The 57671-nt window shown below is 39.5% G+C and carries 64 protein-coding genes (2 of these 64 cut by a window edge); 19 read left to right on the forward strand and 45 right to left on the reverse strand.

Going from position 1 to position 57671, the window contains the following annotated elements; genetic code table 11:
- A protein-coding gene (locus tag J2756_RS07835) for a dihydroorotate dehydrogenase (RefSeq protein ID WP_209584356.1) crosses the window boundary here: on the reverse strand, nucleotides 1–225 show its beginning. Its footprint begins 675 nt before the window's first position; only the first 225 of its 900 coding nucleotides appear in the window; its start codon is at nucleotides 223–225; its stop codon lies off the left edge, out of view.
- 92 nt (nucleotides 226–317) lie between these two features.
- On the opposite strand from J2756_RS07835, the gene J2756_RS07840 reads away from it, so the two are divergent.
- From J2756_RS07840 to J2756_RS07850, 3 genes are all read left to right on the forward strand, one after another.
- A complete protein-coding gene (locus J2756_RS07840; protein WP_209584548.1) occupies nucleotides 318–1535 on the forward strand; it encodes an NOP5/NOP56 family protein in 1218 nt (405 codons plus the stop codon).
- Between the two features lie 117 nt (nucleotides 1536–1652).
- Nucleotides 1653–1943: a hypothetical protein gene (locus J2756_RS07845; protein WP_342593124.1), complete on the forward strand. Its 291-nt coding sequence runs from the start codon at nucleotides 1653–1655 to the stop codon at nucleotides 1941–1943.
- 47 nt (nucleotides 1944–1990) lie between these two features.
- Entirely contained in the window at nucleotides 1991–2656 is a 666-nt protein-coding gene (locus tag J2756_RS07850; protein ID WP_209584360.1) for a fibrillarin-like rRNA/tRNA 2'-O-methyltransferase, read from the forward strand.
- A 23-nt stretch (nucleotides 2657–2679) separates the two neighbouring features.
- Here the strand turns inward: J2756_RS07850 and J2756_RS07855 are convergent, their stop codons facing one another.
- The 17 genes from J2756_RS07855 to J2756_RS07935 all read right to left on the reverse strand — a co-directional run bounded on the left by J2756_RS07855 (nucleotide 2680) and on the right by J2756_RS07935 (nucleotide 17366).
- On the reverse strand, nucleotides 2680–3213 hold the full coding sequence (locus J2756_RS07855; RefSeq protein WP_209584362.1) for a hypothetical protein: 534 nt from the start codon (nucleotides 3211–3213) through the stop codon (nucleotides 2680–2682).
- 247 nt (nucleotides 3214–3460) lie between these two features.
- Nucleotides 3461–4627 (reverse strand): bifunctional phosphopantothenoylcysteine decarboxylase/phosphopantothenate--cysteine ligase CoaBC, encoded by a 1167-nt coding sequence (coaBC, locus tag J2756_RS07860; RefSeq protein WP_209584369.1) that lies wholly within the window; start codon nucleotides 4625–4627, stop codon nucleotides 3461–3463.
- Nucleotides 4628–4689: 62 nt separating this feature from the next.
- Nucleotides 4690–5193, reverse strand: coding sequence for a KH domain-containing protein (locus J2756_RS07865; RefSeq protein ID WP_209584370.1), 504 nt, complete (start codon nucleotides 5191–5193; stop codon nucleotides 4690–4692).
- A gap of 477 nt (nucleotides 5194–5670) precedes the next feature.
- Complete coding sequence (locus tag J2756_RS07870) at nucleotides 5671–6459, reverse strand: AIM24 family protein (RefSeq protein ID WP_209584371.1); 789 nt, start codon at nucleotides 6457–6459, stop codon at nucleotides 5671–5673.
- A gap of 432 nt (nucleotides 6460–6891) precedes the next feature.
- Nucleotides 6892–7434, reverse strand: a complete 543-nt coding sequence (locus J2756_RS07875) for a PsbP-related protein (RefSeq protein WP_209584372.1) — start codon at nucleotides 7432–7434, stop codon at nucleotides 6892–6894.
- A gap of 55 nt (nucleotides 7435–7489) precedes the next feature.
- Nucleotides 7490–8143: a hypothetical protein gene (locus J2756_RS07880; RefSeq protein WP_209584373.1), complete on the reverse strand. Its 654-nt coding sequence runs from the start codon at nucleotides 8141–8143 to the stop codon at nucleotides 7490–7492.
- Nucleotides 8136–8939, reverse strand: a complete 804-nt coding sequence (gene pheA / locus J2756_RS07885) for a prephenate dehydratase (protein ID WP_209584549.1) — start codon at nucleotides 8937–8939, stop codon at nucleotides 8136–8138. Before pheA ends, J2756_RS07880 begins: the two co-directional genes overlap by 8 nt.
- 32 nt (nucleotides 8940–8971) lie before the next feature.
- The gene (locus tag J2756_RS07890; protein ID WP_209584374.1) at nucleotides 8972–10186 is read right to left on the reverse strand and encodes an RNA ligase; all 1215 of its coding nucleotides are present in this window, start codon (nucleotides 10184–10186) and stop codon (nucleotides 8972–8974) included.
- 39 nt (nucleotides 10187–10225) lie between these two features.
- Nucleotides 10226–11050, reverse strand: coding sequence for a CBS domain-containing protein (locus J2756_RS07895; protein WP_209584380.1), 825 nt, complete (start codon nucleotides 11048–11050; stop codon nucleotides 10226–10228).
- 94 nt (nucleotides 11051–11144) lie between these two features.
- On the reverse strand, nucleotides 11145–11987 hold the full coding sequence (locus tag J2756_RS07900; RefSeq protein ID WP_209584389.1) for a CBS domain-containing protein: 843 nt from the start codon (nucleotides 11985–11987) through the stop codon (nucleotides 11145–11147).
- 215 nt (nucleotides 11988–12202) lie between these two features.
- Nucleotides 12203–13150, reverse strand: coding sequence for a CBS domain-containing protein (locus J2756_RS07905; protein ID WP_209584400.1), 948 nt, complete (start codon nucleotides 13148–13150; stop codon nucleotides 12203–12205).
- 257 nt (nucleotides 13151–13407) lie between these two features.
- Nucleotides 13408–14214: a CBS domain-containing protein gene (locus J2756_RS07910; protein WP_209584410.1), complete on the reverse strand. Its 807-nt coding sequence runs from the start codon at nucleotides 14212–14214 to the stop codon at nucleotides 13408–13410.
- 1 nt (nucleotide 14215) lies between these two features.
- Complete coding sequence (locus J2756_RS07915) at nucleotides 14216–14776, reverse strand: CBS domain-containing protein (protein ID WP_209584412.1); 561 nt, start codon at nucleotides 14774–14776, stop codon at nucleotides 14216–14218.
- An 11-nt stretch (nucleotides 14777–14787) separates the two neighbouring features.
- Complete coding sequence (locus J2756_RS07920; protein WP_209584413.1) at nucleotides 14788–15489, reverse strand: 7-carboxy-7-deazaguanine synthase QueE; 702 nt, start codon at nucleotides 15487–15489, stop codon at nucleotides 14788–14790.
- Nucleotides 15490–15512: 23 nt separating this feature from the next.
- On the reverse strand, nucleotides 15513–15995 hold the full coding sequence (locus tag J2756_RS07925; RefSeq protein ID WP_209584414.1) for a 6-carboxytetrahydropterin synthase: 483 nt from the start codon (nucleotides 15993–15995) through the stop codon (nucleotides 15513–15515).
- Nucleotides 15996–16337: 342 nt separating this feature from the next.
- Nucleotides 16338–16910 (reverse strand): DUF366 family protein, encoded by a 573-nt coding sequence (locus tag J2756_RS07930; RefSeq protein WP_209584415.1) that lies wholly within the window; start codon nucleotides 16908–16910, stop codon nucleotides 16338–16340.
- A gap of 78 nt (nucleotides 16911–16988) precedes the next feature.
- Nucleotides 16989–17366, reverse strand: coding sequence for a PPC domain-containing DNA-binding protein (locus tag J2756_RS07935; RefSeq protein WP_209584416.1), 378 nt, complete (start codon nucleotides 17364–17366; stop codon nucleotides 16989–16991).
- A 33-nt stretch (nucleotides 17367–17399) separates the two neighbouring features.
- On the opposite strand from J2756_RS07935, the gene J2756_RS07940 reads away from it, so the two are divergent.
- The 3 genes from J2756_RS07940 to cas4 all read left to right on the forward strand — a co-directional run bounded on the left by J2756_RS07940 (nucleotide 17400) and on the right by cas4 (nucleotide 21121).
- Nucleotides 17400–18422, forward strand: a complete 1023-nt coding sequence (locus J2756_RS07940) for a DNA polymerase subunit beta (protein ID WP_209584417.1) — start codon at nucleotides 17400–17402, stop codon at nucleotides 18420–18422.
- Nucleotides 18423–18663: 241 nt separating this feature from the next.
- Nucleotides 18664–19947 carry a homoserine dehydrogenase gene (locus tag J2756_RS07945; RefSeq protein WP_209584418.1) on the forward strand — a complete coding sequence of 428 codons (1284 nt, stop codon included), beginning with the start codon at nucleotides 18664–18666 and terminating at the stop codon, nucleotides 19945–19947.
- Between the two features lie 361 nt (nucleotides 19948–20308).
- A complete protein-coding gene (gene cas4 / locus J2756_RS07950; RefSeq protein ID WP_209584419.1) occupies nucleotides 20309–21121 on the forward strand; it encodes a CRISPR-associated protein Cas4 in 813 nt (270 codons plus the stop codon).
- Nucleotides 21122–21256: 135 nt separating this feature from the next.
- Here the strand turns inward: cas4 and J2756_RS07955 are convergent, their stop codons facing one another.
- From J2756_RS07955 to rd, 6 genes are all read right to left on the reverse strand, one after another.
- The gene (locus J2756_RS07955; RefSeq protein ID WP_209584420.1) at nucleotides 21257–21580 is read right to left on the reverse strand and encodes a cupin domain-containing protein; all 324 of its coding nucleotides are present in this window, start codon (nucleotides 21578–21580) and stop codon (nucleotides 21257–21259) included.
- An 88-nt stretch (nucleotides 21581–21668) separates the two neighbouring features.
- The gene (locus J2756_RS07960) at nucleotides 21669–22196 is read right to left on the reverse strand and encodes a DUF6448 family protein (RefSeq protein WP_209584421.1); all 528 of its coding nucleotides are present in this window, start codon (nucleotides 22194–22196) and stop codon (nucleotides 21669–21671) included.
- Nucleotides 22197–22336: 140 nt separating this feature from the next.
- Complete coding sequence (locus J2756_RS07965; protein WP_209584422.1) at nucleotides 22337–22534, reverse strand: hypothetical protein; 198 nt, start codon at nucleotides 22532–22534, stop codon at nucleotides 22337–22339.
- Between the two features lie 31 nt (nucleotides 22535–22565).
- Nucleotides 22566–24881, reverse strand: a complete 2316-nt coding sequence (locus J2756_RS07970) for an ATP-binding protein (protein WP_209584423.1) — start codon at nucleotides 24879–24881, stop codon at nucleotides 22566–22568.
- Between the two features lie 257 nt (nucleotides 24882–25138).
- The gene (hcp, locus tag J2756_RS07975) at nucleotides 25139–26443 is read right to left on the reverse strand and encodes a hydroxylamine reductase (RefSeq protein WP_245315986.1); all 1305 of its coding nucleotides are present in this window, start codon (nucleotides 26441–26443) and stop codon (nucleotides 25139–25141) included.
- A gap of 12 nt (nucleotides 26444–26455) precedes the next feature.
- Entirely contained in the window at nucleotides 26456–26617 is a 162-nt protein-coding gene (rd, locus tag J2756_RS11510) for a rubredoxin (RefSeq protein WP_245315987.1), read from the reverse strand.
- A 668-nt stretch (nucleotides 26618–27285) separates the two neighbouring features.
- Between rd and J2756_RS07980 the strand changes: the two genes are divergently transcribed.
- From J2756_RS07980 to J2756_RS07990, 3 genes are all read left to right on the forward strand, one after another.
- Entirely contained in the window at nucleotides 27286–30918 is a 3633-nt protein-coding gene (locus J2756_RS07980) for a carboxypeptidase regulatory-like domain-containing protein (RefSeq protein WP_209584424.1), read from the forward strand.
- A 170-nt stretch (nucleotides 30919–31088) separates the two neighbouring features.
- On the forward strand, nucleotides 31089–31370 hold the full coding sequence (locus J2756_RS07985; protein WP_209584425.1) for a hypothetical protein: 282 nt from the start codon (nucleotides 31089–31091) through the stop codon (nucleotides 31368–31370).
- 216 nt (nucleotides 31371–31586) lie between these two features.
- A complete protein-coding gene (locus J2756_RS07990; protein WP_209584426.1) occupies nucleotides 31587–31871 on the forward strand; it encodes a hypothetical protein in 285 nt (94 codons plus the stop codon).
- An 81-nt stretch (nucleotides 31872–31952) separates the two neighbouring features.
- Here J2756_RS07990 and J2756_RS07995 read toward each other — a convergent pair whose 3' ends face one another.
- Entirely contained in the window at nucleotides 31953–32609 is a 657-nt protein-coding gene (locus J2756_RS07995) for a DUF5612 domain-containing protein (RefSeq protein ID WP_209584427.1), read from the reverse strand.
- Nucleotides 32610–32875: 266 nt separating this feature from the next.
- Nucleotides 32876–33334 carry a pyridoxamine 5'-phosphate oxidase family protein gene (locus J2756_RS08000; RefSeq protein WP_209584428.1) on the reverse strand — a complete coding sequence of 153 codons (459 nt, stop codon included), beginning with the start codon at nucleotides 33332–33334 and terminating at the stop codon, nucleotides 32876–32878.
- 120 nt (nucleotides 33335–33454) lie between these two features.
- Between J2756_RS08000 and J2756_RS08005 the strand changes: the two genes are divergently transcribed.
- The 8 genes from J2756_RS08005 to J2756_RS08040 all read left to right on the forward strand — a co-directional run bounded on the left by J2756_RS08005 (nucleotide 33455) and on the right by J2756_RS08040 (nucleotide 43571).
- Nucleotides 33455–34102: a TetR/AcrR family transcriptional regulator gene (locus J2756_RS08005; protein WP_209584429.1), complete on the forward strand. Its 648-nt coding sequence runs from the start codon at nucleotides 33455–33457 to the stop codon at nucleotides 34100–34102.
- Nucleotides 34099–35316 (forward strand): DUF116 domain-containing protein, encoded by a 1218-nt coding sequence (locus tag J2756_RS08010; RefSeq protein WP_209584430.1) that lies wholly within the window; start codon nucleotides 34099–34101, stop codon nucleotides 35314–35316. Before J2756_RS08005 ends, J2756_RS08010 begins: the two co-directional genes overlap by 4 nt.
- 193 nt (nucleotides 35317–35509) lie before the next feature.
- Nucleotides 35510–36826 carry a polysaccharide pyruvyl transferase family protein gene (locus tag J2756_RS08015; protein ID WP_245315988.1) on the forward strand — a complete coding sequence of 439 codons (1317 nt, stop codon included), beginning with the start codon at nucleotides 35510–35512 and terminating at the stop codon, nucleotides 36824–36826.
- Nucleotides 36823–39807, forward strand: a complete 2985-nt coding sequence (locus J2756_RS08020) for an AMP-binding protein (RefSeq protein ID WP_209584431.1) — start codon at nucleotides 36823–36825, stop codon at nucleotides 39805–39807. The genes J2756_RS08015 and J2756_RS08020 overlap by 4 nt, the downstream gene beginning before the upstream one ends.
- Entirely contained in the window at nucleotides 39797–40399 is a 603-nt protein-coding gene (locus tag J2756_RS08025; protein ID WP_209584432.1) for an L-2-amino-thiazoline-4-carboxylic acid hydrolase, read from the forward strand. Before J2756_RS08020 ends, J2756_RS08025 begins: the two co-directional genes overlap by 11 nt.
- Nucleotides 40400–40498: 99 nt before the next feature.
- Nucleotides 40499–41785 carry a GMC family oxidoreductase N-terminal domain-containing protein gene (locus J2756_RS08030; RefSeq protein ID WP_209584433.1) on the forward strand — a complete coding sequence of 429 codons (1287 nt, stop codon included), beginning with the start codon at nucleotides 40499–40501 and terminating at the stop codon, nucleotides 41783–41785.
- A gap of 107 nt (nucleotides 41786–41892) precedes the next feature.
- On the forward strand, nucleotides 41893–42666 hold the full coding sequence (locus J2756_RS08035) for a flavodoxin family protein (RefSeq protein WP_209584434.1): 774 nt from the start codon (nucleotides 41893–41895) through the stop codon (nucleotides 42664–42666).
- Nucleotides 42667–42821: 155 nt separating this feature from the next.
- The gene (locus tag J2756_RS08040; protein ID WP_209584435.1) at nucleotides 42822–43571 is read left to right on the forward strand and encodes a hypothetical protein; all 750 of its coding nucleotides are present in this window, start codon (nucleotides 42822–42824) and stop codon (nucleotides 43569–43571) included.
- A gap of 78 nt (nucleotides 43572–43649) precedes the next feature.
- Here J2756_RS08040 and J2756_RS08045 read toward each other — a convergent pair whose 3' ends face one another.
- From J2756_RS08045 to J2756_RS08130, 18 genes are all read right to left on the reverse strand, one after another.
- Nucleotides 43650–43916: an energy-converting hydrogenase B subunit P gene (locus tag J2756_RS08045; protein ID WP_209584436.1), complete on the reverse strand. Its 267-nt coding sequence runs from the start codon at nucleotides 43914–43916 to the stop codon at nucleotides 43650–43652.
- Between the two features lie 195 nt (nucleotides 43917–44111).
- Entirely contained in the window at nucleotides 44112–45101 is a 990-nt protein-coding gene (locus tag J2756_RS08050; RefSeq protein ID WP_209584437.1) for a respiratory chain complex I subunit 1 family protein, read from the reverse strand.
- Between the two features lie 70 nt (nucleotides 45102–45171).
- Nucleotides 45172–46335 (reverse strand): hydrogenase large subunit, encoded by a 1164-nt coding sequence (locus J2756_RS08055; RefSeq protein WP_209584438.1) that lies wholly within the window; start codon nucleotides 46333–46335, stop codon nucleotides 45172–45174.
- Nucleotides 46336–46503: 168 nt separating this feature from the next.
- Nucleotides 46504–46950 (reverse strand): NADH-quinone oxidoreductase subunit B family protein, encoded by a 447-nt coding sequence (locus tag J2756_RS08060; RefSeq protein ID WP_209584439.1) that lies wholly within the window; start codon nucleotides 46948–46950, stop codon nucleotides 46504–46506.
- Between the two features lie 125 nt (nucleotides 46951–47075).
- Complete coding sequence (locus J2756_RS08065; RefSeq protein WP_209584441.1) at nucleotides 47076–47561, reverse strand: 4Fe-4S dicluster domain-containing protein; 486 nt, start codon at nucleotides 47559–47561, stop codon at nucleotides 47076–47078.
- The gene (locus J2756_RS08070) at nucleotides 47558–48919 is read right to left on the reverse strand and encodes a 4Fe-4S binding protein (RefSeq protein ID WP_209584442.1); all 1362 of its coding nucleotides are present in this window, start codon (nucleotides 48917–48919) and stop codon (nucleotides 47558–47560) included. The genes J2756_RS08065 and J2756_RS08070 overlap by 4 nt, the downstream gene beginning before the upstream one ends.
- Nucleotides 48920–49158: 239 nt before the next feature.
- Entirely contained in the window at nucleotides 49159–49428 is a 270-nt protein-coding gene (locus J2756_RS08075; RefSeq protein WP_209584443.1) for an energy-converting hydrogenase B subunit J, read from the reverse strand.
- Complete coding sequence (locus J2756_RS08080) at nucleotides 49429–49908, reverse strand: MnhB domain-containing protein (protein ID WP_209584448.1); 480 nt, start codon at nucleotides 49906–49908, stop codon at nucleotides 49429–49431.
- Nucleotides 49909–50190 carry an EhbH gene (locus J2756_RS08085; protein WP_209584449.1) on the reverse strand — a complete coding sequence of 94 codons (282 nt, stop codon included), beginning with the start codon at nucleotides 50188–50190 and terminating at the stop codon, nucleotides 49909–49911.
- Complete coding sequence (locus J2756_RS08090; RefSeq protein ID WP_209584450.1) at nucleotides 50183–50521, reverse strand: energy-converting hydrogenase B subunit G, EhbG; 339 nt, start codon at nucleotides 50519–50521, stop codon at nucleotides 50183–50185. Before J2756_RS08090 ends, J2756_RS08085 begins: the two co-directional genes overlap by 8 nt.
- A 15-nt stretch (nucleotides 50522–50536) precedes the next feature.
- Nucleotides 50537–52030, reverse strand: coding sequence for an energy conserving hydrogenase EhbF (gene ehbF, locus J2756_RS08095; protein WP_209584552.1), 1494 nt, complete (start codon nucleotides 52028–52030; stop codon nucleotides 50537–50539).
- A gap of 145 nt (nucleotides 52031–52175) precedes the next feature.
- Complete coding sequence (locus J2756_RS08100; protein WP_209584451.1) at nucleotides 52176–52538, reverse strand: cation:proton antiporter subunit C; 363 nt, start codon at nucleotides 52536–52538, stop codon at nucleotides 52176–52178.
- A 1-nt stretch (nucleotide 52539) separates the two neighbouring features.
- Complete coding sequence (locus J2756_RS08105; RefSeq protein WP_209584452.1) at nucleotides 52540–52773, reverse strand: DUF4040 domain-containing protein; 234 nt, start codon at nucleotides 52771–52773, stop codon at nucleotides 52540–52542.
- On the reverse strand, nucleotides 52770–53042 hold the full coding sequence (locus J2756_RS08110; protein WP_209584453.1) for a monovalent cation/H(+) antiporter subunit G: 273 nt from the start codon (nucleotides 53040–53042) through the stop codon (nucleotides 52770–52772). Before J2756_RS08110 ends, J2756_RS08105 begins: the two co-directional genes overlap by 4 nt.
- Nucleotides 53043–53303, reverse strand: coding sequence for a monovalent cation/H+ antiporter complex subunit F (locus J2756_RS08115; protein WP_209584454.1), 261 nt, complete (start codon nucleotides 53301–53303; stop codon nucleotides 53043–53045).
- Entirely contained in the window at nucleotides 53300–53611 is a 312-nt protein-coding gene (locus J2756_RS08120) for a monovalent cation/H+ antiporter subunit E (protein ID WP_209584455.1), read from the reverse strand. The genes J2756_RS08115 and J2756_RS08120 overlap by 4 nt, the downstream gene beginning before the upstream one ends.
- Nucleotides 53612–53944: 333 nt before the next feature.
- On the reverse strand, nucleotides 53945–54646 hold the full coding sequence (locus J2756_RS08125) for a metal-dependent hydrolase (RefSeq protein WP_209584456.1): 702 nt from the start codon (nucleotides 54644–54646) through the stop codon (nucleotides 53945–53947).
- 112 nt (nucleotides 54647–54758) lie between these two features.
- Entirely contained in the window at nucleotides 54759–55481 is a 723-nt protein-coding gene (locus tag J2756_RS08130; RefSeq protein ID WP_209584458.1) for a succinylglutamate desuccinylase/aspartoacylase family protein, read from the reverse strand.
- A gap of 175 nt (nucleotides 55482–55656) precedes the next feature.
- Between J2756_RS08130 and J2756_RS08135 the strand changes: the two genes are divergently transcribed.
- Both J2756_RS08135 and J2756_RS08140 read left to right on the forward strand, forming a co-directional pair.
- Nucleotides 55657–56838 (forward strand): argininosuccinate synthase, encoded by a 1182-nt coding sequence (locus tag J2756_RS08135; protein ID WP_209584460.1) that lies wholly within the window; start codon nucleotides 55657–55659, stop codon nucleotides 56836–56838.
- Between the two features lie 199 nt (nucleotides 56839–57037).
- Entirely contained in the window at nucleotides 57038–57274 is a 237-nt protein-coding gene (locus J2756_RS08140; RefSeq protein WP_209584462.1) for a pro-sigmaK processing inhibitor BofA family protein, read from the forward strand.
- A 34-nt stretch (nucleotides 57275–57308) separates the two neighbouring features.
- On the opposite strand, the gene J2756_RS08145 is transcribed toward J2756_RS08140, so the two are convergent.
- Nucleotides 57309–57671, reverse strand: partial view of an NAD(P)H-hydrate dehydratase gene (locus J2756_RS08145; protein WP_209584464.1) — the 3' end only. It continues 1140 nt past the right edge of the window; 363 of the gene's 1503 nt are visible here — the last part of the coding sequence; its start codon lies beyond the right edge, outside the window — the gene reads right to left on this strand; the stop codon is at nucleotides 57309–57311.

A 57671-nucleotide genomic window follows, 5' to 3' on the forward strand; every position in this document is an offset into this window, starting at 1 on the left:
CCCAGGATTTGAGAGGCCTATGGCATTTATGACTCCCCCTGTAACCTCAACTGTTGTTGGGTTTACGTAGCCCTTGTTGGGTTCTTTTCCAAATGATTTTGTTACCACTGCTCCAGCTCCACTTCTTGCAGCCCAGTTAAGGGATGCGGCTGTACTTCCAAGCACACCTGCAGCCAGCATGGTTGGGTTTTTCATTTTGATATTGCAGAATTCTGTTTCCAGCATGAATTCACCTTAAATTTCTTATTAAAATCTTTTACAGTAAATTTTTCATGATATCCAAGAAAGATATAAACCTTGAAAATACAATTAAATCTATGAAGTGTTATCTTACAAGTTGTTTTGCAGGATTTATTATCCTTGATGAAAATTGCACCCTCATAGATTATGAACTTTTCCCAAGGAGCAAACTTGCAGAAAAACTCCTTGAAATAGAGAATGGAAATTTAACCCGTGAAGAAGAATCCTTATTAAAAAGAATTGTTAAAAAATTTGATTCAGTAGTGATAGAAACCAACCTCCCCCATTCCAAATATAAAAATCTTAAGGACAGTTCTAAATTTTTATTTGAAACTCCCAGTATTGGTGGAGAGTTTTTAAGGTCAAATACGGCACATTTACTTGAAAAAACTGGTTTTAATCTTGATGATGGATTTGAAACTACAATTCATGATGTCTTAATTGGATTAACCGAGAAAAAGTTGATGGAATCTTCTGAAGCTGAAGATTTACTGTTGATACAGGCCATAAATGCCATAGATGATCTGGATGAAACAACTGGCAAGCTGGTTGAGAGAGTAAGGGAATGGTACTCAGTTCACTTCCCTGAGCTTGACAGGGTTCGCAACCATGAGAGCTACGTGAAGCTCGTTGCAGAATATGGGGATCGGGACGCAATAATTGATTCAGGACTTTTAAACTCTGAAATGGGGCTTAAAAAGGGCATAGATAAGAGTATTGGGGCTGAAATAGGAGAAACTGATCTTAGGATCATCAAAGGTTTTGCAGAATCCTTGAAGTCCCTCCAGGAATCCAGGAACTCCATAACTGAATACGTTGACACAAAAATGAAGGAAATTGCACCTAACCTAAGGGATCTGTGTGGTTACTCCCTTGGAGCCAAGTTAATAGCCCATGTTGGGAGTATAAGAAGACTTTCAATGCTCCCCTCAAGTACTGTGCAGATCCTTGGGGCTGAAAAGGCACTCTTCAGACATTTGAAGACTGGTGAAAACCCTCCAAAACACGGGCTTATATACCAACACCCTGATGTTCGCGGAGCCAAATGGTGGATCCGGGGGAAGGTAGCACGGACCCTTGCAGCCAAAATATCACTTGCAGTACGTAAAGATGTTTTCTCAGGAGAATACGACCCAACAATAAAGGAAAACTTTGAAATCAAAGTTAAAGAGATAGAGAAGGACAATCCCTTCCCCAAAAGAAGCACCGCAAGCAGCAAACCGGATAAGAAGAAGGATAAAAAGAAAAAGAAGAAGAAAGACAAGTACAAAAAGAAGATCAGTGATTATTACTGATTTAATTTCATATAAATCAGGCGAAAGATCATCTCTTCTGAATTGGAAGAACTAGATGTGTAGGGCGTGATCCCTCCCATGGAATTAGAACGATAGCATAAATCTGGTGAGTGGAAGGTGATTGTATTGAACGATATTGTTGCCGTACTATCAATTATATCAAGTGTTGTTTCAATTATTCTGGCAGTTTCTGCCATCTGGTTTTCCAGACGTGTTGAGGAGAGGTTGAAGAAAAACTTCCAGAGGCTCAAGGGAGTTATGGATGAAAACCATGAACGCACCAAGGAAGTTCTCCAGAACATGAGTGATGAAGCAGATGATATTAAAAAGACTGTTTATGAATCTCAAGATGAACTGCGTGAAACACTTGAGGATATAATGGAGAAATGTAACATAACAGACAAATAACACTTCAAATAGTTAAAAATAGATAATAATAAGTTTAGAGGGAAAAAATGGAGATTGAAGAAAGTTTCAGCGGCGTTTACATAATCGAGGATCATATAGCAACAGAAAATCTGAAGCCATCCATAAAGGTTTACGGAGAAAAGCTGGTGGACTTTGAGGGAAAAGAGTACAGAATATGGGATCCAAGACGTTCAAAACTTGCAGCCGCTATTTTGAAGGGTCTGAAAAGGTTTCCATTTCATGAAGATTCAAAGGTACTGTACCTGGGTGCATCTGCAGGTACAACGCCTTCACACATCTCAGATATTGCCAGGAACAGTCTGGTTTACTGTGTGGAGTTTTCACCCCGTATGATGCGTGAACTCGTGGACCTGTGCAAAGTCCGGGAGAACCTCATTCCAATACTTGGAGATGCAACCAAACCCAAAAATTACCTGAACCTTGTGGAGAAGGTGGATGTTCTCTACTGCGATGTGGCCCAAGCCAAGCAGTCAGAACTTTTCATGGACAACATGCGCCTCTTCCTGAAACCTGAAGGCATTGGAATCATAACTGTCAAAGCCAGAAGCATAGACGTGACTCAGAACCCCAAGAAGATATTCCGTGAGGAGGAATCCAAACTGAAAACTGGAGGGTTCCGGGTGCTTGAGAGGGTAAAGCTTGAACCCTATGAAAAGGACCATATGGCCTTTGTGTGCGAGTTTGCGTTTTAGATTAATTCTATAATTTTTTTTATTCATTTAAATGTTCTTTTTATAACGAAATTACCAATTAGCAGAGTTAAGACTATTACAATCAATGCAGTTATTAAAAAATAGATGGAAGTCTCTGGATATTCATGGAATCCCAATATTCCAAGCATCATGAAAAATGATACTAAATTCAAAATCAGGGGCTTAAAAGAAATTTTCTTATTTTTTTGAGGGTATAGTGATGATCCAGAACTAAGAAAGATGAAAGTTCCTAAGTATATGGTTATCAGAACATAGAATGCAATGGTATATTCAGGCGCATTCAAATAAGCAAATATCAGCATTCCAATTAAAAACACAGCCAAAACTACACGATAAAGGCTCAGATCATGGTAATCTTTACTCAAAATTACACCGAGAGATAGGGCAACGAAACCCCATGAACCAAACACTGGGGCAAAAAACTGACGATTGGGAGTCATTAAGGTTGTTAAAGTTAATAAAATAAAAAACAGGCCTCCACCAATCAAGGATCTTCCGCTTTTCTTTTTAATCTCCAAGTTATAATCTTCTTCCATAGCTTACACCATTAATTAGATTGAAATTCTTCAGTATTGATATTTCAAGAATTTAAGACAAAACAACCCTCCATTTATCCTAAACTTCTAAAAAATAGGGGCAATATCTTATCTTAATTATATATAACTAAAACATCTGGTAACCTAATCTCCAAATGTTTCAATCGATATAATATCCAAAGAATAATATTTAATACTTTCTATTTAATTCATGATAAAAGGAAGTTGATGGTAAAATAAGAAAAAATTAAAGCCTCTCAATGATCTTGTCCAGTATCCTCTCAGCAATTTCAGCTTTTGAGGTTAATGGAACTGTCCAGAGATCTCCGTCAAGGATTATAACCTCGTTCTGGTCAGATCCAAATCCTGCACCCTCCACTGCAACATCGTTTGCAACCATGAGGTCTGCATGGGATTCTTTCATTCTTCTGCGTGCAGATTCTACCAGTTCCTCATCTGAAACTCTGTACTCCGCCTTGAAGCCCACAAGGTATATTTCTGGGTTGATGTCCTTTACAGAGCTTATTATTTTAGGTGCACGTTTGAGTTTGAGTGTTAGATCATCATCTGATGAGATTTTATCCTGGCCTTGAGAATCCACTGTGAAGTCTGAAACTGCTGCAGCCGACACAAAGACATTATTTTCAGGGATAAGTTTTTGAAGCTCTTCCTGCATTTTCTCCGTGGATTCAGCTTCCACCACATGGAAGAGTTTTGGAACGCGTGTTTCCATATTTCCGCAGAGCATTGTAACCTCTGCACCCCTTCTGAAGGCTTCTTTTGCAACTTCAACTCCCATCTTACCTGAACTGCGGTTGGTTATTCCACGAACCTTGTCTATTGCTTCGTAGGTTGAACCTGCACTTACAAGAACCTTTTTTCCCTTGAGATTGAATTTTTGACCTTCAGCTGAGTTCATGTAAAGTTCTCTGAGGGCTTGAAGGGTTATATCATGGACGTCAGGGAACTTGGCCTTTCCCTCTTCCAGTTTGGGTTCAAGGAATATGGTTCCTTCATCCTTGAGTTTCTGGATGTTACCTTCAACTGCCCTGTACATGGAGTCGTGCATGGATGGAACAAAAACTATTGGGGTTTCATGCCCTAAAGCAGTTATAAGAAGCGTGTTTATGGGATTATCTGCCAGTTTATATGCGAACTTGCTTATAACATTGGCTGTGGCCGGGGCCACCAGCACAAGGTCTGTCTGAGCGTATTTAACATGCTCTATTTCCCCTGTAAGGTCTAAAACTACCTTCTGACCCGTTGCAAATTCCATTGCATTGGGGTGGATGAGGTTGCAGGCATCATCACTCATAAAGCATTTAACAGTTACTCCCTGCCTCTTCAGTTCCCTTGCAAGTTTAACAGCTTCTATTGCAGCTATACTCCCTGTAACACATAGCACAATTTCCATGTTTATCAACCATGAAGATTTTTATTATATTCTGGTTTGTGTTCCAGAATATTTATAATTTATTAGAAATCATCCCTATCTACGACGAGAACAGTTTCTTCATCCGTTAACTGTTTTATTACGTCGTTTAGAACGTCAAGTCTTCCTGGAATCTTTCTGGAGTCTTCCCTAACAATCCTTATTTTGTACTTCTCGTTTCCGTCGGTACCGTAGACTATGTTTATTCCAGATATTCTTGCAGGTGCGAGTATGTCCCTTGCAACTTCTTTGAAGTCTGAATTTTCCCCCACAACCCTTATTTTCTTGCCAACCGTCCTTGAAATTTCCCTTACGATCTTTCCACTCTTTCCTATGAGTTTTCCAACCTGATCCTTATCTGTGACGATTATAACAATATCTCCAATTTCGATGGTTTTCTTAAAGCCTATCTTTCCCTCACCGACTCTGAAGAGTATCTTTGCAATGTCCAAGTCAAGCTGGGTTATTTCACCCTTCTTCAGCTTGTTCTCACACCCCTGACATAACATTCCACTTTTTAAACAGACATCGCATACTGGCAATACCATTTACATTCCTCCTTTTGATTATTTTGATGATCGTAACATTGATTATAGACTTTAGAAGATGGCATCAACATGCTGTTGAATTTTTTAAAATTTAATCGTAAGCCGTGTTTCTAAATAAACTTAATTAATTGATAATTAACTTAGTAACCGAGTAGCAGAACCTATTTTAAACTCATTAAAATGTTAAATATTCTTCATTTTGTACATCGCGAGATGCAGCTAAAATAAAAGCAGATTTTATTGGTTCTATTAATGCTTCTTGTTAGTCGTATAAAGATGGTACTATAACAGATATAATTGTATTGCCACTACTAGTATATAATTTTGCATGTAGTGAGGAAATGGTGTAATGATAATAACCGCAGTTCATGGCAATGTTTTGAACATCATGGACACTATGAATCCCTAAAAAATACTTGAAAACCTTAAAACCTGTAAAAAAAATAATAAGTAGGGAATAAAATCTTATTTTAAAGATTAAAATCCGCTTAAAAGTCCGCCTAAGTCAGTTCTGTCCTGTGCTGCTGGCTGACCTGCCTTGGACACAATGGTTCTTGAGAGTGAAGTTAGGTTCATGGACTGGATCCAGACCTTACCGTTTCCACGCAGGGTTGCAAAGAATATACCCTCTCCACCGAAGATGATGTTTTTAAGACCCTTCTCGCTGAGCCCACCTATCATCTCTATATCGTAGTCTATGGTGTCCTCAAACGCAACCAGGCATCCTGTGTCTATCTGTATGGTGCCACCGTAATCTGCAGGGTTGAGTTCTATGAGGTTTCCGCAGGCTCCTAAAAACAGGCTTCCCCTGTCACTGAACCTTTCAAGTATGAATCCCTCTCCACCAAAGACTCCTGCTCCCAGCTTTTTTGTCAGGGCTACATCGAAGTCAACTGTGCTTTCTGCTGTGAGAAGTCCCTCTGACTGGACGAATATGTCCTTGGAGCCGTCCAGTTCTATATGTTTTATTTCACCAGGTATCATCTGTGCAAATGAAACAAGTCCCTCACTTCCCTGGGGTGTGAAGTACACGAAGGCCAGGCTTTCACCTGCAAGTTTTCTTTTACCCATGTCTATGGCTGTTCCTATTGCCTGGTCAAGGAAACCCTTTTTTTCCTCTTTTTTACCTGAGCTGAACCTTGTTTCCATGTCAACATTGTCAGTTTTCCAGAGGAACTTTCCAGCCACCCCGTAAACCTCGTCTCCAGGTGAAAGTTCTGTTACAAGCATCTGCATTGCATTTCCAACGAGTTTATGATTTATCATTTCTATGCCTCCTGAGAGATCCCAATGAAACATGTTTATTATGGCTTCTCTCGAGCTAACAATTTAAATTAGAGGTACTGGGGTTATATGATTTTCCATATGATTTTTAGGAAAATAATAGGAGATGGTTCAAATAAGGATCCTTGGAATAGAACATATTTAACACATTAAGAATGATTGAAGCATAAAAAAAAGCCATGTTTTATTTCCTAAAAAACATCTGAATCTAAATTAAATAATTCTAAAAAATTTAAAATAATATAATGAGAAATAAGTCTTAAAAAATTGATAAAATTCTAAAAATGGAGAATTAACTCGTAAAAATAGAAATAAATTATTAAAAAGATAAATAAATCTTAAAAAACAGCTAAAATCCCAAAAAAGCAGCATGATCTTAAAAATAAAAAAATAGGGCATGCAGCTAAAAAAAGGTTACTGCACTGTGAAACTGTTTACCACCAGGTTGAAGTTGTTCTGCTGATTGCTGAAATCTGATTGGAGCGCACCGCAGAGTATAACGTAGATGTCGCTGTTTTCCTTGAGCCATACAGCCCTCATCTGCATAGTAGCACTTGTTGAATTCACTGTGTAAACATTTTCAAGGGCCGCTGCACCGTTGACTGTGATGTTTGCCTCAGACACGCGTTGGTAACTTGTGTTTGTAAACAGTGATGCGTAGTTTGCATCGTAAACAGTCTGCATGTCTGAACCAGCCGTTGCATTTGACTTCTGAATCAGTACGAACGTCTGTGGTTCTCCTGTACTGGCCACACTGTTTGGATCTACAACAGCTGCAACTGAATTATTTGATACTGCATTTGCAGTGTTCCATGACCCTGGATAATCAAATGAAATGCCGTTTTGAGAGTAGTGGCTGGTTGTGTTGTTGGTCTGGTTCTGGTTTGAAACACATCCAGATACAGACACAACAAGGCACAGAAGAGCCAGTAGTATTAGAAAAGGATACTTCTTCATTTTTTTATTCACCTTCTATACGTAAGATTCATGATAAAATAAAATAAAAGGGGGTTTATGGATTGGCACTACTATTTGTACTCGGTGTGTTGGTGTTCGTAGGTGTGGTCGTCTTCTTCACTGTTGTGGTGTTGGATACCTTGGTTACGTTGGTTACCTTGGTGGTGTTGGTTAGGTTGGTGGTGTTGGTTAAGTTGGTTACGTTGGCAGGTGCGAATGCACTGTCATTGAGTGTGAGCACGGAGCTTGTGTTGTTGGATGGTGCTGTGAGGAACATTGTTCCTAATGCTGTTCCAACGAAAAATGCAACAACTAGAAAACCAAGGAGGGCCAGTTTACCCTTGGTCCATCCGCTTTTCTCGGATTTCTGATTCTTGTAAGCCAAGCTGGCAGCCTTTTCCCTGGAAGCCCTTGCCTTTGGAGAGGGCATTGTAACGTACTTCTTAACTAATTCTTCCTTCTCCTCAACGTCCTTCTTCTCTTTCAGCTGCTCTACCTTTTTTTCCTCAACTGCATCATGGGTTAAAACTTCTTCCTTACCCTGAAGTCTTTTGATACGGTCGGCAGTAAAAATTGTGTCCAGCTTGTCTTCTATAACCTTTTTCTTGATGGTGTACTGTCTTTTAGAAATTTTGCCCTCAGCAAATTCTGCTTCAAGCTTTTTTAAATCATTAGTAAATCTTTCCTTATCTGAAACGATGTCAATCATCTCCTTGTGCAGGATATGAACCCAAAATTTTTATATATCCTACATTGGATCTTATGATATTTAAAACATTCTCGATCTCAGGGTCGCTTCTGTGACCCTCAAAATCCACAAAGAAGAGGTAACTGCCGAGTTTTTCCTTGGAGGGTCTTGACTCAATTTTTGTGAGGTTTATGTTTCTCCTTGCAAATTCTCCAAGCACATGGTGGAGTCCACCAGGTTTATCCTCCAGCATTGAAAAGACTAGGGATGTTTTATCATTTCCAGTTCTTGGGCTGTCCTCCAGTGCAACAACAACAAATCTTGTGACGTTGTTTGGATAATCCTGAATGTTTCTGGCTGCAATTTTCAAACCATAAATTTCTGCAGCTTTTTCTGTTCCAATTGCCCCTGCATTTTTTTCTCCAACAACGAGTTTTGCAGCTGCCGATGTGCTGGGTGCTGTGTGCACATCAACACCCAAACTTTCCGTGAACTTTCTGCACTGTGAAAGAGCCTGTATATGGGAATATATAACGTTGATATCCTCAATTTCTGCTTCAGGATTTAAAAGGAGGTTGTGACTTATGGGAATTGTTATTTCATTCCTTATCTTCAGGTCGTATTCATGGACCAGAAGATCCAGTGTCACACAGACTGGGCCCTCTATAGAATTTTCAATGGGCACAACTCCAGCGTGCACCTTGCCTTTTTCAACTGCCTCAAGAACCTCGAGTATGGATTCAAAACCAAGGAGTTCCCCACCAAGTCTTGATGCAGCCTTCTCTGTGAAGGTTCCGGAAGGTCCGAAAAATCCTATTTTTTTGCCATTGTAATCATCATAATTTTTATTCAGTATAAGCCACCCCTGAGATAGTTTGTGATCCTGTCACTTGTAGATTGATGTATCCTTCTTATAACTGCTTTCCCATCTTCAAATTCAAGGAGGGTTGCAACCACTCCAAGATCCCTGAGGTGCCTCACGAAGTCTGCAGCATCATCGTAACTGTCCACGTGGATCACAAGGTCCTCTGAAGCCACATCTCCCCTGGAAACATGTTTTATCACATCCAGCATTGGGTAGAGTATGGATTCTCCAAGTCTCTTAGCTCTTTGTTTGAGTTCAAATTCTGATTCATCTAATTCATAGGCCTGGAATCCTTCCCTTATAACCCTGCTGAAGAAGAAGGATCTCCCAAATTCAAATGGATACCTGAATGCGTACTCCAATTCATCAGCATGGGCCTTGGATGATGTGTACTTCAGGGGAGTTATCTTCATTTCAGGGTCCTTCATGACCACACCCTCCCTGTCTGCTTCTCCAAGTTTTTTAACTATGTTCATAACCTTTTCTGGAGCATCTTCAACATCAAAAACACCGAGGAGTTTTACAGGGGGCAGACCATATTTTTCAAGGGTTTCAAACTTCTCATCTACGGTAAGGGGATGGTTGGAAACTTTTTCCCTGAGATCGAATATTTTGAAACCCAGGCTTCCCACCTCAGGGTAGTAGTGGGTTACGTATGGATTTTCAGTTCCCACCATCTCCCCGCATATCACAGTTTCAGGGTTGTCCCTGAAAAAATCAGTAAGATCCATGAGTTCAGGGGCCTTTTTTGTTGTGTAGGGACATATGTAACCCCCGCGAGTAAAAGCAGTTATTTTATGATTTATAAGTGCTATTCTAACATTGTAGCCGTTCATTTTTTCTTCAACAGCTACCTCATCAGAGAAATGATCCTTCAACGATGGGTTGAGCATTAAGGTTCTTCTTATCTTCGGAAACCCTCTTATTACTTCTATTTTATCCCCAAAACAGATCATGGCCCCGGATTCTATTTTTCCAATTCTCTTCCTGAATTGAATTGAGTCCACACCCTGAGAATCGTAGAACTTCAGATTTCCCCTCTTGAAAGCCCCTTCTAATTTTTTTGAGCTTATATCAACGAGTTCTGGGAGTTCATTTTTTATGAAAGAAGGTAGGGTAGTGCTGTAGCTAAGTCCACATGATGGACATTTAAAAAAAAAGATTTTATGGGAATTTTTCTTCCCAATATTTATTTCCATACTGGAATTACACTTTGAACAGTTTATTTCCGGTGAAATTCAGTGAACCTCCTCAAGTTCCACTATGAATTCTATTAAATCCGTTTTTGTGATTATTCCTGCGAGTTGGTTTTCTGGGCCTCTAACAGGCACTCCACTGAAGTTCTCCTGGAGCATGAGCTTTGAAAGGTCCTCGAGTGTGGCATCCTGGGCTATGGTTTTAACGTGCTGGGTCATTACATCTCCAACCAGGAGGTTTCTTATTCTTGCAGGTTTGTACTTGTCTGGAACAACTTTTCTGAAGGAAGTCATAGCATTTGCTATGTCTTTTGCAGTTATAATTCCCTGTAGTTCATTTTCCTCAACAACTGGCAGTCTTCCTATCTCTTTATCTATTATGCACCGTCTTGCATGTACCAGTCTGTCAGTGGGGCTGATGGTCACAATATCATTTTTCATCTTATCTTCAATCAGGGTGTTGTTGAAGGGTTTTCCCTGGCATATCTCTATGAAGTCAGTTTTTGTGAGCATGCCCACTATTTCACCATTGTCCACAACAGGCATTCCCCCAATTTTATTGTCGATCATGGTTTTTGCAGCGTTTCCTATGCTTTTTACACTTTCAACTGTAATTGGGTTTGAGGTCATGACAGTTGAAACATGGAAATGTGAAGGTGCCATATTTCCGTACTTTGATGATCCTAAACTTGTGGCTATGTCTTTTTCCGTTACCATTCCCACGAGTTCTTTTACATGTTCTGTGTTTGTGTTTACAACTGGAAGCCGTGATATTTTATGTTTTTTCAGGAGTTTTAGTGCATCTTGGATGTTTTGATCTTTGTCTATAAGAAAAGCGCCTTCTTTCATTATATCTTTTACATGCATCTTTTTTCCCCGCTAAGTTTTTACATCCCTTTTTTTAAATCCATTGATTCCTGCCTTAATTCATGTTCATGAATTTTTAAGATTATCCACTGAATCACTGTATTCCCCTGATTATATCCGTTTTAGTGATTATTCCTGTAAGAATATCCCCATTCACAACTGGAACACCACCTATATCTTCTTTGGCCATTATATCTGCAGCTTTGGCTGCATCTTCATCTTCAGAAATTTTTATCAGATGATTTTTCATTATGTCCCCTGCTGTCAGCATTGAAACCATTCTAAAGTTTTTCTTACTTTTCCCATCCTCTGAATTTCTCAGGAAGTATATCTTTTCAACTTTCATGCCGGTTTCAGGATCCTCCACGTGTGCAAATGAAATATTTTCAGGAGTTATAATTCCAACAGGTTCATTGTCACGAATTACAACAACTTTCCCTATATTATTTTCTTCCATTACACCTATAACATGAGCTATGCTGTGATTTTCATTTACGGTTATGACTTCAGGGGTCATTAATTTTGAAACCTTCCATTTGCCCTGGAATTTTTCACTGTAGAAGTTCATGATGTCTGTTTTCGTGACGAGGCCTACAAGTCCCTCATCATCCACAACTGGAATGGAACTTATATCGTGTTTTATCATGATTTCAACGGCATCTCTAATGTCATCACCAGGTTTCACTGTCACTGGGTCCGGACTCATAACCCTTCTTATGGATATTTTGTCTATTGGCCTCATTTTCCATTTTGGACCTTTACCCCTCATTTTTCGGGTTAAATCTTTTTCTGTGACCATTCCAATTGGTTTTTCTTCCCCGTCAACAACGATTATTCTGCTGAATCCATTTTTGAGCATGAGTTTTCTTGCATGTTCCACATACTCGTTTTCACCGACAACAACCACTTTATCGTTCATTACGTCTTCAATTTTCATGATATCCTCCAAACGGGCTATGAATCTCTTTTTGAATATCTCTTTTGAACATTCTTACCTTTTTAAAAATTTTAAAAGATTTAATTGAACTCTTAATGGATCCTAATCAGCCAAGATATGTGGGCTTATCCATCGATCCAGGTACAAAAGAAGGGGCTTTTTTAAGAGCCCCCCATTGAAATATTATTCCCTTGTAACTGTTTCTTTAGCCTGATTCATACCTTTATAGCCTTTAGAATATCACTTTCAGTTATTATTCCCACCAGTTCATGGTTTTGAATAACTGGAAGTCCTCCTATTCCTTCAAGCTGCATTGAACTGCAGAGATCTCCAAGTCTGGTGTTTGGAGTTGTTGCCACCACCTTGGTTTCCATTATTTCAGTTATTGTTGTGTTTAAAATATCCTCTGCATTGTTTGTAACCAATCTCCCGAAAAGGCTGTTTTTTCCAAGGAATCCCAGTATATCTGTGGCTGTTACTATTCCCACAATTTTATCAGTTACTGGGTGGGGTGTTTTACGCTCCTCCCCAACAACGGGAATTCTTCGAAGCTTGTTTCGAACCATTATTTTTGATGCACCTTCAATCCTTGTGCCGGGGGTTGTTGTTATAACATCAGGGGTCATGAACTCTTCAACAAGCTCATCTGTAAACACACCTGCAATTAAACCAACAAAATCTCTTTCTGATACAATTCCAACTATCTTCTGGTTGGAGTCCACAACAGGAAGTGCCCCTACTTCTTTTTCAATCATCTTGTTGACTGCATTAGCCATAGAATCCTTATGGCTTATGGTTTCAACTTCTCGGGTCATTATCTCCTTAACAGATTCATTTATGGCTGCTAGGAAGTTCCCCTCATACTTCTCCTCCAGTATTCTGTACTTGTCGCCTCCTCCCAAAAAGTCCAGTATATCCATGGAGGTTACCATTCCAAGAAGTTTGCCTGTTCCTGGATCAGTTATTGGAAGCCTTCTGAACTTGTTTTTAACCATTATTTCAGCGGCTTCTTTTATGGTGGCAGTCTGGGGTGCTTTAACCACCGTTTTCTTTGCGATGCTCATTACATCGCCTTCGTGCTCTGAGGTATGTGTCTCAAATTCCACATCGCCCCGATCCATAGTTCTTAATGCATTATTATTTGTTGTTTCTTTTCTTCTCATCAATACACCTCTGTGAAAGATGAATTTAAACATGGATTTAATGATTAATCAATGAATTGTGACGTAATTAACTGATTTTTTAATATTATCATTAATATTATGCCTAGATCTATGAAAAGAATGGAATAAATAAAAAAATCTAAAAAACTGGCTGTTTAAAGCACGGAAACTAAAAAATAATCTGGTAAAAAATAATCTGTTATTTGATCCATTGTCCCGTCCAGGGAGTTTTAAAAATGGATTGTGTGAACGTAAGATCAGTTCAGGTATGAGCATAATATATCTTCTCTTGAAACTATGCCGACTAAATCTGCTTCTTTTGCTCTTTTTGGTTCTTTTTTAATGTACACTGGATTTTCAACTATTGGAATACGACCTATGTCGTGTTCAACAATGAGCTCTGCTGCTTCCTTGATTCCAGTGTCTAGTGTTGCAACGATTGGGGGTGTTTTCATGACCCTCTCAACACGAATGGATCTGGTTTCACCGGATTTACTCCACATAAAATGCCCAGAATCTATTATGTCTTTACGTGTCATTATACCTATGATCTTTCCCTTCTTCATAACTGGAAGTCCTGAAAACCCTGTTTCAAGCATCTTGTTCCAGACAGCAGATATTGGATCATCGTAGTTACATGTGACAACCTTTCTTTGAATTACGTCTTGAATCGTGCCTTTGGGATCTTCACCGTTATAAAGGAATTTTTTAATTAAATCTCCAACAGTTATAATTCCCACAAGCTCCATACTTCCCGTTGATTCAACAACTGGGGCCTGTAATGTGTTGGATTTTATTAAATTATGACTCAGTTCAGTTATGTCCATTTCAGGTGTTGCAACAACTCTTGGTTGTTCCATTATTCCCCGGGCTTCCAGGTTTGATTTGGTTGAGGATACATTCATCATACCCCCCCTTGTTATCATTCCCTCAAGATGGTTCCCTGAAACAACAGGTACTGAACGAAACCATCCCTCTTTAAATATTGATCTTACTTGGGTTGCATAGGCCTCAATTGAAACAGTTACAGGATCAGATGTCATTACATCTTCAACTTTGCTCAAGTTACTCACCTTCTAACTCTTCTTTACACTCCTCACAAACAAATTTTCCATCAATTTCATCGAGGTATTCAATGTAGTTTCCACATACCTCACATACTCCAGGTACTGACTTTTCCATTTCTCCGTATCCAACTGAACTTTCCATCTTGGCGCTTTCAACGAGTATCTCAGTGAGTTCAGGTGAAACCATTACAACATCCGTTGATGTCAGGATACCTACAAGAACTCCCTTGTTCACAACTGGAAGTCTTCTTATATGATTCTTTGCCATGAGCCTTGCTGCTTGATTCAATTCACTTCCAGGATCGATCACTATGAGGTTTTTGGTCATTACGTCGCCAATGGTTATTTCACTGGCCTTAATATCCTTTGAAACAACCTTCGCAATAATATCACTTTCTGTAATTAAGCCTTCAGGTTCTGTGTTGCTCTTGACTATGATACTACCTATCTTGTATCTTGTCATCAAAATAGCTGCATCAGCAACAGTGGTCTTGGGATCTGCTGTAACTACGTGTGATGTCATTGCGTCATGTACTGTGAACTTGGTGTCCATCTCCATTTTAAAACCTCCTATCTCACCTTTAGAAGCTTATGAACTTGAGGTATCGTTAAAACATCCAAATGTTCCCCTGCCTTTTCAGAGAATTTGAACAGTTTTGACGTGTTATTTGCCCATAATTCCAGCGGACTTACGGGTTGGATAACCATGGACAGTTTTGAGGTGTCTTCCACCCCATCTGCTATCCTTGAGGCTATCGATCCCACCAGATCAACACTGGTTGAGGGCATCACAACAACTTTACTGTATGTATTTATCCCCTCATCGCTTAATAGTTTTATGGATTTTATTTCCGAATCCAAGAGATCCTCCCAGTTGGAATAAGCCTCATGTTCTGGTAATTTTATATCTACAGACGCATAACTTATTAATTTAACTATTTTAGCTAATTCATCAGGTAAGGAGCCATTGGTTTCTATTAAAGATTTGAAATCATGTTCTTTGAGAAAATCTTTTATAAAATCTGCATGCAACAATGGCTCTCCGCCTGTAAATGATATGGAATGAAAATCAGGGGTTAACAATCCATCTACTTTTTTAAATAGTTCTTCTGTTGAAATTTCCTCACCGTAGAGGGGATTTCGGCTTTTAGAGGTATCACAGTAGTTGCAATTTAAGTTGCATCCTGAGAACCTTACAAAAACCTGTCTTCGGCCTATTAGTGTTCCTTCACCCTGAATACTTGAGAAAACCTCACTTATACGAGATTTCATTTTAAAACCTGCTCCAAACCATTTTAATCCCTGTTTTTTGTGAAGTAAGCCCCTTGGCCTATTCCTTCATTCACACATATCTGAACGCTGGATATTTCACCGTTTAAGGCCTTCAGCTCACTGTAGAGTTCCTCTGCAAAATATTCTGAAAGATCCTCTGCAGATGTGGATGGAAGATCCAGAAGACAGCAGTCTTCAGCAGGTAATTTGTATTCCTTAGAACCTATTGAAAACTCAACAGATCCTTCAGTACTTTTAAAATCCATTTCAGAGTTTTTTAGCGGTATTAAAACTTTGTGATCGAGTTTTTTGCATATGCCCCTGACTATTGACTTGACCTTTTTGAAGTCAACAACGAATCCGAATTCACCGGATCGTTCTCCCTCAACAACAACGTCAACTATGTATGAGTGGCCGTGTATAACTCCACATGATTCATGTTTTGGTATAATATGGGCTGCTGAGAACCTTAAATTAGCATGTATTCCATTTATAACTATTTTCATCTTTGATCCCCTAAATTTTGGTTTTATTTATGGTTTTATTTTATTATGATTTTTATTCAAGTTTTCTGATTGATTGTAATTGATATAATTTAGATTTAATTATGAACCTACAATCACTGCCCCAATTTGAGGGTTCTGTTTTTATGATTATACTATATGTGATTCTACCTTATTTTTTTATTCCAGAAACTTTTATTCCTAAAAAAATCCTAAAAATAGTTTTTTCAAAAAAAAGTAATGATTAAATGTCTTTGTTCAATTTTATGCACTTTTAAGAGCTATTTGAGTAATCTGAAAGGATTAAACGAGATAAAACCTATTATAACCTAAAAATATTATAACCTAAAAAACCCTTGTTTTGGTTATATCTGATTCTATTGAAGAAATTTCATCCATATAAATTCTGCAGATTTCATCTGCAATATCTTGAACATCCTCCCTCTTTAAACCTGCATCGCACTCAAGCAGCCCTGCAGTTTCAACTGCTTCAGGTGTTCCGCTGGTTGTAATGTTCAGGGCGAAGTGTATCTTCATACTACTTAGGGATCCCGTTGCTATTGATATGCTGAGTTTTCCATCCCCCACGTAAATATCATCACCTTCACGACGGGTTTTTATTCCTATCTCACCAAGGATGTCCCTCACGATCGTGACGAAGAGGCGTTGTCTGTGGTAGCAGAGCCTCATATCCGCCGGTTGGCAGTCAAAATGTTCTATTATGAAGTTGAGCATCAGTCCACCCTTTATTTCCAGACCCACATCTTCATAGTCAATGAGGTTGTCTGGCTCAATTTCCACAGGACCTGTCCAGCTCACAATACTTGAATCCTTTACTTTGAACTTTCTAAATGCCCACATAGGTTCTATTTGGCTTCCATCATACTTAGTGCCGTCTGGGAGTTTCAGGTGCTTCATGTTATCCCTCTTCTATTCTCCATAATGCTTTTAATTTTGATAAAATTTCTTTGATAAAAATTAATGAAATTGAACTTATTAATCGATTAAAAGTTCCTTGTATCCTGTTTCAGAGTCAAAAATTCTTTTCAATGTTTTAGGGACTTTTAATATGCATATTTCAGCTGTTGTGTATATCTCACAGCCTTTCATGAGGTGTCCGCCAAAAACTCTGCCTTCATGGTCAGAAACCGCAAGGTGCACGTGGATCCCATCTGGAGACACTGTTCCCTCAGCAGAGACTATCTCAAATGGACCGTCTAAAACCATCTTATTTTCATTGGACATCCTTAAAACTGCTTTGTTCAGGCTTCCAACTATGCAGAGTAACACTCCAGATTTTAGATTCCCTTCTGATGCGATATTTTCTATGCCTTTTTTAAGGTCTTCACCGGGTCTAAGTCTTGAAACTATCATATTTAATAGTGTTGCCTACAATTAAATTAATCCATGAGAGCCAGACCCAGAGATTTTATACACACCACGGACGATCTTTTCTTTGCAACAACAACTTATCTCCACCCTGAAGACAGGATTCTCTCATTTTTAAGGTATATTCCTGATCCAAAAGGTGAGAGGTCATTGAATGGCACAAGATACTCTAAGGTTGATTCAAAGCAAGCCTATGAATTTTTAAGCCAGAATTTTCCAGATTACCTCTTTGACTGTGATATAACGAAGGTTCAGATGATGGGAGTGCCCATTGAGAAGGTGGAAACTATTTTACACCCTGAAGATCGTCTTAAAGGGATAATGAATGTTGAATATCCTGATGAACTTCTTAAGAAAGTTCAAAAAGTTGCAGAAACATTCCACAAACATGCAGGAATCCCATATGATAAAATGGGAATATCAGGGTCAACCCTCCCAGGATTGTACAATCCAGAAAAGTCAGATGTGGATTTCGTTGTTTATGGGCTTCAAAATCACAGGAAAGCTATGCATGCATTTGAAGAAATAAAAAAAGACGATAATGGTGCTTTGAAGGGGATTGGTCCGGATTACTGGAGGAGACTTTACGAGAAGAGGATAAAAGATGGTTCCCTGAGTTACGAAGAGTTCATGTGGTACGAGAACCGTAAAAACAACAGGGGAGTTGTTGATGGAAGTCTCTTCGACATCCTTGCAACCCGTGACTGGGATGAGATCCATGGAAGTTACGCAGACACCACATTCGAGCCCATGGGAACCCTGGAAGTTGAGTGTACAGTGAAGGATGCTCTTGCTGCCTTTGATAATCCCTCAGTTTATGAAGTGGAAGATGTGAAGATTTTGGACGGTCCAGATGTGCCCCTGGATGAGGTGGCTTCATTCACACACACCTACGCAGGCCAGGCAGTTGAAGGGGAACGGATCCTTGCCCGAGGAAAACTTGAAATGTTCACAGGTCCAAGAAGTGGGTACAGAATCGTTGTGGGAACTACCAGGGAATCCATTGGAGAGTACATCAAATTGAAGGAATTGAAGCTGTGATTACCATGATAAAATCTAAAAATTCAAATTTATACCTTGATGCAAGCTTTTTGAAGTTTTATGACGTATATAATAAGTTTAGACAGAATTGTGGTTAAAATATTGTATCCACTTTAAGAATTAAGTGATAAAATGAAATCCTTTTTAAAAAAAATTATTTAAAAATTTGATCATGTGATCATGAACATTAAAAGGTATTGGGGAAATAAAAAAAATATTGAGGAATTTTTGGAGGAATTTAATGGAAAAAACTGTGAATATTGGACTTATAGGTTTTGGAACCATTGGAAGTGGGGTTGTGGAAACCTTCAACAGGAACACTCCTCTAATCGAAGACAAGGTGGGTAAGAAGGTCAAGCTTAAAAGGATCGTTGATCTGGATGTGACCACTGACAGGGGTGTTGAAGTGGATCCTGAAGCCCTTTCAACTGATGTTAATGATATTCTGGAGGATCCTGATATAGACATAGTTATAGAACTCATGGGAGGCTATCAGCCTGCACTGAAATTTATACTCCAGGCCCTTGAAAATGGAAAACATGTGGTAACTGCCAACAAGGCCCTTCTTGCAAAGCACTGGGAAGAAGTGATCTCAACTGCCCAAGAAAATAATGTGAGGGTATGTTTTGAGGCAAGCGTGGGTGGTGGCATACCTCTTCTTCAGCCACTCAACGAAAGCCTGGCATCCAACAACATAGAATCAGTATATGGGATAATAAACGGTACAGCCAACTACATCCTGACCAAGATGACAGAAGAAGGACGTGAATTCACGGATGTTCTGAAAGAGGCGCAGGAAAAGGGATACGCAGAGGCAGATCCAACCTTCGATGTAGAGGGGCATGACACTGCCCAGAAGCTCATCATTTTGACCATACTTGGTTTTGGGGTTTACGTTAAACAGGAACGTTTCCATGTTGAGGGAATAACCCGTATAACCCCTGATGACATAGCTTTTGCCCGGGATGAAATGGGATGCTGTATCAAACTCCTTGCAATATCCAAACTCGTTGATGGAGATCTGGAAGTCCGTGTTCATCCGACCCTTGTACCTGAAGAGCATCTTCTTTCATCTGTTAATAGTGTTTTCAATGGGGCTTACCTCATTGGTGATATTGTGGGTCCTGTGATGATGTACGGGCAGGGTGCAGGCATGATGCCTACTGCAAGTGCAGTTGTAGGTGACTGCATAGACATAGTTCAGAACATGGAAAAGCCAGTTGCATACGGACCCAAGAAAACCCGGGTTCAGAGTGTTAAGGAGATGGCAGATGTTGAATCCAAGTACTACATCAGGCTTACCACTGCAGACAAGCCAGGAGTTCTTCATGAAATCTCTGGAATATTCCGTGACTACGATATAAGCCTGGGATCTGTGAATCAAAAACAGACATCCCATGCAGGGATGGTTCAGATTTTCATGGTAACCCACACCGCCCTTGAAAAAAACATGGCTGCTGCAGCCGAAAAGATCAGCCAGTTAGAGTCTGTTGAATCTGAACCTGTATTTATAAGGCTTTTATAGCATTAACTGGAAAAGACATTTTTTTATTCTTTCATTTTTTTTGGAATTTTTCCATCAATTTTTATCCATAATAAATCTTTAAATTTATTTTAAAATCGTTAGAATTATTTAAAATTATTTTTTAAGCCCATTTATGCTTTTATAATTATTTTTAAGTTAGATAACTTTTTTTAATTATTAATGCTTCAGTTCAGCTTTTCATGACCTTTTTCAGGTTGAACTGGAGAATCCATTTTTTTTTGGAATGGATGAAGAAAAACATATATAAAATAATTAATAATATTATTATATTTATTAGTAATATTCGAGTAGGTAAGTACAAGGAAATATGTAAGATAATTGAAAAATTTGGGTGTAAAAAATGATGATCAACGTGTCTTCAATATCAGAGTACGTTTACTGTCCAATAAAGGTCTATCTGAGACAAAGTGAAGGTTGTAACATTCAAACCCCTGCAATGTTAAGGGGCAGACTGGTACATGAAGTCAGAAGAGGCTTTGAAGAGCTTCTGAAGCGAAACTTATGGTCTGTTAATGAAAAAATGAATGCAAAAACCATATTTGAAATTCTTATGGAAGATGTGCATGAATTTGTGGAAAAAACATTGATTAAGTACTGTGAAAATAACGATATGGACCCTGAAAGTGCAAAGACTATTTCAAGGGATCTGAAGGATGATCTGGAACTTGAATCATGGCTGATGGCAGTTAAAGTCTGGAAAATAGTGTCCACGAACCAAAAATCTGGTTCAGATATTGCAGACATGTTCTTCCCACCTGTGCTCCTTGAATTTTCAATAGAAAATCTCGAAATGAAGTTAAGGGGAAAGATAGACCGCATAGAAATAATGGACGGTTACTACTATCCAGTTGAAGTTAAAAGCGGTTTACCGCCTATTAAAGGAGTTTGGAAGTCTGATGCCCTTCAGATAGCAGCTTACTCCCTTTTGATGGAGGAAGAATTCAACAGAGAGGTTTCAGTGGGTTTCGTTGATTACATGGGTGCCTGTCAGAGAAGACCCGTCTTCATGGATGTGAACCTGCGGGAAAACTTGTTAAACGTTTTGGAAGAGATGAGAATGATGTTCCATCAGGGCGCAGTTCCTGAAATGGTTCAAAGTCCTAAAAAATGTGCTAAATGTGAATACTCTGATTTTTGTGAGTACGCCTGTTGAAAATCATAAAAATAGGAAGGATCTGGAATAAATATGATTACTAGAATATGATTAATAAAAAAAAATAGTGGATTTTACCAGATTAAGTTCTGTGTGGATTATTCTGGATAAATTAAAGAGAATCCTCCATTTTTTTTAAGACCTTATCATGGTTAGAACCATTTTATACTTTTCAACAGCGTGAAGGGCATGGGGGTCGTTTGCAGGCATTATGATCATATCACCCGTCTCCAGCACGTTTTTATTGCCTGAAATGGTTATTTCAGCTTTCCCATCAATGACCTGAACCATTGCATCGAAGGGTGCTGTGTGTTCGCTTAATCCCTCGCCCTTGTCAAATGCGAATATGGTCACTGTTCCTGTATCCTTTCTTATGATTTCACGGCTTACAACAGAGCCTTCCTGGTATTCTATCAAATCTTCAAGTTTCAAAGTTTTTGCCTTAAGTTCATCTGACATTAAAACACCTCTTTAATTTTACATCATAATTGTTATACATAGTTGATTTTGAATTGGATTATTATACAACCTTAAATTTGCTCAAAACTTACTCAATATCATCATTATCGTCACTTTCTCCCTCAACGTATCTGTAGAGGTCATTTGAGAAGAGTACGAAGTTCAGCATTGCATTCACATAGGCCCTTGCAGCATCCACATCACTCAACTTGTAATCCTCCTGGGAAACTGCAGATTTGAAACGCCATTCCAACGCTTCAGTCACGGCCTTAAGTACGAAATTTTTAAGATCATCCAGATCTCCAGTCTTTATGGCATTATCTGCCCTAGGAACAACTGGGCCCCAGTCAAGTCCAGATGGTTTGAGTCCTGTGTAGGGTTTTCCCTCACTCATTCTATGTAGTCTTACAGCAGTTTCAAAGAACCAATGATCTGCAAGTTCCGCTGCATCTGCACTTTCTTCCCTAACATTTAAAGTTCTTCTGAAAGCTTTTCTCAACTCTTCATCATACTTTACAGCCACGAAGGGCAAAATATAGTTTATATTTTCCATTTCAATGGCCAGTTCTGCAGCTTTAACAACAGGACCGTCCATTGTATCGCAGTGGGGTACCATAAAATCACCTCTATCTAAATTCAGCTTGTTTCAAGATTTGAGTTATTTATGATATTTTTTTAGAGTTATTTTAGGATTATTTTTTAAGTTGCTTCCACTTAAAGGTTAAACAGTTACAATGGAAAAGTTTCTAATTGAATTCATTTTAGATTCTTTTCGCAGTCAAAACACAGCTCTGTGTCCCTATCTGTTTTAAATGTTTTTCCACAGTTTCTGCAGGTCACCCTTCTCAGGGATGATTTTTTATCCACAATGTCCAGGGAACATGCACATTTCCATCCCATTTTACCCTTTAACTTCGCTTCAAATGCTTTATCCTCATCTTCACTATTTTCCATTTTAGATCCTCCTTAAATACTCATACACCATTTATGGATGCAGCTTAAAATCTTCATCCTGATCCAGTGGAAGTTCCAGGCAGAAGGTTGTTCCCTCACCCTCACGAGATGAATCTATCCATAAATTCCCTTCCATCAGTTCAGCAGCTCTTCTTGCAATGGCCAGGCCTATACCTGTTCCAGAATATTTGTCTTCACTGTGAAGGCGCTGGAATATTTTGAAAACTTCGTCATGGTACTTCTCAGGGATACCTATTCCATTATCTTTGATGTAAAGCCGTATATTTTCTTCCATTTTTTGCCAGGATACATTTATTTCTGGTTTTTTATCAGTTTCTTGATATATCAATGCGTTTTCAATGATGTTAGTGAATATTTGATTTAAAAGGGTTCTATCCGAATTTATAGTTGGCAGATCATCAGGAAAAGTTATAATCGCATCTTTTTCCTTTATATTCCCATCCAAATCCTCTAAAACTTCTTTTAATACATTTTTAAGTGAATTTGGTTTTCTTTGAACTGATTTACGTCCTGTTCTTGAGTAGAGGAGTATGTTATCTATTAAACTACCCATGCGCTGTGTTGCATCCACTATGTTATTTAAGTAATGAATTCCTTCTTTATCAAGGTCATTAACGTACCTTAGTGATATTATCCTGGAAAAACTACGTATAACCCTCAGTGGTGCCCTTAAATCATGTGAAACTGAATAAGAGAATGATTCCATATCCTTGTTAGCAGATTCAAGTTCAGCAGTACGCTTGCGAACCCTGAACTCCAGTTCTTCATTGAGCTTTTTGATCTTTTCTTCAGCCCTTTTACTAAGGGTAATATCCTCAAATACAGTTGCGAACTCTCCTTTTTTGGGTGAAAACACGGATATGCGGAAATATTTGTTCATGGGTTCGAAGTAGGTTTCGAAGTATCTGGGTTCTCCACTATCTGCTACCGCTGCATAGGTTTCAATGTAGGGGGGTTCTTGGGTTCCATAGATTTCTGTGGCCTTTTTTCCAATTATATCCCCACCACATATGTTCAATATCCTTTCATAGGCAGGATTAACATCCAACACAACATAATCCTCGGCTTTCCCTTCTTCATTGTACAAAACCCTGTGAACAGCCATTCCCTCGTTCATGGAGGTGTAAAGTGTTCTGTATTTCTCTTCACTCCACTTTAAATTATTTTCTACAAGTTTACGTTCCTTTTCTGATGCAATGGAGTTAAGTGCAAATGATATGTCATCACCAATCTCCTCAAGAAGTGATTTTTCATCCTCTGAAAAAAAATCAACTTCAGATGCATATAAAACCAGCACTCCAATTAGTTTAGCCCTATAAAAAAGAGGAAGTGATGCATATGATCTGTAACCCATTTTAAATGCTTCTTCATCCCAAGGGAGAGATTTAGAGTTTTTTTGAAGGTTTGATGTTGTTGAAAGCTTCCAATTTCTTATAGAATTTCCAATGGGGCCATGCGAATTGATCTTATGGGTTACATTTATTTTAACGTGCTGAAGAAATCCTTCCTCATACCCTGCCCATTCCTCTGCACATACCCATCCTGTCTCTTCATCAATTAGTCCTATCCAAGCCATCCTAAAATTTCCAAATTCCACTGCAGTTTGACATATGGCCTTAAAAAGTTCATTTTTATCTTTTATACGTACAATAGATTGATTCACCTGGCTTAAAAATGCATAAAGCCTGTTGAAGTAGTTGGCCCTCAGTTCAGCTTCTTTACGCCTAGTTATATCTGTAATAAATCCAGTAACTCCTTTATAATTTCCCATATCATCCTTCAGAGGAGATGTTTCAACCAGGGCGTATAATTTATCCCCATTCTTTTGGATGAACTCCAGATCATGCTGTTCAGTTATACCCTGTTCAATGAGATCCATATGTTTTTTAGCAGTTTCAACTTCTTTATCATCTAAAAAAGAGAATATAGACTCTCCCATAATTTCATCAACTGTATATCCTAACATTTCAGCCATTCTACCATTGATGAACAGGGTTTTACCCCTACGATCAACGTTCCATATACCTTCCTGAGCATTCTCAATCAAGTGCCTGTAATTTTTCTCACTTCTAATGAGAGCGTCTTCTGAAACTTTCAAAGATTTGATATCACGGTATATAAGAACGTAAATAATGAAAGCTGTTACAATAACAAAAAAAGTTCCTTTAATGCTTTGCATCCAAGTTAACGTTCCTGAGCTCTTGTATAAAATTCCCAGAACCATATCTGAAAATAGTATCCATATTAAACTTAAAATTAGGTAAATAGAAGTTATTTTAGTTGCTGTAATTTTTGGATTGGTATTTTTAAGAGTTTTTTTAACCATTTTTTAACCCAAATCCTGTGAATTTTGAATACCATTAAAAATTCATGTTTTCCAAACCAATTATTAATCCAACACTAATTTAAATGTATATCCACAGGATAATAAAATTTTTGTTGTTGGATGGATCCCCTGGAACTTCAGGAATTTATTTTAAAAATTCCTTAAAAATTGCCAAAAAATCGTTTAAAACCATAAAAAAAAGAGTTGTTGGAGATTTTAATGAAAAAATTATCTCCAAAGATCTAAATGCTCCCTTTTTATCCTAGTATTTTTTTGATGTCTTCTTCTGGGTTTCCTATTGGTGTGAGGTTGTAGTTTTCAACGAGTACGTTGAGTATGTCTTCGTTAACCCATCCGGGTATTATTGGTCCGATGTACATGTCCTTGATGTCCAGGTAGAGGAGGCTCCAGAGTATGGCTGCTGCCTTCTGTTCCATCCAACTCAGAACAAAGGTCAACGGCAGATCATTAATTTCCATGCCGAAGAGCTCGGATAATGCTGCAACAATCTCGATACCAACACCGGCATCGTTACACTGACCCAGATCAATCAAACGAGGCACACCCTCAATATCTCCAAGATCCATATCGTTGAAACGATACTTTCCACATGCTAGGGTGAGTACAACGGTGTCCTCCGGTAGTTTTTCAACGAATTCTGTGTAGTACTTGGCCTGAGGCTTAGGAGAATCACAACCACCCACAACGAAGAAGTGCCTGATCTTACCAGCCTCAACCAACTCCTTGATCTTACCAGCCAAGGATAAAACCGTAGACAATCCGAAACCAGTGGTTAAAACCGTATCCCTAGCCTCATCCCCCAACTCAGGTAACGATTTAGCCTTCTCAATAACCGGAGTGAAATCGTAACCCTCAATGTGCTGAACACCAGGAAGCTGAGCAACACCAGAGGTGAAAATCCTGTCCTTATAATCATCCAAAGGTAAAAGAACACAGTTAGAGGTTCCAAGTATTGCAGCAGAGTACTTGCTGAAGATTTTTTTCTGATCGAACCATGGCCCCCCAATCTGACCCACGAAGTGTTTGTACTTATGTAACTCTGGGTATCCATGGGCCGGAAGAAGCTCAGAATGCGTATAAACATTCACCCCCGTACCATCTGTCTGTTTAAGGAGTTCAGCCAGTGCTTTTATACTGTGTCCCGTTGCTATGATTCCAGGACCCTTAACAGAACCAACCTTAACCTCAGTAGGTACTGGTTCGCCGTAGGTTTCGATGTGTGCCCTCTTGAGAAGGTTCATGGTTTTTATGTTCATCTCACCGGCTTCAAGAGCGAGTTTGACGAACTCCCCTGCATCAAAGTTCACGTTGGTGAGCGTCGAGTAAAATCCCCTCTCAAGAAACGCATCCACCTCAGGATCCGAGTACCCCAACTCCCTTGCATGATACAGGTATGCAGATATACCTTTGATTGCAAAAAGCAGATTATCCTGAAGCCTTGCAACCGTAGGCTCCTTACCACAAACACCCCTAACAGTACAACCAGTCTCCCCAGCAGTTTGAGAACACTGATAACAGAACATATCCAATTTTTCAACCATTCATACAACCTCCTATCCAAATTCTTCAAATTGGTCTTTTCCAACCCCACAAACTGGACAGGGCCAATCGTCTGGCAGGTCCTCAAAGGATGTTCCTGGTTGAATACCTCCAACAGGATCGCCTTCCTCAGGGTCGTAAATGTAATCACAAACCAAACAAACATATTTCTTCATGCTTACCATCTCCTGAACATGTTTTAACAACAAGTTACATTTGAAACTTTAAAAGCGTGGATATAGATGTATTAAAAAATTTTTTAAGGGTTTATAAGTTGTTTTATGGTTTTTTAGTGTTCCTAATCTTTGCATGCAAGTACAATTATAGTATGTATGTTTATACTATTTTTTATGTTGGTTTTTGTATTTAGAACTTATGAATAATTTCTAAAAACTCATTTATGGAAGCCAGAAGGTTGAGTATTATTTATGTGGTGTATTTATTGAAACCTTGATCCTTTTTAGGATCTGATTATGAAAAAATGAATTAAACATATCCCCTAAAAACGTAATACTCCCTTAGAATTGTTTTAGTTAAAGTTGCAATTATTCAGATTTTGACCCTAATAATAAAAAAAGGATATTATTATCCCACTTTCATTTTTAACTATATCAAGTATTAAAAATACCGAATACTTTAAATATAATAATAAGGTACTTAATATTTGAGCAGTTGTTATTAATACACGTTACATCCTTTTTTTTGGATTCTGTCCTGAAAGGGGATGTTACAGGAAAGTTAGTATTAATAAATAATATTAATGTATGAATAACATCTGTGATCCCTGAACTCCCTGAACAGGGTTTTTAGTAATAACTGAAAAACATAGGAGGTAAAGAAGGCTATGAAAATTCAGGTAAAAATGGTATTGTTGGCTTGTGTTCTTGTGCTTGCCTTGAGTGGAACGGCTTCAGCATCAGACACAAACAATACAACCATTTACAGCGATAATTCAAGTTTAAACTCGGATCAATCGCCAGCATTAAATACAAACAGTTACCCCGATCCTATAGTATCTGGAGTGGTGATGGATAACTCCACCCATATGGGTGTGGCAAATGTTTCAGTGAAAATTAAGGATCAAAACAACAATTTGGTGGCTGAAACCTTAACCAATACTGATGGTACCTACTCCGTAGGTTTCATTAACTCAAATACCGTGTTCAATGTAATCACAAGCAAGTTAGGTTATCTAACACTGGCTAAAGAGATAACAGTAAATTCAGGCCCAAATCCTACTGATCCAAACCTTTATGGTACTGCGAACTTCCAGCTTATAGCTATACCCTACAATGGTAGTGCATCAAGCACCATTATAAACATTGGGGCTCTTGCAAATATTTTACTGGAGTTAAATGTTGGAAAAACCAGTGCATGGGTAGATACACAGAACATCCCCTATTCTGAGGCTCACGGCACTCCACTGGAGGTTAAATTATTCACAGGTAACCTTTTAGAGGGATTGTTGAATGTTGACTCTGTGGGTGGTCAGGGATATGTAACTGGAGGTATAAGCCCTTCAAATTTACCTGTACTGCTAGGAATTTTAGGAATTAATGCCGGTCTTTTAGAGGCTAATGCTAATTCTACAGTTGATCCATCACAGGCAACTGGTTCAAGTAGTTTAGCATCCTTGAATCTGTCACCGTTACTTTTAGTGCAGATCCTTAACCTTGGCCTTATAAATTCCAACAGCAGTGTAATACCTGATTTCAATAATGGAGCCTTAACAAGCTCTGCGAACTGTGGTACAGTTCAGGACATATCTTTACTGAATGGTTTGTTGGTTATACATGCCTTGAATATTAATGCAACAGCTTCAGCCAACGGAACTCCTGGTGGAGCCCATGCTAAATTTGACTGGAATACTGCTGACATTGAACTTGCAGGCGTGAGTATATTAAATGAGTTAAAATTGAAGGGCGTTGTGGAACTTCCAGGAGTACTGAGAATATCTTTAGGTACTGGAACTGAAATCACTTCTCCAGATGGAACCTATGCAAAGGCAAGTGGCAGTGCGTTGAGTCTTGATCTTTTGGACGTAATCCCTGGAAGTTTTTTAACGTTGAATATTGGAACTGTTATGGCAGAAGCAAGTGTACCTGTTGGAGGTTTGAATCCAACAACCAACGACTTATCAGTACGCAAAACTGTTGATAAGAACGTGGCTAACTATGAGGAACTACTGAACTACACGGTAACAGCACAAAACAACGGGCCAGACAACGCAACCAACGTTTTAGTACATGATGTTTTACCCGCAGGACTAACCTGGATATCCGACGACTCCAACGGAGCATACAACCCCACAACAGGAACATGGACCATAGGAAACCTACCAAACGGAACAAACGCAATACTACACATCCTAACACAAATAACAACCAGCAACACAACAATAACCAACACAGCAAGTATAGAAAATGATGCATACGATCCAAATACAGATAACAACCAGGCAAACGTGACAACAACCGTGAATGCAGCATCTGATTTAGTGGTAACCAAAACCGTTGATAAAAGTACAGCAAATTATCATGAACAAGTGAACTACACTCTAACAGCACACAACAACGGACCAAACAACGCAACTGGAGTAACAGTAACAGAAAAACTACCAAACGGACTCAGATACATATCCGACGACTCCAACGGAGCATACAACCCCACAACAGGAACATGGACCATAGAAAACCTACCAAACAGTGCAAACGCAGTACTGCACATAACAACACAAACAATCTTAGCAAACATCCAAATAAACAACACAGCAACCATAAACAACAACACATACGACCAAAACAACACCAACAACCAAGCAAACGCAACCGTGAATGTGGGACCGGCCGCCGATCTCAGTATAACAAAAACCGTAGATAACACAAATCCCAACTATCTCCAAAACGTCATATACACCCTAACAGCACACAACAACGGACCAAACAACGCAACCAACATTTTAGTACATGATATTTTACCCGCCGGACTAACCTGGATATCCGACGACTCCAACGGAGCATACAACCCCACAACAGGAACATGGACCATAGAAAACCTACCAAACAGTGCAAACGCAATACTGCACATAACAGCACAGGTAATTGTTTCAAACATTCAGTTAAACAACCTTGCAAGTATAACTGGATATGAGACTGATGTGAACTCCACCAACAACCAGGCAAATATAATAATAGATGTAGGGCCAGCATCTGATTTAGTGGTAACCAAAACCGTTGATAAAAGTACAGCAAATTATCATGAACAAGTGAACTACACCCTAACGGCACACAACAACGGACCAAACAACGCAACCAACATTTTAGTACATGATATTTTACCCGCCGGACTAACCTGGATATCCGACGACTCCAACGGAGCATACAACCCCACAACAGGAACATGGACCATAGAAAACCTACCAAACGGAACAAACGCAATACTGCACATCCTAACACAAATAACAACCAGCAACACAACAATAACCAACCTCGTCAACATAAACAACAACACATACGACCAAAACAACACCAACAACCAAGCAAACGCAACCGTGGACGTAGGACCGGCCGCCGATCTCAGTATAACAAAAACCGTAGATAACACAAATCCCAACTATCTCCAAAACGTCATATACACCCTAACAGCACACAACAACGGACCAAACAACGCAACTGGAGTAACAGTAACAGAAAAACTACCAAACGGACTCAGATACATATCCGACGACTCCAACGGAGCATACAACCCCACAACAGGAACATGGACCATAGAAAACCTACCAAACAGTGCAAACGCAATACTACACATAACAACACAAACAATCTTAGCAAACATCCAAATAAACAACACAGCAACCATAAACAACAACACATACGACCAAAACAACACCAACAACCAAGCAAACGCAACCGTAAACATAGGACCAGCTGCAGATCTTGGAATCAACATAACCGTGGATAGAGCAAATCCACAGTACCTGGATTATGTTACATTCACATTAACAGCACACAACTACGGACCAGAATCAGCACCATACGTTAAAGTTTACAACACACTACCAAACGGACTCAGATACATATCCGACGACTCCAATGGTGCATTCAACTCAACAACAGGACTTTGGACAGTTGGATACATGGCAAATGGAGCAAGCGCAGTAATGCACATAACAGCACAGGCCATGATCTCAAACGCACAGTTAACAGACACGGCAACCATAACGGACCCAGACCCAGTCACCCTAACTGGATTCTACGACCCAAATCCAAACAACAACCAAGCAAGCGTGACTATTGAGCCTTACTCCAAAGGTATTCCTACAAATCCTGGAACATCAGTCAATACAAGAACTACAACTAAAGTTGCAGAAGAAACAAAAACTGTTCCAATGTTACCAACAGGATCTCCAATAAATCTCATGGTTATGGCAATACTCCTAACCATTGCAGGAACTATATGTCCTAAAATTAAGGGTTAAATCCCTTTTTTTTATTTTTTTAAAAATTGAAAACAGATATCACTACTCATTTTGGTTTTAAAATTACTGAAAATCAATGGTTTATTTTTTTTCTTGTTGGACTCACTAATCCAGTAGATATTTAGCCAAATTATAAATTCCATTATGATCATAATATACCCGGTGATACCATGGATAAAAAGACTGAAGAACTAATGGAAAAATGTAAGAAAATGGATGATTCCAGTGTCATGGGTTCATGCAAAGTACTGTTAGAGCTTATGGACCAGAAAAAGGTTGAAGTTGAGGAGGATATGGATCAAACCTATCTTCAGATGGCTGAGAACCTAAAACCAAGTGATGTATCAAAAATACTCCAAATCGCTCTTAAAGTAAGGGAAAGTGGAGATATAAAAGACACTGAACTTAAAAATGCTGCAAGCATACTTATAAGAGCTATTGAAATGAGTTAAACTCTTTTAAACTTTTCTATTTTGTTTTATACCCTAATGTGTTTTTTATATGCATTTCAGAACTGAAGTACAAATTTCAAAAGATCGGTTCAAATTGATTATTTTTAGGGCTTCTTTATTTAAACACGTCAATACTCAAATTGCAATAAAATTAAACTTTTTTTATTATGCCAAATTATAAGTTCCTTGGAAATCATAATAATAAATGGTGTTTTTATGACGTTGGATAAAAAATCTCAAAAGCTGCTTGATAAGTGTAGGGAAATGGCTGATAAACCTGAAGTTATGGGAGCATGCCAGGTTATGCTGGAAACCTTTGAGGAGAAAAAGAAGGAAATACCCGAAGAACCTGAACAAAAATACCTTGAAATGGCCCAGAATATTGCACCAGCAGATGTGCCCAAGATCCTTGAAATGGCCATGAAAGTGGCTAAAAGTGGTAAAATAAAGGATCCTGAAGTTAAAAATGCTGCTGAACGCCTTATAAGAGCCATTGGATAGATCAGTACTCCATGGTTTTGAAGGTTCAATCTTGAATGAAATTAAAAAACTCTTCAGGAGTCGAAACTATGGAACTCCACTTTAAAATTTCAGGTCCCTGAGTCTCTTTATATCAAAAACTGCAGTATCAGCTATGGCCATAACTGCCATGACACCAGCCTGAACAGGGTCTGTTACAACCAGATCTGCCTTGCTGGTTACACTTCCAGGCATGTTGAGACTGATAACAGCTACGTTGTGCTCATTTTTTACTTTTTCTATGGAATCTGATATTTTACCACCCATAAGGGATCCTGCAAGCACCAGCGCCCCTACCCTCGGCAGCCTTCCAACAGCTAAAACTGCTTCTGCAAGTTCTTTTTCACCTACAAGAGGTAAAGTATCTATACTTATCCTTTCACCACGGATGTTGTGCCTGTCTGCCTCAGTTATGGCTCCAAGGGCGACCTGGGCGACCTGGGCCCCTCCCCCAATTATTATAATTCTTTTACCATAGATTTCACCCATTGAACGGTGCATATCCACAGATAACACTTCTTGGAAGTTTTTTATCTGTTCAACGAACCTCTCAACGTTTCGAACATCCTCCAGTTCCATGTATATGGATGCAGAATCTTTGTCTTCCATGAAAAGATGAGTGTAGGTGATGTTAACACCACAACGTGCCATCATATCAGTTATATCCCTTAAAACTCCAGGTTTGTTCTGGGCCCTTATGTTTATTGCAATTTCCTTCATTTTATCACTTGAAAAGAGTAATCATTTGTAAATTTAAACCTACTTAACATCTTTTAATCCTTTTATTTATTTTAATTGAACTAGATAATAAATCCTTCAAATCTTTGATATGAAATCTTTAAAAGAAGCTTATCACTTTTCAGGGTACAATCTATTAAATCCAACCAAATATTAAAAAAAAATCTTTTTTTTGTAGGAAAAACTAATTATGATACTCTATTTAATATAAAAAATATTTATATTAAAGTGCATTGAGACATAAACGGTTAAATACGCCCTTTTGCTTTAATTTCATCTACGTGTACTTTTATAACTGCCACGTTCTTCAAAATGTTTTCATCGTATTCATGATGCTTTTCATGGGAGTATTTATCCATTATGATATCTAAAATTCTTTTTTTCTCCGTTGGATCCTCAATAAAAACAGCTGTACCTGATCCAATCACGCTCCTGTACTCCATACCCCAATTGCATGGTTTATCCGATTTTACAAGTTCCGTCTCAATGTCCACCTCGAAGCAAACCCTGTTGTTCCTGTGGAGAATGCTGATCTTCCTTCCCTCCTGTGCTGAATGGAGGTAAAGATGGTTGTCTTTAAATCCGAAGTTCATTGGAACTATGTAGGGCTCATTATTACAGGACAAGGCTATTCTGCACACCTGAGCCTTTTCCAGTATCTCTGAAATTTCTTCAGGGTCTGTTATTTCCCTATCACTTCTTCTCATCTTCATGATCTTTTGATCTGTTTTTTGAAACTAAACAAGATTATGCTAACGAACGTTAGTTTTATATATGGGCTTGACACCAGTTTAACTAACAAACGTTAGTTAGCAGAGTTGAGGGTTATGAACAAAACACTAGATGAAGATGGAAAAATATCAACCAAAGAGAAAATATTTCAAGTATCAGTGGATCTTTTCTCAGAAAAAGGTTTTAATGCAGTTTCAATTCGTGAGATAGCACGTGAAGTGGGTATAAGGGAAAGTTCAATTTACAACCACTACAAAAACAAGGAGGCGATACTGGACACCATAATCGAGTACTTCATGGAGGTTATGGGATCATCGGGTCCACCAGAAGATGTAGGGACAGAGATGCTCACCCAGAGCCCTGAAGCATTCCTGAAACTTGGTGCATCCATGTACATGGATCAGATCAACACCCCAACCATGAACAAGATCTGGAGGATAATCTCCATAGAGATGTACCAAAACGAGAGGATAAGGCACATATTCCTTGAAAGTATGTTGGAAGAACCTTTGAAGTTCTGGGAGTCAATCTTCACTCAGTTGATTCATAACAAACTCATAAAACCCTTCGATCCCAAGATCCTTGCAAGGGAGTACTTCTTCTTTGGAGTACACCTCTTCTTCGAATACTTCGTTTTAAGGTACCATGATACAGAGGAGTCATTTATTGATGCTGCAAAGGACAGGTTAATGGAACATATAGACTTTTTGCTAGCGGTTATAACTCCCGAGGTGGAAAAATGATAGTTAAAACACCATATTCACTTAAGAACGGGGCCGATGATTCAAATGAATACTACCAAGATATTTCAAACTTCACGGATCAAGTTCTATCTGAATCAGAATTCCATATAAAGGATGTTCTTGATGATTTTAAGGATTATGAATCAAAATATGTAAAAAAATCATCCCCAAGAGATCTGATGGTCTTTGAAGTCCTGATGATAGGTGTGTTCTGGAGGGCTTACATCAAAAGAGCCGTTAAAATTGACCCTAAATCCCAGAAGCTGCTTGCAGAACTTTCAAGGGAGAGAACTGAGGATGAAGAACTGAAACCCATTGTAGATCCTATAAGGGGTGTTCTTGCAACTTTAATTCTGCTTCCTGAAGACCCAAAATCCGAAGAGATTCCTGAACTGAATGTAGAAAATCTTGATAAACTATTTAAATGGCTTGAAGCAACTGGAGAATTTCAGGAGGAATTGAAACATCTAAAAACATGGATGGATTTTTTACGTGATTTAAATCCTCAGGAATCCTCTTCACATCTTGCAAAGATTTTCATGTTTGCAGACTGGTTCGAATACGCAAGCAACAATGTTCTCGGCAGTTACACATGCAAACTTGAAGGATTCCTGGAGGAAAACCGTGAAAAACACCTCTGGAATGAAGATATCATGTTGTTCACCAGGAAAAGGTCTGAGTACCATTTGAACATGTTTGGAGCCGAAGTTATGAGCAGAGAATTCAGAGAATCCTTTAAGAGCAGACCCAGAAAGGCTCTTCTGCTTCCTAGATGCATGTGTTTACTGCCCGAATCTGAGTGCATGGCTTCAGAGACCAACCTTGGACGGGCTTGCACAGGCTGTACTCCAAAATGCAGGGTTAACGCCCTCAGCAGATGTGGTGAAAAGAATGAGTTTGAGGTTTACGTTGTGTCCCATGAATCATCCGCATTATCCCTGAGCACACAGAAGGACCGGGATGAGCTGGGAATAGTGGGTGTTGCATGCATCATGAACCTAATATCCGGGGGTTGGAAATCAGAATCCCTTGGCATTCCGGCCCAGTGTGTCCTTCTTGACAGCTGTGGATGCCGGCACTGGATAAATAGTAGTGAACCCACAGATATCAGCGAATATCATCTTATGAAGCTTCTGAAAACAGGCACGAAAGTATTTGAGGATGATTGGCCATGTTCAGCCCAGTTAAATGGGCATAAATGTTCAACCATGTGATTTACGTTAAAAATGTGTAAAACAGAAGTTAAAACTATGAAGATTATGTACTATGTTATTTGAACACCATAATTATACTTCTCAAAGTGTAGATATTACAAACAACAGTTTAATGAAAAAAATTTTCAATTAATAAAAAAAATGGATGAATTGGATGTACCCATTGTAACAGGCCGTCAAAGAGGGGAAAGGATTGAATACTGTTGATAATGAATTAAAGTCATCTCAAAGCCAAAAAGAAGATATTAATCAGGATGTTAAAAAAGTTCTCCTGGTTGGTTACAACGGTGCCAACAACACCGGATCTGAAGCTCGGCTCATCTCCATAATAAAGGATGTGAGGGCTGTTTTAGGGCCAGATGTCTTTATAACCATTCCAACACTCAATGAGAAGAATTTACGCCGCTACATCAAGGAAGAAGCCAACCTTAAAATCGTGCCAATTCCATCAATTTTCTTCTTTGCAATTAGAAAGCTTGTAAAAGAGCATGACCTGGTTTTACTTGTTGAAGGAAGTTGTTACATGGACACATGGACTTCAGCTCTTCTCTGGGCTTTTTTATGGACAACAAGATGTGCTAATTCTTTTAAAAAACCATGTGTCGCTTATTCAGTGGATGTTGGAGATCTATCAACTTTAAATAGTTTTTTTGTTAAAAGAGAAGCCAGTAAGACTGATCTGATCATAACCAGAACTAAGTTAGCTGCAGATAAGCTAAAAAAGATAGGGGTCACTGCGCCCATAAAACATGCGGCAGATAGCGCTTTTACCTTCCAGAAAGATGGGAAGGATGAAACCATCCTCAAAGACATATGGTTAAAAGAATCTCTTCCCAAACCTGAGGCGGGTGTTGTGGGATTTGCAGTGGTAGATTTTTATCTGTGGCCTGTTGTTATAAGGCCCTGGGGCAGAAGCAAGGATATTTATAAATGGCCGTATTACTTCTCCCGCTCAAAAAAGAGAGCTCAAAGAAGTGACGACTTGGCTGCCAGCTGGGCTGCTTTAGCCGATGGAGTAGTAGAAACACATGGCAAAAACATTGCACTTGTCTGTATGGAAGAATTGGACAAACCCCTTGCACTCAGTATCTTAGGTAAAATGCAGCACTCCGAGAATGCATATATATTTACTTCAAGCGAATTTAACACCTCTCAGATGACAGGAATACTGCAGGGCCTTGAATTACTGGTTACATCACGTTACCATGCAGCTGTTTTATCCCTTGAATCATATGTACCTCAAATAGCAGTTGCGCACGACCCCCGTCTAAAGGGACTTTACAATGAACTGGGAATTGATAAGGAATACCTTTTTGATTGCAGACCTGAAAATACATGTGAAACAGTATGGAGTGAAGTCAAAAAACAGGCAAATGAACTTCTTGAAAATCCGGGAAAAATATGTAACACGTTGAAGCAGGGTTATGACCAGCATTTAAGGGGAGCAAATGAAAATCGGCAGTTGTTAAAAGAATTTTTAATTGAAAGAGGATGGAAGGTGAAACCTTGAATAGCAGGGTTTTCATCACAGGAGACACTGGTTTTCTGGGAACACAGATAGTCCGCAGATTGATTAAAAAGGAAAATTGTTGCATTGTAGTTCTGGTACGGGGTTCCGATGATGAATCTGCCAAAAGGCATCTTGCCCGTTCATGGTGGGAGTGGCCTGAGCTTTTGGAATTAATTAATGAAGAAGATGAAGATCTTAAAGCAACTGACAGTATGCTGGATGAAATACCAGATATATTTGATCCAGATGCTGATAAAGTGCAAAAAAAATTATCAAACAGAAAATTCCAGTTCGTTAGGGGAGATATTTCAAAGGAAAAACTCGGCCTTGAAAGGGGATTGTATGAAGATCTGGTAGGTAAAGTCACCCATATAATTCATACAGCTGCAGATCTTAGGCTCAATGCCCCAATGGAAGAACTCAGGAAAATCAATGTTCAGGGAACTCTTAACGTTCTTAAATTGGGTGAAGATGCCCAACTTAACCATGGAATTCAACGTTTCTCCCATGTATCCACAGCTTACGTTGCAGGTGGACGGAAAGGTCATGTTGATGAGAATTCACTTACAGATGAGTATGAATTCTTGAGTAACTACGAAAGAAGTAAGTTTGAAGGGGAGGTTGAGGTAAAAAAATTCGATCTACCAGTATCTGTATTCAGGCCAGGTATGGTGGTTGGTGATTCCGATACAGGTTATGTGAAAACATTCAACACAGTGTACACTATTTTAAGGCTTTACCTCAATGGAAAGATGAGGATCATCCCTGTTTCTTCATCGCTTAAGATAAATCTTGTACCTGTGGACTACGTTGCAGATGCAGTTACTGATTTAACATTTGATCCCACTGCAGAAGGCCAAAATTTCCATTTAACAGCACCACATGAGTTCCTTCCAAGTGTTAGAGAACTCGTTGATTTCATAAACACATGGGCACAGGATGATCTAGATTTAAAACTTCCAAATCCCATATTTTTACCCTTATCATCAATGATCCCCTATGTCTCAAAGTTACAGAATTTAACTGGTTCAAAGGGTGGAATGATCAATACAATTGCCCTACTTTCACCATACTTCAACGAAAAAAGGGAATTTTCCAGGAAGAACATTGAAAAACTGAGTGGACCATATAAAATTCACTGGAAATCTTTTTTACCTAAAATACTGGATTACGCAGTTTATATGGGCTTTTTCCACCGTTCCGATAGAACAGTTCATGAACAAATTTTATTCCGACTTAACAGTCAAAGCAGACCTGTTGATTATTACGATGTGGTGGGCAGCAGATTTAAAAAAAGATCCTCAACTGAGGTTCAGAGTGATATGCTCGCAGCTGTAAGATCGCTTCGATCAATGGGAGTTGGTCCAGGGGACAGGGTGGCAATGGTGGGATTTAACAGCACTCGCTATTTGACACTGGACGTTGCCCTAGGATTAGTGGGGGCTGTGAATGTTCCATTATATTATACAAGCCCCATAGATGAAATTAAAGAAATTTTAAAGGATTGTGGAGCGTCTGTACTTTTTGTAGGTACGCCCCAGATCCTGGATAAATTGGGAGAATTTGAAGAACTGGGAACAAAAACGATCTCATTTTGCAGGGAATCCATGGAACTCCCATCCAGGGTTATGAGTTGGAAAGAATTTCTGGACCTTGGAAAAAGTGAATCTCAAATTAAGGAATTTGGGGTCCCTGTGGCTCCTGTGGATTTTAACAGCATCGCAACCATCCGTTACACCTCTGGAACCACAGGTAAACCTTCAGGCGTTACCTTCACCCATGGAAATTTGAGGTGGATGGCTGAATTCATTGCTTCAATGCCTCCATGGATTGACAGAAACCGTGAAGTTTCTTATCTATCATTTCTACCCATGAACCACGTTGTTGAAGGTATTTTAGGAACTTATGCTCCTTATTATGCTCCTGCACCCTTGAAACTCTACTTCCTTGAAGACTTCCAGGATCTGCAGAGAACACTACCAAAGGTGAGACCTACCATATTTTTCTCGGTACCCAGATTCTATGAGAAGGTATGGTCACATATAATGCAAAGTAAACTTGGACATATGTATCTAGATGCAGATAAAGGTTTTAAAAAAAGGGTACTTCAAAGAATATTAAAAAGGGCTGTCCTTAAAAATGCAGGTCTTGATGCATGTGCTCAATTAATTGTAGGTTCAGCACCTTTAAGTGAAGATATCCTCAGGTGTTACAAAGGGTTAGGTATTGAAGTTCACAATGCCTACGGCTTAACTGAAGCACCACTTGTTACCATAAATCGTTTGGGGGCCAACAGAATAGGAACTGTGGGTGAAGCCCTCCCATGCACAGATGTGAAAATAAAAAGTGACGGAGAAGTCATGGTACGCGGGCCTCAGGTAACAAAGGGTTACTTCAATGATAAGTCCCGTAACAATCATTTATTTAAAGATGGCTGGCTTCTTACAGGTGACTACGGTTATCTAACTCCTGAAGGAAGTCTTGTGATAACAGGACGTAAAAAGGAACTGATAGTCAACGCTTACGGGAAAAGTATCAGTCCATTGAAGATCGAATCAATGTTAAAGGATATAGGCTGCGTATCTGAGGCCATGGTGTTTGGAGATGAAAAACCGTACTGTATTTCGTTGATATGGGTAGATGAAGATGTAAAACTAGATGAGATTGACGAAGCCATGACAAAAGTGAATTCTAAACTCTCTCATCCAGAGAAAATAAAACGATGGGCAGTTTTAAAAAACGATCTTTCCATAGAAAACAGTGATTTAACAGCAAATCTCAAACTTAAAAGAAAAAATATTGTTAAACGCTATCAGAATCTTATAAAATTCATGTACACAGATTGGAATGTTGATAAATATTCCGGTGAATACGTTTCTGGGGAATACCTTAAGGAACGTAGTAATGAAAAAATCCCTGAAAACATATTAAAATCAGGCACACTTCATTTAGGAAGTGCAGGAAACAATTATGAGCATTAAACTAAAAATATTATCCATTTGGACCCCACAATCCCTTTTGATTAATGAACTGGACAGGGTTGCGGAGGTAACAACTGAATGTCTGGATAAACTTCTGAAAGAACACTCCGCAGAGTCTTTGAACCTTTTGGAAGACTTGGTTATGGAAGGAAATCTTGAGCAGAGAAGAGCTTTAATGGCTGAAGGTCACAATGTCAGAGTAAATGCTCTTATTGACGCCATTGGATATGAAAAAGCCATGGAAGTGGGCAGAACTGAAATGTTCAAAGCAGGTTACAAACTGGGATTGGAAGCACGTGGACGTCTTGGTGTAAATGAAAACATCAGGGACACCATTAAAGCTGCACAGATACTGTACAGAGTACTTGGAATAGAATTCAAAGTCGAAAAGCTGGAAAAAAATATGGTTTTAATGGTGAAAAGATGCTCACTCGCCAATTATTACTCTCCTGAGACATGTAGAATGATGAGTGCTGCAGATGAAGGTGTTGTTCATGGTTTAAATGAAAATTTAAACATGTTATTCAAAAAAAGGATAACTGAAGGTGCAAAAGAGTGTACAGCATGTATAAAATCTAAAAATCAGTTGTGATCTAAAATATCTAAAATTTGATTGAAAACAATTGAAATTACTAATTTGAACTTTAATAACTTTAATAAAAGATTAATTGAATTATACGGGGCAAAAACTATGAAAGCAATAGTTGTGGGATCTGGTGCGGGAGGAGGAACTGCTGCACGTGAATTGGCCATGAATGGATTTGATGTCACCATACTTGAGGCAGGAAAAGTATTCAAACCCTTCACCAGACGTTTGACCATGACGGAACCCCTCAGAAAGGCAGGTCTTCTTGGAGGCGAAAAAACTATTGGCCTTATATTTCCTTATATGGATGTGATGCGTTCGGAGAAGGACCTGGTGCTGGTTAGAGGCATTGGTACCGGTGGCTGCACCACTTTATCCTGCGGCAACATGGTACGGGCTGATCATGGATTAAAAGAGATAGGACTCGATCTTACACCGGAATTTGAAGAACTTGAAAATATTGTAGGTGTGAAACCCTTTCCAAAGAAGAGATGGAGGCCTCTGACCAGAACTATGTTTGAATCCGCTGCAAAATTAGGTTTAAACCCACATCCAACTCCAAAGGCTGTTGAACCGCGTTTATGTACCTCCTGTGGACTTTGTGAAATGGGATGTTCTACTGGGGCACGCTGGGACTCAAGGCAGTTTTTAGAGGACGCCCTGAAAATGGGAGCTCTGCTCCACACATCGTCCCCTGTGCAGAGGGTTGTAATGGAAAATGGGTGTGTGAAAGGTGTTGTTGTTAAATCAGGACGATCAAATAAGGTTATAGAGGGAGATGTGGTTGTTTTAGCTGCAGGGGGAATTGGAACAGCCCAGATACTGAAGAATTCAGACTTACCTGCTGAAGACCATCTCTGGGTTGATATTGTTCTTACCCTTGGAGGCATTTCTAAAGGAGCCAAACAGCTTAAAGAACCCCCTATGTTGTGGTACACAGAGCATGATAACTACATATTATCCCCCTATCTGGATGTATTATCCCACTGGTTCCATAAACCGTGGAGAAACGTTTCACTGGAAGATAGGGTTGGAATAATGGTAAAAATGGCAGATATGGAAGAAGGTACTGTTTCTGCAGACGGATCTGTGAATAAAAATATTTCTTCCGAGGATCGAACCAAAATAGACATGGCAGTTTCCCATGCAAAAGAAATAATGGAAACTTCAGGAGTTTCAGGTCCATTTGTAAAGGGAATGTACAATGGAGGCCATCTTGGGGGGACAGTTCCCCTGAAAAAAGAGGATGTAGCTTCAATGAAGCCTTCATGGCTGCCAGATGGATTGTGGGTTGCTGACCTCTCACTCGCTCCCCGCTCACAGGGCCTCCCAACCATTTTATTGGCTTCAGCTATGGCATTAAGGGTGGCAAGGAAGATTATACAGGACTGATCTTGTAGATGGTCATGTGACTTAGGTAAACATAGGAAACTATTCAGGATTAACTGTATAACCTAGACTAAAAAAGATACACAATTCATGCATAAAGGAGATTTTAAATGAAAATATTAGCAATAATTGGAAGCCCAAAAGGTAAAGGTAACAGTTACAAGGTTACAAAGGAAGTTGAGGAAAAAATGAGGGGAATGGAAGATGTAACCTTTGAATATCTTTTTCTCAAAGACGTTGACCTGCAAATGTGCCGTGGCTGCTTTTCATGCGTTATTAAGGGGGAAAATTTCTGCCCTATTAACGATGACAGGGCCAAAATTGAGGATAAAATGCTTAAATCAGACGGAGTCATATTCGTAACACCCTGCTACTGCCAGAACGTGTCAGCACTCCTGAAAAACTTTATAGACAGATTCTCCTATGTATTCCACAGGCCGCGCTTTTTTAACCAGAAAGCCATGGTTTTAGCCACAACTGGAGGTGCAGGATTAAAAGAAACTTTAGACTATTTATCCAAACTTGAAGTTTGGGGTTTTGGACCTGTAGTTAAACTTGGTGCCCTATATCCACCATGGCCTGCATCTGAACGCCTTAAAATTAAAAATAAGAAGAAAATAGTCGGATCCACAGAGGAGTTCTACAAAAAGCTTAAGGGAAAAAAACATCCATCCCCTGGATTTAACCAGTACATGCACTTCAGGTTCATGAAAACAACCTCTGATATGAAGGAATATCTACCTGCAGATAACGAGTTTTATAAGGATAAAAAGGAGTTTTTTTATCCAGTTAAAATTAATCCTTTCAAGAAGTGGTTTGCATCAGTCATGATAAAAATTGCCATGTTCATGATGAGGGATATAGGACCAGAGGATGTTAAATAGGATTGAACCTTCTGATACCCTTTTGATACCTCTAAATTATTTTTTAAAATGGTTAATTCCAATCAATACATAAAAAAAGAATTTTTTAAAAAAGATATTATGGAAATAGATTTTTAATAAAGAAGGATAAGGATCTATTTCTAAAAGGTGTAAAAATGAACAACTCCCAAACAAAATTTCGTATTTTGAAGTACTTGAAAATGACCTACAATAAAGATCCTTCAGTTTTTGCAAACAGAGTTATACTGCTTGATGAGTGTAAAATTCCTGATGCAGACCTTGGAAAAAACCTGAAACATCTTAAAAATGCGGGTTTGGTTGATATGCAGATGCGCCTGGGCGGAGACTTCATCGTGAAGATCAACAACAAAGGAATTGATGCCCTTAGCCAGATGGAACAGAAACTACAGAAGGATGGGGAAGTGGGAAAAGATTTAATTTCTCCTTTGATGGCTGAAACCAAGGTTTACGTTGATTCAAAACTTGAAACCCTTGATACTGATATTTTAACACGTCTAAATTTTATTTACGAAGATTTAAGCTCTGAACATCATGAGCATGGTTTTGCAAGGATTGCCTACGACTGCAGGGAGCTGCTCCTTGATTTTTCAGATGCCTTATTCAATGAGTATGGTGATCCATTGAATGTCAAAGAAATACCAAAACGGGATCAGGCCAAAATTAAGTTACAGTACGTTCTGAAAAGTGCAGGTGAAACTGATGAACATGGTAAACTCTTATCAGCCAAACTCGATTATATTCTGAATTACTTGGATGTGTTGAACAGATTCATGGAAAAGGGAGGACATAGAGAGATAGCTTTCAGTTTGGAAGATGCAAAATCATGTTTTATTTACACATATCTTTTCATAAGGGATGTTTTAAAACTTATAGATCGATTTTAGAAGTTTTAAATAAAATTAAATATAAAAATAAGAATTTAAATGATTCTAGGAGATTAAAAAGAAAAATATTAAAGGGAACTAAGGAGTTTTTTTATTGATCTGGGCATCAAGTCTGGCCTTAGCCTTTCTGAAGGCCGTGAGAAAAGAATCCTCTTCTCTAACAGGCGTGATTTCAAGGCCCAGTTTTCTGTGTTCCTCTATCCATTCCTCTTCAAATATTGGAATATCTATTTTTATAGGTTCTTCCGTTGGGTTTACAACTACAAGGTTCCTGTAGGGGAATTGGGTCTCATTTATGTAACCTCCAACACTGATTATGTGCTGGGGTCTTACAACAAACTTCATTTAATCACCAAGATAAATTTTTTCTGTTTATTTGAATTTTATATTATTTATTTCTCTTTGAAGTGACAATGAAGGACAATTAAAACCTGCATGAAAATCTAAATCCCGCAGGTTTGAAATTATGATGGATCATTGGACTCATCATTGAATCAAACCAGTTATCCTTCAATTGATGTCATTCAACACCCAGGCAGTTTATAGGAACGTTGCAACTATTGCAATGACTCCCAGTATGGATGTACCTGCAACAACTGGATAGAACTGTTTGTTGGTGAATATTGGGGAGAATGCACTGAGTACAGCCATTAGAATTGGGAATATGAGTGCAACCAGTATGTTCACCAGTATGGTCCAGTCCATAATGTTCGGAGGCATTCCCAGGAACAGGGTTGTGAAAACAGTTGCAAGGACAAATATCAGGAATCCTCTGCTTATGTAGACGTATGCCCTGTATTTTGATGCATATTCAAGTAAGGGCCCTTCTATAACATCTGCCTTGGCCTTTAGTATGGAGAAGGGGTATTCGTTCAGGAGTACCATGAATCCTACGAAGAACACTATTGCACCGAGTATACCTGCAACTGTGAAGAGTATGGGTCCGTGGATGTGCTGGTATGCCACTATGTCCTGCAAGTAGATACTCCTGGCCATTGTAACGGGCACGAACATGGCTAGGTACAGGGGAAATGAACCAAATGCTATTAAACGAAAAGCCCTCATTGTACTGAGTTCTTCAAGGAATGACCTTCTTGCTTCAGGATGTTTTGCCCCCTTAACAATGTCTGGAAATGGCATTCTAAGTGAGAGAACTGATTTTGACAGTGACCCCATGAACATGTAGAGTACTTCTTCCACCTTTAAAAGACCTATAACTGCCACCATACTTGCAAATGCTGCTAATGGGTACATCTGAGGCGTTATAACGATGAGTATGAACACCACTGATAGTAGACTTATTATTGGCAGTGCATTGTAAAGTCTTGGCATTGGAGAGTTGGGTTTTATGGTTTCCTTAAAGAAAAACTTGATTGGGGCCATAAATCCCGGACTTGAGATTGGTGGACCTACCCTCTGCTGGATCCTTGCATGCACAAACTTCCTTTCAATTCCTGGAAGCCATATGCTGACCAGGAAAGCCAGTATCAGTGTTCCTATTACTGCGATTATTGAATTTATAACAGTCATCTGCACTTCTCCTAATCCCTATATCTTTATCATTTTTATCATAATTTATGTCTTATTCTGTGGATTTTTATTATTTATCTGTTCTTATTATCTTGATTGCACGATCCGTGCATGTGAAACAGGGATCACACTGCACAATTGCAAGCTGGGCGTCAGTTATATGATGACCTATGCATGCCTGCTGCATTGCCCCTATGTTTGCGATTGATGGTGTTCTTATGATTGAACCCCTTACACGGCCGTCTTCCAGTGCATAGGAATGGTAGAGTGTACCACGGGGCACCTCTATGTAGCTCTTGGTTATTGGAGCGTCATGCATCTCCCAGCTTCTGTTGGTTATCTTACCATCTGGGAGGCCTGCAACTGCCTGTCTTATTATCTTTATGGACTCGAAACATTCGAGAACCCTCATGAGGAGGTTGGATTTGACATCTCCACCATCCTGGGTTATGACATCGAATTCAAATGGGTCGTAAACAGACATTTCACGCCTTAAATCTCGCTCATATCCTGTTGCACGAAGGGTTGGTCCAGATGTGCCTAACCTTAATGCATCCTTCTGAGATATGGTTCCAACACCGGTTATACGGGACATGATCATTGGATCCGATACAAACCTGTCTGCGAAGGCCGTTAATTTCTCCTCGATTACGTCCATTCCCTCAAGGATCTTCTGTATCCTCATCTCATCCAGTTCACATCTTGGTCTGACCCCTCCAATGATGGATGCTCCGTACTGAACCCTGTTACCCCCTATCATCCTGAGAAGTTCCATGACTGTTTCTCGGATGTAGAAAAGTCTCATTGAGAAGGTTTCATGTCCCAGAACTTCGTTTCCATGGGCCAGGTAGAGGAGGTGGCTGTGGAGTCTTTCAAGTTCCTCCATTATGATTCGTATGTAGGTTGCGCGTTCTGGTACCTCTATGTCAAGGGCCTTCTCCGCAACCATACAGGAGTTCCAGATGTGGCTGTTGGAGCATATTCCACAGACCTTTTCAGTCAGGCTGTTAGCCTTTTCAACAGGCAATCCTTCCATTATTCTTTCAATTCCCCTGTGGTTAAGCCCTATTGTTATTTCAGCGTCTTTTACAATTTCGTCTTCAACGAATAAACGTACCCTGTATGGTTCAAGGGCTGCAGGGTGCACAGTTCCCATGGATATTTCTGTTTCAATTACAGTTTGTTTGGAATTTTCATCACTTGCATTCCTGTTTCCCTTGTTATCCTCATCCATAAATACACCTTTTTAAGCACATTTGGTTTAAAAACCTTTAATCCCATTATTACTTGTTTAAATATTAAATTAACTTTTAATATTCCTTTAATTTTAATATTTCTTTAAATATCCATTTGAAATTTATTGAATATTATATTGGAACGTTAATTATCTCATTGTTTCATGTTATTCTGCATTAAGCAGTTTTGGAAGGGCTGCAACCACTCCAGACAGAACATCCTCTGGTCGCACCGAACATCCAGGTACCTTTGCATCAACTGGTATGATATTATCAACAGGTCCTGCAATTTCTTCTGAGGGTATATCCCCATGTATGTTCTTGTAAACTCCGCCCATCAATGCACATGCACCTGCTGCAACAACAGCTTTGGGTTCCGGAATTGCATCGTATATTTCACGCAGGGGCTGTTCCGTGTGTTTTGTTACCGGGCCTGTGACTACAAGAACATCTGCTTCCCTTGGATTCCATGTTAAAAAGACTTTGTACTGTTCTGCATCGTATTTTGGTGAAAGTATGCAGTTGACTATCTCAATATCGCATCCATTGCATCCTCCAGTGTACACGAGCATGACATGCACGGCCCTTGCCCTTGAATATGATTTTAAACTCATATCATTCCTCTTTTAAGGTTTTTTAAGGTTACTTTAAGGTCAGTTTGTTAAGATCATCTTTTTTTATGTTCTTATGTTGATTTCTTAAGGTTACTTCGTGACCATTCCTAATTCAATGCTTTATTTTATTCCTTCCTCTTCTTCAATACCGTTGAATCTGATAAAAATTGTGATATGAATGCTATTTTATCATCGGATATTTTAACAGGCTTTTCAAGGAGTGTGGATATGTCTGATTCTGGATGACCAACATCGTTTGGATGTATGGTTCCTGCCTCCCCGAAAAGGGCGTATAATGGACAGAAATCATGACAGTAATAACAGTGAACACATTTTTCACTGTGGAGAACTGGAATCTGAGTTTTCATCATTCCCTCCATAAGCTGAACTGGTTCGTCAAGGTCCACCATTTCAACTGCTCCTGTTGGGCAGGCGTTACTGCATCCTCCGCATCCTATGCATGGTACCTCTGCAACCTTGTCTGTGGGGACTATTCTGCCTTCAAGAATTTTGCTTCTAAGTTCCATGTCTGTAACACGGTCTGAGGCAAATAGTATCCTTTTCAGGTTGCTGTAGGCTCCCTCCAGAAATATTCTGATTAAATTTTTCATTGTGATACCTCGAATTCCCTTTCAAATAGTATGGCCCTTGCCGGACATGCATTTGAGCATGCACCACAGTAGGTACATTTTGAATCATCAACAACTATACTGCCATCTTCACCTTCAGTTATGGCCTCTTCAGGACAGATCTTGGTGCAGAGTTTGCACCTCATGCAGAGTTTGTCCTGTACAAATGTGAAACCATCGGTTATTGACATTTTATGCATGGTTGTCTTTTTGATGGCATCCTTTGGACAGTGTATGGCACATTTTTCGCAGAGAACACATTTTTCAAGGTCAACTTCAATTGAACCTTTTTTAAGGGTTATTGCATTCTTAGGACAGACCTCTGCACAGACACCGCAGGATATGCAATCATCAGAAACATCTCCCTTCCATGTGATGTTTTCAAAGCTTCTTGCCTCGCTGTAATCACAGGCTTTGACACATCTTCCACATGACACACAGAATCCCTTAACAGTTCTTTCAGGGCCTTCTGAAAGTCTCAGTGTGCCTACTGGACAGGCTTCAAGGCATTCCATTGTTTTGCAGTCCTTGCAGAGGGTTGGGTCGTACCTCATCTTACCGTTGATCTGCCTGAGTGCCCCACGGGTGCATGCGTCTGCACATAGTCCACAGTTGAGGCATGAAACTATGTTGCCCTCAATTTCCTCATCTTCTTCAGGTTTTCTGATGTTCACCTCAAAGTCATTGATGTAGATTGCGTTTTGTGGGCATTCCTTCATGCACTTCAGGCATAGGGTGCATTTCTCAGGGTCTATGACACCTTCTTCTATGGCTCCAACTGGACATACATCTTCACACACACGGCACTGGGTGCATTTTCCTTCAAGGTTCACATCAACCATTATTGCATCTGTTGGACAGTAGTACTCACATCTTCCGCAGAGGGTGCATTTCTCAGTGTCTGTGATCACATTGGTCCTCTGAACTTTTTCATCCTCTTTCTTGGCAGGAAGAGTTGGTTGAACAGTTAGATTAAGTGCTTCGAGAAATTTAAGCTGTCTGTCCTCTATAACATCATAAGCATCCACTCTTGCATCTATTGGACATGCATCGGCACATATTCCACATCTTGAACATATGCCCTTCACAACCCCATCTTCGATGTGTATGCTGTTAACAGGACAGGTCATTTCACATACTCCACATGCGTTGCATCTTGCTCTGTCAACAACGTAACCCCCATATCTATTTTTAAATATGGCCCGGTTTGGACAGGCTTCGGCACATGCTCCGCAGGTGATGCAGCTGAATGCTTTGCCTTCAATGAGTCTTATTGCCTCTGTTGGACATTCCTTGATACATTCCCCAAGGCCTTCACATTTTTTAGTTGATAAGAACATTAGTATTACCTTCCATTCCCTTTAAATATTAAAATTTCTTTTAATTCCCCTTTAATCCCATATATGTTAAATTTCATGATTTTGAGTTATGATTCACTTTAATTCATGCTAATGTTTAATTTCATGGTAATATGATGTATGTTTTAATGGGATTTTCTTCTTTCCGAACAGAAATCCCCTTTTGACGTAACCCATCAGGGTATCAAGTCTGTGATAATCCTGGAAATTTTCGATATTTTTCAGTCCTCGTTCTCTATGCTTCTTCCCCTTCCAAAGAGTAGTTTACCCACAATTATTCCTATAAATGCTGCTACGAATCCTGATGCAAATGGAACATCTGTGTAGTAAGGAAATGCACCGAGGAAGTACGCCATAGCCACCGCAAATATGAGTGTAACCATGTAAACTGATGTATCGAATTTTAGCTTGCTTTCTGGGTTTTCTTTGATCCTTGTTCCCAGTATGAATCCTAATAAGAATCCTAAAATTATTGGGCCTGCGTAAACCATTTAGATCTCCTCTTCATTCATGTTTTCAAGCAGTTTCTTACTTTCAAGGAAGGTTATCACCACTGCAGTCAGTCCCACCATAACCTTGAGACCCACAACGAAGTTGAGGTATGGAATGATACCTGCGTGTATTGGATCAGGGTAGTCAAATATGTGCTGTATGAACTGTGGTACAATACCGTAGAGGTTAACTCCAAGGTTGTAGAGGAAGAATCCTGATGTGAAGAGTCCTGCAAGGCCCAGGAAAACATATGCAAGGGCCCCTGCACTTTCAAGTGATGCCATGAAGTTGTGGGTTATGTGAATTGGGTTTTCCTTTACACCGTAGACAACCAAACAGAATATCAGTGCTCCTGCTATTATGGCACCTCCCTGAAATCCTCCTCCAGGAGTTATGTGTCCTCCGAGTATGGTTAAAATACCGTAACACATCAATATTAATGATGCTGGAAGTGCGAAGAGTTTAAGTATTGTGCTCATCTAATCATCCCCTCCAAAGTCCACTTTTCCCCTTCCGAATATGAGTAGAGTTACAACAACTGCAGTTACAAGTATGAGTGCTTCTCCAAGGGTGTCGTAGCCTCTCCAATCAAATACAACGTTTGTTACCATGTTTGGGGCTATTTGTGGTCCAATCCAGTTGTATATGTAACTTATTCCAGGATAGATCATGTTACTGAAGTGGAATATGGACTCAAAAAGTGCTATTGCGAACACTAAGAGTGCAAATCCTGATATTATGTTTCTTAATCCCTCAGACATTTAGATTCCCCCAGTAGAATAATGTTACAATAATTCCAAGTGTCACCACAACGTAGAATGTCATGTTGGCCAGTGAATCGTTCTGCTCTCGTTTGAGTTTGGGCATGATGGGCATTGCCACAACAACCAGTACAAGGAGTAGAATGAATGCAAATATCATGAGTACCTTGCTTACAACCCTGAGCATTATAACTGCCACTAGAAGGGTGGATATGATTGCTATTTCTCCTGCCAACATGGATGAAGTTGACACGTTTGTTAATGGTCCCTCTTCCTCTGTTTCACTTCGAATATCCTTTATTTTCTTTACTATAATATCATAGATGCTCATAGAATCCCCCTATTACTATGCAAGGCTCATCGCCAGCCCGTGCAGAGAATTGGTTGCAAGGCCAGGGAACAGACCGAGTGTTAAACATATGATCAGGAACACAACCATCGCAAGTAGTGTTACCCTTGGTATTTTTTCGTTCTTAATTTCGAGGCCCTCTGGTTTTGACCGCATGTAAATGGCGTAGAAAGCCCTCATAAAGGTCATGAAAGTCACAATACTCAGGAGTATCATTATTATACCCAGTTCAGGCAATCCTGCATCTACAGCGGCCTGACAGAGCATCAGCTTACTCTGGAATACATTTAATGGAGGAACTCCTGCCATTGCAAATCCTGCTATCATAACCAGGAGTGCTGTTTTTGGTGACTGTACCATCATACCACCCAGCTTCCTTATATCGCTTTCCCTGGTTTTGTAGAGTATGGTACCGAAACCTATGAAGAGGAATGCGGTTATTACAAGTTCGTTAACAGCCTGGAACAGTCCTGCTGTTATTCCCATTGCAGTTCCAAGTCCCAGTCCTATTCCAATGTATCCAAGTTCACCCACTGCAAGGTAAGCTATGATCCGTTTGAAATCTGTCTGGTTCAGTGCCATGGTTATGCCCAGCACCATTGCAAGGAGGGATATTCCTATTATGAAGACCTTGGAGAATGGAAGGTATCCGAAGATTCTGATTATTATGACACCAAGGGCTACGAACATCACAACTGAGAATGCCTGAAGCAGTGCAGCTCCGTTTGGAAGAGCTTTGCTGTAAACTGCGGATTTTATTGAGTGGAAAGGTGGAAGTCCAGAACCGTAGAGCCATCCAAAGGTTATGAGGCCACATGCCATCAGAAGTACTGGACTTTTTGGATCCACCATTCCATGTTTAATGGCGTAGACTATATCCGTGATGTTAACGTTTCCTGTAACTCCAAGGAGGAATGCTATTCCAAGAAGCATCAAAGGTGATGCTATGCTCCCAAGTATCATGTACTTTAGGGCTGTTTCGTAGCTGCCCTTGACCTTGGAAACCAGGATTATACCAACCTGTGCCAGTGCTGCTATCTCAAAGAAGACGTAAAGGTTGAATATGTCGTCTGTGAGTATTAAAGCAGTTATTGAAGCTGCAAGCATGAATAAAAGGTATCCATACACTCCTGAAGGTCTTTTAACCTCGTAAAGAGATAAGAATATTGAAAACAATGCCACGATTCCCACTATGAATATGAAGAGCTTCTGTGCGCTTCCAAATACGTAGGTGATCGCAGGGTGGAAGATATTCAGTGCTGAACCCGTTATGAATGCAGGTAGTCCCGTTGCTATGGTTCCATTTTGAATGAGGGGTGCGTATCCCCCGAAATAATGGGTTCCGTAGCTTGCAAAAAGTGGTATTATTGGCAGTGCCAGTGCAATGATCACTGATAATGCCTTGATCGTGCGATCCCTTTCATGAATCAGGTTCAGGAAAAGGGCACATGTAATTGGTATTATAACCATCAGTGGGATTAAGGAATTCATATAGTCCATGTAATCCCTCCAGTTTGTGCAAATGCACAATCCTTACAACTGTGTTTACTGCTGCACATGAATTTCATCTTTGTTCTAATTTCTGTACTTCTTCTGAAGCTTGTAATGTTTGATGAGTCTTTTGAAGGCATTTCAATTACTCTCCAAGGATCTTCGATGCACTTATGGATCCGTATTTTTTGTGAAGCACGATGATTATTCCCAGCATAACTGCCAGGGTACTTGCACCGATAACAATGCTCGTGAGCACCAGTGCGTATGGCAGTGGGTATGATGCATTCTGTGAGAACCAGTTACTTGCCATGCCCGGAAGGAAGATGTAAACTATTCCTCCAGCATTGTATCCCATGGCGATGAGGAAAAGGTTGGCACCGTCACCTATGAATGCAAGTGCTATGATTTTTTTTATAAGGTTATCAAGATAAACTGCACCGAATAGTCCTATGAATATCAGTGCTCCTGCTGTCAAGAGTGATGCGAGTTGAGTGTCCATAATCATTTTATTCCTCCACCCTGCGTGTTCTGTAAACTGCCAGTGCAAAGAATACTGGTATAATTGCGGATCCCACAATTGCCTGGGTTAGTGCAACGTCTGGGGCCTGAAGGTACTGGTAGAGAAGGGCCAGACCCACCCCTGGAATTCCTGTTAATATGGCTGCTTTAAGGAGATCACGCTGCATCAGGGCAATGATAGCACCTAAAACTGTTACAATCATGAATATGTATTCTATCATTTTTCTTCCTCCCCATAGTAATGGCCGTTGGCTATTGCATGGGCTGCAAATGGTGCGAGAATGAAGTAAGCCACAGCAAGAAGTGGTTCATTAAGTGCAAGAAGCGCTATTATGCATGCCGTATCTGTAACGCCCAGTATGTGTATTCTAGCGTAGGTAACATGCTTAATGTTATCTTTGAATCTTAAAAGTCCTACTGTTGCCAGGAGCACCATTACTGCCATCAGTATGAGTACTGCTGCCTGTATCAAGGTTATCAGGTCTTCCACTTAATCACCCCTCAAAACTCTTGCGAATGCTATGGTTCCAATTGGTCCCAGGAAAACCAGGGCTGTTGCTATGTCCTTACAGAAGCCCAGTCCGTAGATGTGCTGGATCAAGATAAGAATGGTTATAACTGCTATGCTCAGACCTAAAACTCCTACAAGACCCATTGCTATGCTTTTTCTGGTTGTGATCCTTATGGTGGCCACTGCGTATATTGCCAGAGCCCCCATGAGGATGTATTCTGATAAGATGAGTATGTTCATTCTAACATCCCTTTTATGTATGGTTCAAATGGAATTACCTCTTCAACTGTCCTTGGATATATTGTTGCAACTTTCAACACCTGATTTTCAGAGTCCAAGTCAATAGAAAGTGTTCCCGGAGTTAAGGTTATGCTGTTTGCAAGGATTGCCTGGGAAACCGGCCTCTTGAGCACTGTTGGAATTTCAACAACGGTGGGCTCCACCTTACCGTTAACAGTCCTTACAGCAACGTCAAGCTCTGCTTTTAATATTTCAAAGATGAGAACAACGAAATAAGCGATTCCATAATATATTCTAACTAAGAACATTTTGAGTAACCCCTTCCATTTTATTATAATGAATAACAAGACGGGTAATTAACATTGTTAAAACAGATAGTAACCTGAATAATCGGGTTAACTTACCCCACTTCTAATTAATTCTTCATTATAAAACATGATATATATAAATATAACTAAATTGATTTTTCATGATTTTCATTTTACATTATTATTAAAAAAGATTTGAAATTTAAACCCTTAAAAAAGTGTTAAAATTTTATTAAATTCACTATTCCAATAAAGATCTTATTAAAAATATTTTAAATAGAGTTTTAAAACCTGGAATTTTTATTAAATCCTTAATTGAAGTGATGAACCCCCCTAAAGAACCTGTAAAACACTTCCCCAACCTCCATTCACAAAAAATATGAAAACCACCACAACCCACAGACTAAAAAGTCCAAATGCAGCTTTTTTCCTGTACTTCCTGGAGGAAATTGGAGACAGAATCCTAACACCTGCAGGTGTGGACATGTCAAGGATCACGTGACTAAGGCAGCCCAGAAGAACTGCTGAAAACACGTAGCAGATATTCATGGAGTTCAGAAGGTAATTTGGAGTCAGGAATATTCCAAGAGATACCAGAACTGCAAAAACAGGCAGGAGCTTCCTGTTAAGTATGATAAAGGCCAGTACCAGAGATATAAATATCAGGGCTAGTTTCAAGGGCACTGTGAAATCCTGAAGCACCAGCCGGGACCCCATGACGAATACAGCCATGAAACCTGATATCAAACATATTCCAAGAATTGAGTGCATGAATCCCCTGTGTTTGGACACGTAAAAAACCATTGCCAGAACCACGAGTATCAACCCTATTAAAAAGGGTAGATTTAGTATGTAAAGTGCCAAAGCTATCACCATTCCAATCAGAGCCATTATTGTCAGGTTCTTCCTGTTAACGTCGTGGTCCATGTCCAACATTGAGGCTCCCAGAACTGCCAGTGAGAGGTAGAAGACATCTGGGAAAAATGGCAAAGCCATTATTATTGAAAATAAAACGTGTTTTTTGTAGGATGGCATTTTTATCAGATTTAAATCTGTAGAACATCATAAAAAAGGATTTCCATGAAAAATGATTGGCTTAAAAATTACTAAACAAAAAAAAAGGTTTTAGAGGGTAGTGAAATGGTACTCAGATGATTTCAAAGTACCTCAAGTAGGACAGCATCTGCAGGTATGACCTTTCAGGGCTTCCCACATTAACCTGGCAGTTCTCTGATACAACTTCACATGTCACAGCAGGCCTGCCCATGAGGTTGCACTCATCCTCAAGAGCTCCACTGTAGAGGGTTCCTGCACGTTCATGGAGAATGATCTTGGATCTTGTTTCACGGGTTATGTGTTCAGCTATACCACAGCTTTCAGTGCATGGATTTCTTGAGCAGAAAACACTCTCCACTCCAGGATTGCTCCGGAGTTTGGTGGCATGGAAATCAGCAACAGAATCTATTTCAAACTTTTCAACTGCTTTTAATATGTCGTTTGAAGCTGAACCCCCCTTGGATGCTGAACGGTTCATGTCGAATCCCTTGAACCTCCTGGAATTTTTCATGGTTGAGTGGGGTACTGCAAAGGGTATGAGGTAAACTGTTCCATGGATCTCCATGTTTTCCAGTTCGTCTGCAAGTCTGAGAGCCGCCAGTTGTGGGGGAATTTCATTTCCATGAATCCCTGCCGTGAGCATGACCCTGGGTCCACCTTCACCAACCTTTATAAGGGGTGTTCCGTGTTTTGCGGCACGGATCAGCATAGAACTTATGGATCCTGAGGGGATGTTTTCACGTAGAGGTTCGTTGCAAGTTACGTTGCCCCCTGTTTTGGGGGAGAGTATGATCATTTCAGCTTTAGATTTCATGGTGCACCATCATAAAATAGGCCAAGTTATAAATTATAAAATATTCCAATATTGTTATAATTATTAATTAGTACACTTTTGAATTAATATTTTTGATGGAACATATATTGATCATGTAGAAGTTATTTAGATAATATAAATGAAGTTCATATAAATCAAATCAAGGTGATTCTGAATGGAGAAAGTTGTTCTGGCATTCAGTGGTGGATTGGACACCTCTGTATGCGTTAAATTACTCGAAGAAAAGTACGACATGGAAGTTATCACAGCCTGCGTTGATGTAGGCCAGCCTGAAGATGAAATAGAAAGACCTGGAATGGTTGCAAACAAAATCGGCTCATTTAAACATTACACAATCGATGCAAAGGATGAATTTGCAAGTGAATTCATATTCAAAGCAGTTAAAGCCAATGCAATGTACGAGGGTTACCCCCTGAGCACTGCACTTGCAAGACCACTTATAGCCATGAAAATAGTGGAACTGGCAGAAAAAGAGGGAGCCACCGCCATAGCACATGGATGTACAGGTAAAGGAAACGACCAGTTCAGGTTCGAATCAACCATAAGATCCGGTTCTGTATGTGACATAATAGCCCCTGTAAGGGATTTAAACCTCACAAGAACCGAGGAAATGGAGTACGCAAAATCCCATGGAATACCCACGCCATCTGACAAGCTCTACAGTATCGATGAGAATCTTTGGGGCAGATCCATAGAGGGAGACATCCTTGAAGACCCTATGGTTGAAACACCAGAGGAAGCTTTCAGCTGGACCCGTTCAAGTGAAGATGCACCAGACGAAGCCCAGATCATTGAAATGGAATTTGAAGAGGGAGTTCCAGTGGCCATCGATGGTGATAAAATGGCACCTGTCCAACTCATCAGGGAGTGCAACCGCATTGCAGGTATCCACGCAATTGGAAGGGTTGACATAGTGGAGGACAGGATAATTGGACTTAAATCCAGGGAAAACTACGAAACACCTGGAGCCGTGCTGATAATCACAGCCCACAAGGCCCTGGAACAGATCACCCTCACAAGGGAAGAATTGAAGTTTGCTGAAACCATCTCACAGACCTATGCAGAACTTGTGTACAATGGTCTGTGGCATGAACCGCTACGCGAAGATCTGGATGCAATTGTTGATAAAATGCAGAGACGTGTGTCCGGTAAAGTCAGGGTAAAACTCCACAAGGGCGGAATGAGGATCCTTGGAAGGGAAGCTCCTTTCAGTCTTTACAGCCAGGATGCAGTGTCCTTCGAGGACAAAGAACTCGACCAGCGTGAAATGGCAGGTATGGTTAAAAATTATGGATTACAGGCAGCATGCTACCAGAAAGTCTGCAAAAAAGATTGAACTGACCTTGCTAAACCCTTCAAAGAAATGGGGAATGCATTAAGGATAAACATTCCCAGCACCCTATTTTTTTTATTAGAAATAATCCTTGTTGATAATAAATTACTGAAACTAAAATTTTTGTTGAAAATAAATTTATCTTATTATTCAATTGTATTTAATTAGTTTAAAAACCGTAAAGGAGAGATCAATCATTCTAATGGAAATTGTACTGGTTCTCGTTGTGATTTTAGGACTGATAATTCTTTTCAAAGTGGGTGGTGTTCTGTTGAGGATACTTCTGAACATGATCCTGGGATTCCTACTTCTTTTCATCGTTGATCTCATTCCATCAGTTGATATTCCAATCAACATACTCACAGTACTGGTTGCAGGTTTTGGAGGAATTTTTGGAGTTATATTCCTCCTGATACTGAGTTTCATTGGAATTATTTAGTTAAACCCCTTGATTCTAAATAAAACTTATTTTTCTATTTTTTCTGATTCAGAACTTCAGGTATGAAATCTGCTACCTGACTTGCAGTGAAGCTGAACCCATAGCCCTCCTGTGCCAGGTCTCCAGCCCTTCCATTTATGTAGGCCCCCAGGTACGCTGATTCAAAGGCATCATGGCCCTGTGCCATCAATCCCCCAATGAGTCCTGCAAGAACATCTCCCGTACCTCCAACAGTCATTCCAGGATTACCTGTTGCATTCAACCTTACTTTATTACCATTTGAGATGACATCAACGGCACCCTTGAGGACAACAACTGCTCCTGAATTTTTTGAAACCCCTAAAACCATGTTCATCCTGTCTTCGAGGCTTTGAGGCACATCCGATCCAAAAAATGA

Source organism: Methanobacterium aggregans, from assembly GCF_017874455.1.
GTDB lineage: Archaea > Methanobacteriota > Methanobacteria > Methanobacteriales > Methanobacteriaceae > Methanobacterium_C > Methanobacterium_C aggregans.

Coding starts and splice junctions, on each gene's coding strand:
- J2756_RS08000 (WP_209584428.1), bottom strand. CDS start 33,334: ATGAGAAGAAGTGATAGGGAAATAACAGACCCTGAAGAAATTTCAGAG.
- J2756_RS08075 (WP_209584443.1), bottom strand. CDS start 49,428: ATGGTTTACGCAGGCCCAATAATTTTAGGATTCTTATTAGGATTCATA.
- J2756_RS07920 (WP_209584413.1), bottom strand. CDS start 15,489: ATGAAATCTCGTATAAGTGAGGTTTTCTCAAGTATTCAGGGTGAAGGA.
- J2756_RS07945 (WP_209584418.1), top strand. CDS start 18,664: ATGGAAAAAACTGTGAATATTGGACTTATAGGTTTTGGAACCATTGGA.
- ehbF (WP_209584552.1), bottom strand. CDS start 52,030: ATGAATTCCTTAATCCCACTGATGGTTATAATACCAATTACATGTGCC.
- J2756_RS08050 (WP_209584437.1), bottom strand. CDS start 45,101: ATGACTGTTATAAATTCAATAATCGCAGTAATAGGAACACTGATACTG.
- J2756_RS08130 (WP_209584458.1), bottom strand. CDS start 55,481: ATGAAATCTAAAGCTGAAATGATCATACTCTCCCCCAAAACAGGGGGC.
- J2756_RS08030 (WP_209584433.1), top strand. CDS start 40,499: ATGAAAGCAATAGTTGTGGGATCTGGTGCGGGAGGAGGAACTGCTGCA.
- J2756_RS08010 (WP_209584430.1), top strand. CDS start 34,099: ATGATAGTTAAAACACCATATTCACTTAAGAACGGGGCCGATGATTCA.
- J2756_RS07900 (WP_209584389.1), bottom strand. CDS start 11,987: ATGAAAATTGAAGACGTAATGAACGATAAAGTGGTTGTTGTCGGTGAA.
- J2756_RS08115 (WP_209584454.1), bottom strand. CDS start 53,303: ATGAACATACTCATCTTATCAGAATACATCCTCATGGGGGCTCTGGCA.
- J2756_RS07890 (WP_209584374.1), bottom strand. CDS start 10,186: ATGGAAATAAATATTGGGAAGAAAAATTCCCATAAAATCTTTTTTTTT.
- J2756_RS07985 (WP_209584425.1), top strand. CDS start 31,089: ATGGATAAAAAGACTGAAGAACTAATGGAAAAATGTAAGAAAATGGAT.
- J2756_RS08070 (WP_209584442.1), bottom strand. CDS start 48,919: ATGTTCTTATCAACTAAAAAATGTGAAGGCCTTGGGGAATGTATCAAG.
- J2756_RS08045 (WP_209584436.1), bottom strand. CDS start 43,916: ATGAAGTTTGTTGTAAGACCCCAGCACATAATCAGTGTTGGAGGTTAC.
- J2756_RS08100 (WP_209584451.1), bottom strand. CDS start 52,538: ATGATTATGGACACTCAACTCGCATCACTCTTGACAGCAGGAGCACTG.
- J2756_RS08060 (WP_209584439.1), bottom strand. CDS start 46,950: ATGAGTTTAAAATCATATTCAAGGGCAAGGGCCGTGCATGTCATGCTC.
- J2756_RS08105 (WP_209584452.1), bottom strand. CDS start 52,773: ATGATAGAATACATATTCATGATTGTAACAGTTTTAGGTGCTATCATT.
- J2756_RS07865 (WP_209584370.1), bottom strand. CDS start 5,193: ATGGTATTGCCAGTATGCGATGTCTGTTTAAAAAGTGGAATGTTATGT.
- J2756_RS08085 (WP_209584449.1), bottom strand. CDS start 50,190: ATGTCTGAGGGATTAAGAAACATAATATCAGGATTTGCACTCTTAGTG.
- J2756_RS07850 (WP_209584360.1), top strand. CDS start 1,991: ATGGAGATTGAAGAAAGTTTCAGCGGCGTTTACATAATCGAGGATCAT.
- J2756_RS07990 (WP_209584426.1), top strand. CDS start 31,587: ATGACGTTGGATAAAAAATCTCAAAAGCTGCTTGATAAGTGTAGGGAA.
- J2756_RS07930 (WP_209584415.1), bottom strand. CDS start 16,910: ATGAAGCACCTGAAACTCCCAGACGGCACTAAGTATGATGGAAGCCAA.
- J2756_RS08080 (WP_209584448.1), bottom strand. CDS start 49,908: ATGAGCACAATACTTAAACTCTTCGCACTTCCAGCATCATTAATATTG.
- coaBC (WP_209584369.1), bottom strand. CDS start 4,627: ATGGAAATTGTGCTATGTGTTACAGGGAGTATAGCTGCAATAGAAGCT.
- J2756_RS08125 (WP_209584456.1), bottom strand. CDS start 54,646: ATGCCATCCTACAAAAAACACGTTTTATTTTCAATAATAATGGCTTTG.
- J2756_RS07855 (WP_209584362.1), bottom strand. CDS start 3,213: ATGGAAGAAGATTATAACTTGGAGATTAAAAAGAAAAGCGGAAGATCC.
- J2756_RS08040 (WP_209584435.1), top strand. CDS start 42,822: ATGAACAACTCCCAAACAAAATTTCGTATTTTGAAGTACTTGAAAATG.
- J2756_RS08035 (WP_209584434.1), top strand. CDS start 41,893: ATGAAAATATTAGCAATAATTGGAAGCCCAAAAGGTAAAGGTAACAGT.
- J2756_RS07935 (WP_209584416.1), bottom strand. CDS start 17,366: ATGATAGTTTCAAGACTTAGACCCGGTGAAGACCTTAAAAAAGGCATA.
- J2756_RS07870 (WP_209584371.1), bottom strand. CDS start 6,459: ATGATAAATCATAAACTCGTTGGAAATGCAATGCAGATGCTTGTAACA.
- J2756_RS07915 (WP_209584412.1), bottom strand. CDS start 14,776: ATGGAGATGGACACCAAGTTCACAGTACATGACGCAATGACATCACAC.
- J2756_RS08120 (WP_209584455.1), bottom strand. CDS start 53,611: ATGTTCTTAGTTAGAATATATTATGGAATCGCTTATTTCGTTGTTCTC.
- J2756_RS07980 (WP_209584424.1), top strand. CDS start 27,286: ATGAAAATTCAGGTAAAAATGGTATTGTTGGCTTGTGTTCTTGTGCTT.
- J2756_RS08140 (WP_209584462.1), top strand. CDS start 57,038: ATGGAAATTGTACTGGTTCTCGTTGTGATTTTAGGACTGATAATTCTT.
- J2756_RS08025 (WP_209584432.1), top strand. CDS start 39,797: ATGAGCATTAAACTAAAAATATTATCCATTTGGACCCCACAATCCCTT.
- J2756_RS08090 (WP_209584450.1), bottom strand. CDS start 50,521: ATGAGCATCTATGATATTATAGTAAAGAAAATAAAGGATATTCGAAGT.
- J2756_RS08135 (WP_209584460.1), top strand. CDS start 55,657: ATGGAGAAAGTTGTTCTGGCATTCAGTGGTGGATTGGACACCTCTGTA.
- J2756_RS07880 (WP_209584373.1), bottom strand. CDS start 8,143: ATGATTGACATCGTTTCAGATAAGGAAAGATTTACTAATGATTTAAAA.
- J2756_RS07965 (WP_209584422.1), bottom strand. CDS start 22,534: ATGGAAAATAGTGAAGATGAGGATAAAGCATTTGAAGCGAAGTTAAAG.
- J2756_RS07955 (WP_209584420.1), bottom strand. CDS start 21,580: ATGTCAGATGAACTTAAGGCAAAAACTTTGAAACTTGAAGATTTGATA.
- J2756_RS07995 (WP_209584427.1), bottom strand. CDS start 32,609: ATGAAGGAAATTGCAATAAACATAAGGGCCCAGAACAAACCTGGAGTT.
- J2756_RS07895 (WP_209584380.1), bottom strand. CDS start 11,050: ATGCATGTAAAAGATATAATGAAAGAAGGCGCTTTTCTTATAGACAAA.
- J2756_RS07905 (WP_209584400.1), bottom strand. CDS start 13,150: ATGAGAAGAAAAGAAACAACAAATAATAATGCATTAAGAACTATGGAT.
- cas4 (WP_209584419.1), top strand. CDS start 20,309: ATGATGATCAACGTGTCTTCAATATCAGAGTACGTTTACTGTCCAATA.
- J2756_RS08065 (WP_209584441.1), bottom strand. CDS start 47,561: ATGAAAAATTTAATCAGAATATTTCTGGAGGGAGCCTACAGCAACCTG.
- J2756_RS07925 (WP_209584414.1), bottom strand. CDS start 15,995: ATGAAAATAGTTATAAATGGAATACATGCTAATTTAAGGTTCTCAGCA.
- J2756_RS07875 (WP_209584372.1), bottom strand. CDS start 7,434: ATGAAGAAGTATCCTTTTCTAATACTACTGGCTCTTCTGTGCCTTGTT.
- J2756_RS07940 (WP_209584417.1), top strand. CDS start 17,400: ATGAGAGCCAGACCCAGAGATTTTATACACACCACGGACGATCTTTTC.
- J2756_RS07840 (WP_209584548.1), top strand. CDS start 318: ATGAAGTGTTATCTTACAAGTTGTTTTGCAGGATTTATTATCCTTGAT.
- J2756_RS08055 (WP_209584438.1), bottom strand. CDS start 46,335: ATGGATGAGGATAACAAGGGAAACAGGAATGCAAGTGATGAAAATTCC.
- rd (WP_245315987.1), bottom strand. CDS start 26,617: ATGAAGAAATATGTTTGTTTGGTTTGTGATTACATTTACGACCCTGAG.
- J2756_RS08005 (WP_209584429.1), top strand. CDS start 33,455: ATGAACAAAACACTAGATGAAGATGGAAAAATATCAACCAAAGAGAAA.
- hcp (WP_245315986.1), bottom strand. CDS start 26,443: ATGGTTGAAAAATTGGATATGTTCTGTTATCAGTGTTCTCAAACTGCT.
- J2756_RS07970 (WP_209584423.1), bottom strand. CDS start 24,881: ATGGTTAAAAAAACTCTTAAAAATACCAATCCAAAAATTACAGCAACT.
- J2756_RS07960 (WP_209584421.1), bottom strand. CDS start 22,196: ATGGTACCCCACTGCGATACAATGGACGGTCCTGTTGTTAAAGCTGCA.